Genomic DNA, 57671 nt, shown 5'->3' with positions numbered 1-57671 from the left:
CAAAACCAACTGGAACCGGATTCAGGCTGCCAAGCTGCTTCAGGTCAGTTACCGGTCCCTGTTGAGCAAGATTAAAGAATACCAGATTCGGGAATAGTTATGAAAAAGACAAGAATTCAGGAGTCAGAAGCCAGGAGTCAGAATAAAAAATTTCTCCTGGCTTCTGACTTCTGACTCCTGTACCGAAAGCCAGCAATCCTGGCAAATTATGAAAGTGATTTCATAATTATGAACGAGGATTCATAATTTCCCATCCGATTTTGGTATTCTTTCTCTCCACGGGGAGCAGGGATCGGTCGAGAGATAAGAAGATGTTGTTTTTGGATGAAAAATAAGAGGGAGGAGGGTATTTTGGTTTCTCAAAGACCGATCTTTATGGTGGCATTTATTTTGCAAAGTGAGAATGTGTCTGGAGTATACTCTGATCGTGGCCGAAATATTATCCATCTCTCAAGTAGGGGAAGAACATCTGCTATGGGCTAGTGAATTCCTTTTTAGACAAGGCGTTAAGTGATAGATGAGGGGGGCTGAAAGAGCATGAGCGAGGTTAATCGCCTGAAGGATGAAAATGCAAGGTTAAAGTTGAAGTTAAAAAATATTATAAATGCATATAATAATTTAAAAAAGATGAATAAAGATTTAGTTGAAAATATTTTTGTTGATGAAAACACCCGGCTTTATAATGCACGATATCTCAGCATCAGACTCGATGAGGAGATGAAAAGAGCCAAGCGCTACAATCAGTTCCTTTCTCTTGTTCTGGTCAGTGTAACAGCGGGGGCGGAGGAGCAACCTGCGCAGATGTCTCATGAGAGGTGCTGTCTGTTTATGAGAAAACTTGGTGAGTTCATCAAAGCGAATCTTCGCGATACGGACATTCTCTCTCTCTACAATGACGAAGTCCTGGCCCTGATTCTGCCGGAAACAAGCATCGAGGGGGCTGTCTGTCTGTCCGAGCGATTAAAAGACCAGGTTTTGTTTGCCTTTTCGGGAATTGACCTTGAGGCGGCTGCTGCCAAAAAGAACACTTCCATCAGCATTGGTATCACCTCATATCCTACTGATGCCAGAGTAATTGATGAGCTCATCAAAAACGCTTCTCATATGCTGGAGTGCTCTCGGGACAGTGAGAATAATACTATTTACTGCTCAATTATGAATTGAGGAGAAGTTATCTCCTGCAGTACAAAGCTTTATCCCCCCAAAAAATCCCCCCGGCAATCGCATTTCAGTGTATCATATGCCATTGAACAGAACCAACGCCTACCTGTCGGTCTTCTGGAAAAATGAGCGGCTTTCTTCCACCAGGTCAAGATCCATCTCGGCCATAAGGACGTCTTCCCGCTCTCCTGCCTCGGCCAGGGTCTCCCCCCAGGGGGAGATGATGCAGGAGTGGCCGCAAAATACGGTCTGGCCGAAGATGCCGATAGCGTTGCATCCCGCTACAAACAGGTAATTTTCAATGGCCCTGGCCCGAAGGAGAATCCGCCAGTGGTCCATCCGCGGATGGGGAAACCGGGCGGGAACCAGAATAATATCCGCCCCCTGGCCGGCAAGGTCGGAAAACTGCGCCGGGAAGCGAAGATCGTAGCAGACAGCGATACCTATCCTGGCCAAAGGGGTATGAAAAACCGGGCAGTCCTGGCCGGGAGTAAAAAAGGCATTTTCTCCCATCGGGGGGAAAAGGTGGACTTTCCGATAACTCCCCAGAAGCTCTCCTCTGTCACTGAACAAAAAGGCCGTATTGTAAAACTTCCCCCCCGCTTTTTCCGGCAGGGTTCCGGCCACCAGATAAATCTTCAGTGCGCGGGCCATCCCGGAAAGCCAATCAAGGTTTTCAGAACACCAGGCCCCCTCATCCTCCTGAGCCCGGATGAGGTCAAAGTCATGCCCGGTGGTGAATAGCTCCGGCAGGCAGACAAGCTGCGCCCCCCGCCCGGCGGCCTCATGCATCAGCCGCTCTGCGGTGGTGCGGTTTTGATCGATCTTTCCCTGCATGGCTGCAAACTGGAGATGAGCCAGTCTCACTTTTCCGGCCATAGCTTTGTCCTCATGGTTTCATGGTCTTTTGAGGGGTACCAGGGGTATCCACAAGCAGGCGCTTCGGTTTGAACCAGAGCTCCTCTCTGGCAGCCTGCTGCTCATACTGGCCGGTGGCCGACTGCTGCGTCCCGCCCAAGTCAGTCAGGGCTTCGAAAATGCCGAGAAAACGATTTCCCGGATCATACCCTCTGAACAGATCCCCTTTCCGGAAACTCTCAGGGCACCTGAGCACCTCGCGGGGTGAAAGCGGGACGCCGTGCAGGGTCTTTCGCTCGGCTTCAGGCCCGATCTGGACAACGGGGAGGAATTTCAGCACCTCGTCAAGAGGGTGGATTCCGGCAGCCAGAATTTCTGCGGCATCCTTCTGCCTGATGACGTCAAAGGGAATGGCCTGCTCAATGGTCATATCACCTACCCTGCGCCGCTGCAGCGAGCTCATATGCCCTCCGACCCCGAGTTTCTGGCCTATATCAGCACACAGGGTCCTGATATAGGTTCCCTTGGAACAGGTGACATCAAAGGTCAGAAAAGGGAGGTCATAGCTTCGTATGGTCAGGCGGTAGATCCAGACCTTTCTTGGCTTTCGCTCGACCTCGACCCCTTCTCTGGCCAGCTCATACAGCCGCTTTCCCTGATGCCATAAAGCCGAAAACATGGGCGGCACCTGCTCGATCTCACCGCTCAATGAGCGTATAACCTCTCTGATTTCGCTCTCGGTAACGGCAACTTTCTCCGCCCGCTGCAGGACCGTGCCGGTTGAGTCCAGGGTGTCGGTAGTGACCCCAAGATGCAGGGTTGCCCGGTACTCCTTGGTGGTATCCATCAAAAAAGGCACAATCTTGGTGGCCTTGCCCAGACAGATGAGGAGAACCCCGCTGGCCTCCGGATCCAGGGTACCGGCATGTCCGACCTTTTTGACCCTGGTTATCCTTTTAATTCCGGCCACAACGTCAAACGAGGTTATCCCCTCGGTCTTATTGATATTTAATACTCCATCCTGCATGTTCATGGGAAACTTTTCTGTATCATTCTGCCTGGCGGATCAAAAATTCCCTGCTTCTTAGTGTTTCTTTGGGGACATATTTTTTCATTGAAGGTTCTATCACTAGCCAGTAGTCATTTAACCCGGCCTTTAAGGCAGCCTTTTGAATCCAGCCTGAACAAAATGTTTGTCAAAGGTAAGGGCTGTTCTGATCTTAAGCTGCTCCATTACTAAAAATGAAATGCAGTCAGTCAGTGAGTAAGATTTATCCGTATGCTGCTTGAAATACTGCCATCCCTGGTAGAACAATGCCTCATTAATGAGGTAGTCACCAATTTTGGCAATGCTGCAACAAATTGTTGCCAATGTTTATATGAATCCTCGTGGTGTTGATCATCTCCTGCCTCAAGTGCTATGATATAACTTGTATCAAGGAAAAGAGGCATCATGTACTGGAACCATAAATATATTTATCATGATGTTCGGAAGCGTCCGATGCGCTGCAGATGACAGGGTGCTTGCCAAATTCCATGATTGGATCACCATTGGTGGCCGGTACAACTACGATCAAGTTATTCTCCTTCCGGATTTCCACCTCTTCGACTCCTTCAAGAAGCTCCTTGGGAACAACCACTCCTTGTTCAGTTACTTTAACTTTCATTATATCTTACCTCACACTTTCCCTCATCCCTCATGTCTGCACCTGGAGGAGAGCTCCTCCCCTTCAGGCCCCCACCTTTACGGGGCTTAAAATCCCCTGGAGGGTGGCGATTGCCGACAGGACCGCCAGGCAACTGGTTTTCGGATTTGCGGCTGAGGGGACATTCTCTGTCCGGGTAACGATCCGCCCTGATTCTCCCATGATCTCGATTTCATGGATATTACTGGTAACGCCGGGGTCGGCTATGATCCGGACTCTGGTCTTATCAGGTCCAAGAGCGGCCAGGCTCAAGGTTGCGGCTACATTGATATTTTGAGGAAATGCCCGGACCGCCTCGTGAGCCGTCCCCTCGAAGATCACCATTTCCCGGTCCAGGGCATCCAGATTGATTCCCTTTTCCGTACAGTGAGGGGCCCCTTTCAGTCCCCGGGGAGGTTTTCGCGTGGTCAGGGTCACTGAATCGATTTTTGCCAGATTGGCCGCTCTGAGAGCATCCAGGCCGGCGATTGCTCCCGATGGAATATACAGACGGCACCCGGAATCCGGAATCCGCTCCCATATCCAGGTGAGCGGCAGGAGCCCGCCCACGCTCATGATCAGTACCTCTTTGCCCTGATCCAGGACCATCTCCATGAGTGACGGGACCACGTTCTGGTTGGCTGCCTCCACGACCAGATCCACCCGGCGGACCAGTTCCGGGATAAGGAGAACCTCGCAAGGGTTTGCGAGCTGATCGGCCAGCCGCTGGGCCTTTACTTCATCCATATCGGCCACAGCCACAAGGTCTGCGGCAATCTTCCCCTGGTCAATGGCCAGACAAATCTGAGCCCCGATAGTCCCGCATCCAATTACCCCGATTTTTTTCATCTTTCTCTTCCCCTCGATATGCTTTGGTTGGACATAAAGCTATTCTTTCACTGCCAAATAACAAATAATCCGAAATGCCGCTGCCCGCGATTGGCCCAGGCCGCACGGTCAACGCTGCCAGACCCCGCCCCGGCCTTACTCCGGGCATCAGGCTTTTTCAGACTGTTTTATAATACTCTTATCAATACCTTAAGTCAATGGCTCAAACACCGCTGATGATGAAGGCTCCGGGTGAAAGTGGGGGCGATTAAGGAAACATCATTGGAGGGGCTCCCCCCCTGTGCCTTCCCTTGGGTGGCCACAGGGGGGGAGCCCCTACTCTAGAGAATAGGGGTTACCTTTGCCTTATGCCTTTCGCCCGCTCTCTCTGAGCTTTCTGAGTGAGGCGTCGATAAATGCGGGGATATCATCCGGCCCGCGACTGGAGATCAGATTCCCGTCCTCCACTACCGGCTGGTTAATAAACTCCGCTCCTGCATTTTTGATATCCTGGATAATGGATTTCCAGCCGGTAACTTTCCTTCCTCTCAATGCCTGGGCTGTAATCAGGAGCTGCGGCCCATGGCAAATGGCAAAAACAGGCTTGCGGCTGGTCATAAACTCAGCGACGAAACGAACTGCATCCTCGTTGGCTCTCAACCGGTCAGGTGAATACCCACCCGGAATGAGAAGGGCATCGAAATTGTCCACCGAAGCCTCGTTCACTGTCTGGTCGATTTTAACCGGGGTCCCCCTGGACTTGCCTTTAACCATTATTCCACTTTCCAATCCTATATGTACCACATGGTGTCCCGCTTCCCGGAAAGCCTCTGCCGGTCTGGTATATTCACTGTCCTCGAACATATCAGTTATGATAACTGCAATTTCGCTCATGATTTATTCCTTTCCAGATAAGACATTCAGCCTGTTTCTCGGTCAGCACGAAGGATAACCTTTACGCTAACCATCTGATATCTCTTGAACACAGAGCTTATCCGGCCTGTCGGGAAGAGCCTGGCGGGCGGGTCCATAAATTCTATGGTATCGATACATAAAAATTCCGATTCCCCGCCCTCGTGCACCGGTCTCTTTACTCATAGCCATCGCTTGTCCTTTCAAGTGGTTGAGCCTTGGCCGGTTCATATTCTTACCCTGCATTTGGGTTGGTATATATGTTGCTGTACTGAGAGAGCAAGGAGGCAGGTTGAGTAGCCAGGCTTGTCACGAAGCTGATACTCTCTTTTATCGTCAACGCGCAGGCGTTAGAGCAAATAAAGGTAGGCCAGGGATATAGCAAAAATATCAATACTTCAACCAGGCATAGAAATAATCAATCCAAAAGCATGTTCCCTTTCATGGTGAATTCCTCGCGGTACAGGCTCATGTTCCATCGCTGCTGCCATTCCCATTAGCTGAGTTCTTAAGGTTAATCTCGTATGTTGTCTCCATCAATGTCATGCAAAGGAGGTGAGGCTCTCAGGAAAAATTTTTTGGAGATTCGCTCATATTCCTCTGAAAAAGAAATAGCCCGTTTCCCTCATCCTGCGATGTTCAGGGATGAATAGATCGGGAGAACGAAAAATTCCCCTGTTCTTTTTTCCCCCATAAGTATATTTCTTTTCAATCGGGCAGGAGAGAAACAGCTCCAGCTTCTTTCCCCTTGGGGAAGAAGATCGGGGATAACAAGGGAAGGCTGTTGGATTTACGGTAACAGGAGCGCATGAAAAATCTCTCTTCCAGGTATTGGACTTTGGCGGGATATATCCCTGCCCTGCAAATTGATTCTCCGGCCATTGTCTGATCCTGAAAACATACCTTTCTGGAGTGGAAGAACCGGCAAGGAGCAAAAAATAGACTGGTGGCGCAGGTTGAATTCGGAAATTCAGGGAGGAGCAGGCAGAGGATAGCGGAGGGTGGGGATTTTTATCCAGCATTCTGAAACAAGGGGGAATTGAGGGCTGTTCATCCCCGAACCGCAGGGAGAGGGAAAATGCGGCTATGCAAATTTATGATATGAGCGAACGGAGTTTACTTTATTTCCGGTTAATCAATTCAGTTAATACGCAACAATCGCAACCAAAAAGGAGATATGTACATGCTTTCACAAAAGCGCCGTCTTTGTTTATTGGGCATAGGATTGCTCATACTCGCAGGGCTTGCTCTGCTCTCTGCTCCGGTAGCTCAGGCAGTCCTTCTGCCGACAGCGACAGTCAAGACCTGGATAAACCTTCCTCCCTATAACACCCTGTGGCCTCTGTGGTCTCCACCTCTGTCCCCTGTCAATCCATTGACCGGGCTGGCCACACCGATCGTCAGCAACTTGAATCCATCCACCGTCCTTCCGGTGCAACCCGGTCTGACCTGGGATCCCCGCAAGACCTATCCCTGGCTGCTGTATAATACACCACTGGGTATGGCCTATTATGATCCTCTCTATGGGATCGATACCTGGCCGCCGGATTATTTCAAAGACCCTATTACCGGCCTTCCCCTTCCGATCGATCTTTCTTTGATTCTCGGATGGAGCACACTGGCACCTACGTCCACAAGCTGGCTGAGCAACAATGTGCCGGTAGCCAACAATGCCTTTATCAATGCCTATCCGGCCTATGCCGTTGCCTATGAGATTCTGCAGGGAGGGACCCTGGCCAGTTATCCGATCTTTGCCGCACTCCTCAATCCTCCTCCTCCGCTGCAATCACTGCTGACTCCGGCTTTGTTGCTCGGCCTGGGGGCATTGGCGCCATAAGGGTTTCATGAGCTGCAAGTTTGTTTTTCCGGTTTTTGAAGGATTGCAGAGTTTAGGGAGACTGATGAAGGAATTTTCTGCTTGTGAGGTTTGAATTTTTTAATTCCTTCTCCTGTCTTGTTGAGATTTGCGCCAGGCAGATAAGCATATCTGCCTGGCGCTCGATTTTTCCCCCTCGGCTTTCTCTCTCCCCAGCGCCTTTTCTGATGGCGCGGGTGGCGGGGCCAAAAGGCCCGCCACCCGCAATCAAAAAAATTTATCCATGATATTTGTCATCGCGAACCGAAGAAAACAGGAGTTGGAAAAGAAAAGATAGGGAGGGGTATTGCAGGATTATTATAAGCTGCTGTTATGAAGACAGGGGAGGGATGCCCCCGAAAGACGGTTAGGAAAGCGGAGAAATCGATTAAGATAAATCGATTAGCAGGTATAAATATTCCTCATGGAATCAAGAAGTAAGAAAGGAGTACCTCATGCTTACCAAACCTCAACGCATCAGCTTGTATGGTGTCGTATTAGCTTTCTTCTGCCTTTATCCGGCAAATTCCATCGCCGCACCCGCAAAGAAGCCCGCTCCTGCCAGAATACGAAAGACTTCCCCTGCCGCAAGGAGTAGTACTCCGGTTCACCGAAGCAGCATGAGCGGCAATATCAACATTCTTTTCGGACAGAAGCTGCTCGATGACAATGACTGGGAGCCGGTCGAAAATCAATTTGAGTTCGGGATAGAGGCAGATATCAAAGAACTGTCCTGGCCGGTCAGTATAACCATGAGTTATGCTCATTCGAGTGATGACGATACGGTGTATTATTATGATTACGATCCCTATTGGAGGTCAAGCGGGGACATTGAAGGGAAAACTTCAGAATTGAACATCGGAGTGAAAAAGATATGGGACCAACCTTCCGGTATTCACCCCTTCCTTGCTGGCGGATTGTCAATCATTGATGCTGAGCGTGAAAGAGAATTTTGGGAAACAAGAAATCACGTGGTCGTGAGATGGAAAAGCTCTGATTCCGACTCCGGCCTGGGGATATGGTTTGGGGGAGGGATTTATTGGACATTAAATCAAATTTTCAACCTTGGAGTTGAATTGAAATACTCCCATGCCGAAGTTACCTTATTCAATGAGGACTGTGAGGCTGGCGGCCTCCACTACGGCATACTGCTCGGCTATCACTTTTAGGTTACCGGCAGGAGTCCTTTGAATTCCAGACCATGGGGTATCGGAACTGACAGTTCCGATACCCTGCCAATCTGAACTGCTGGTTCCTGCTTGTATCTGAAGTAACTATTTGCTCCTCCTGGCATAACGCCCTTCAGGGAAAGCGGTGTCGTGCCACCGCAAATCCACAGCGGCTGCCGCCGCTGTGGACGATAGCTGACCGCGGATTTACCGCGCTGTGCACTGAGCTTTGATGCATATGGGGCACAAGCTCCCAATATCTGCCGACGGAAGAAAATTATCGGAACTATGGGTTCCGAATATTTATTGCCTGTAGCTCGACAAGACTTTATATATCAACTGATTACATGGACGGCACAATTATTGCTAAAGCTCCGGCTATCTCAGGAAACATGCAGGTCCAATCACCTTATAATAAAAGTGAGGAAGGGGTAATCAGGGAGACCAGGATATATGAAGCACAATACGGCTGGTCAGCAGGCCACTATTACGGGAATTGTTACCGCTGCAGATTGGGATGAAGAGGATAATATCAGTGCTGTTATTATTGCCACCCCGGATGAGGAGGAATACCTTGTCGATAATAATTCCAAAGGAGAGGAACTGCTGGAATTCATCCACAGGAACGTGAGGGCTACCGGGACTATCAGGGATGAGGGGGATAGATGCAAGATTATTTTGATAAAGAGTTACGAAGTTGTTGACGATTAATCATGCAAGAAAAGGGTAAAAATTATCATTTCACTTTTAGCGCTTTTTTTGCTAAAATTGGGACCTGATTTATGGCTGGAGATGAGAAGGGCCTTCATCTCCAGAGGATTACTTTTAACGTAAGGGGGCTCATAACAATGGACAACCAGGTATCAAATCGTAAAAGGGAGATTGACGACTAAATGAAAAGTAATCTTTGTGTCTGCAAGGAAACTGAATCAATCAAGATCAGTGAAGAAGAAACGGAACCTCCAGGTAGTATGACCGGCTATGCCGGTATTGCCGGAGGTGAGTTGAACGAGCATCCCGCCACCTCATTAATCAAAGAACAACCCGCCTCATCATCGAAAGTTTTCATCGTGCCAAAGACAGCCAATTATGTGTCTGACAGGTTACCTGATGACGAATCAGGCAGACCGCAGACCGCAGCACTGCGCTCTTATGCCTTCCGGAAGCGGTTTTTCCCCGAAGCGACCGAGGCTGATTGGAACGACTGGCACTGGCAACTGCGAAACCGCATCACGGGCATTGATGAACTGGCCCGCATCATCCGGCTGTCTGAAGATGAATGGAGGGCCCTCAACCATCATGGAGGGGCGCTGCCCCTGGGTATCACGCCCTATTACGCCAGCCTTCTCGATGAGGATGATCCTTACCAGCCCTTGCGCCGCACCGTAGTGCCGGCAAGCGCTGAATTCGTATGCACGCCGGGTGAATCCAATGATCCGCTTGGAGAGGATGCTCATAGCCCTGTTCCGGGAGTGGTCCACCGCTATCCTGACCGGGTCCTGTTTCTGGTTACCGGCTTCTGTTCTACCTACTGCCGGTACTGTACCCGCTCGCGTATGGTAGGTCATCATGGCGGATTCCGCTTTAACCTGGCTCAGTGGGAGCAGGCTATTCGCTATATTGAGTCGACTCCGGCCATCCGGGATGTCCTGTTGTCCGGTGGAGACCCGCTCACCCTTCCAGACCAAAAGATAGAGTGGCTGCTTTCACGATTGCAGCGCATTCCTCATGTAGAATTCCTGCGCATCGGAACAAAGGTACCGGTGGTTTTGCCGCAGCGCATCACTCCGGCTCTTACCCGTATGCTCAAGCGATATCATCCCCTGTGGATGAGCATTCATTTTACTCACCCTGACGAGCTTACTCCCGAGACGAGTCAGGCTTGTGAACGGCTGGCCAATGCCGGTATTCCTCTGGGCAGTCAGACGGTTCTCCTGGCAGGAGTCAATGATGATGTGGAAACCATGAAACGCCTGGTGCACGGCTTGCTCAAGGTGCGCGTCAAGCCTTATTATCTTTATCAATGCGATCCTATTTCCGGATCCGGTCACTTTCGTACCTCAGTGAAAAAGGGACTGGAGATTATCAGGGGCTTACGCGGATATACCACCGGCTATGCAGTGCCAAACTACGTGGTTGATGCCCCCGGAAGCGGAGGCAAGATTCCCCTGGTGCCGGAATATGTAATTGGCCGGGAGGGAGATTACCTGATGCTCCGTAACTATGAAGGCAATATTTATTATTACCCGGACCCTGCTGGAAACTGCGAATAGCAGATATTCCAGCACCTCATTGTTCAACAAGGCAGTTATGATGGGGAGAAAAGACGAATGAAGCAAAAATTTTTTATCATAATGCTCACGGTTCTGGCTTTTGGATCGTTACTGTTCCTTTCCAGTAATAGTGCTTTAGCCATTGATGAGGAGGCTGCCGGAGCAGAAGCAGCCAGGGATGCGGAACCATCCGTGCGCGGGGATGCTGACCAGCCTGTGCATGAGGGCGCTGAGCAGCCTGCCGGGCACGAAGAAGCCGATCAATCCGGCCAGCAGGAAGTTTCCTCTGAGAAGGATCAGCCTGCCGAGGACAAAAACACTCCGTCTGAGGTGACTGAGAGTGAATTGAACCAGGATGAACCTGACGATTCCAGCTCTGATTACGAGATCTCTGAAGAAGAGCGAAACCCTGGGAATAACGAGGAAGGCAACGGGCCTGAAGGTGAAGCGGCCATCGAGAAGACGCGTGAACGTGGCCAGCACGCAGAAGAAGCTGGCGCTGAAAGCGATGCTCAGCAAGATCAGCCCGAAAGCGGGTCCGAAAAAGAGGCCGAACCACCTGCCCCGGCACCTGATGAAGGGGAGAAGTAGAAGTTTTTATCAGCATGTATTCGGATTGGTTGCGGGTTATGAGCTCCGACCATAATTGCGAGCTCATAACCCGCTAAAAAATAAATAACTGGAAGGTAAAAACAGAATGATAATCGGAATGACCTATGACCTTCGGGATGATTATCTGGCCGAAGGGTACGGAGCGGAAGAGACCGCCGAGTTTGATCGTCTGAGCACTATTGAAGCGATCGAGCAGGCTTTGCAGGGTCTGGGACATACGACGGATCGCATCGGACAGGCAAAGAGCCTGGTCAAACGCCTGGCCGCAGGGGAGCGATGGGATATGGTTTTCAATATCGCCGAAGGGCTGCACGGATTTGGCCGGGAGGCACTGGTTCCCGCCCTGCTTGATACCTATGGCATTCCCTATACGTTTTCCGACCCGCTGGTCCTTTCCCTGACCCTTCATAAAGGCATGACCAAGCGGGTGATCCGGGATCTTTGCATTCCTACTCCTGATTTTGCCATAGTCGAGACAATAGATGACCTATCCCTGGTGGACCTTCCCTTCCCCCTGTTTGCCAAACCCATTGCCGAAGGAACGGGAAAGGGAATAGCCGCGGATTCGAAGATTCAGACCAAAGCCGAGCTTGACCGTGTCTGCCGGAGGATTTTAACCCAATTTCAGCAGCCGGTTTTGATTGAGACCTTTCTCCCCGGACGGGAATTCACGGTCGGAATCGTAGGCACCGGCAAGGAGGCTGCGGCTGTCGGCTGTATGGAAGTCCTCCTCAGACAGAATGCCGAGCATGAGGTCTACTCCTATCTGAATAAGGCGAAGTATGAAGAAGTGGTGGATTACCGGCTGGTGGACGATGCTGCGGCCAGGGAAGCCATAGAGGTGGCTTTGGCTGCATGGCGCGGCCTTGGCTGCAAAGATGGAGGCCGGATCGACCTGCGTGCTGACTCTCATGGCCATCCCTGCTTCATTGAAGTCAATCCCTTGGCCGGGTTGCATCCGCAGCATTCGGATCTGTGCATCCTCTGCACGCTGGCTGGCATTACGTATCAGGAACTGATAATGAGGATTATGCAATCGGCCATGAAAAGACTCGAAAGTGCTCCATTGCTCACTTGCTGTGCAGAAATGGCCGGAGCCATGCCAAAACCTCTCTCTGCCTGAAGGAGCTAAAGGAGGGTGAAAGTAGCGCTTTTGCATAGTCAGATACCGCAGGGAGCAGCCAGGGACGATCTTGATCTGCTCGTCCAGGTCGATGCGGTTTCCCGTGCCCTTGATAGTCTGGGATTTGAGCCTGTTGCCATCCCCTTCTCACTCGATATCGAAGCGGCTAAAGATGCGCTGCACAAAACCCGGCCCGGTGTGGTCTTCAACCTGGTGGAAACCGTGGATGGCCGTGGTCAGCTTATCCACCTTGCTCCCTCCATCCTGGATCACCTGCGGCTGCCCTATACCGGATCGGGCACCGAAGCCCTTTTTTTAACCTCGAACAAGCTTCTGGCCAAAAAGATACTCAAGGCATCGGGTATTCCCACCCCCCCCTGGATAACGAGGGAAAGCAGCCGGGAAGAGCCCGCCATGATACCGGCTAATGCCTCCTGTATTATCAAATCCGTCTGGGAGCATGCATCCATAGGAATGAGCGAGAGCTCGGTGATAACGCTTACCGAAGGACGTCTTCATCATCTTCGTCAGGAGATGGAGCGTTTCAGGGAGCGCTGCGGAGGGGATTGCTTTGCTGAAGGCTATATCGATGGCCGGGAATTTAACCTGTCCCTCCTGGCAGGCAGGGGGGGCGATAGCGGCCTCCGGGTGCTTCCTCCGGCTGAAATACGCTTTGAACAATTTCCCGATGGAAAATTGAAGATCGTAGATTATCGGGCCAAGTGGGAAGAAGAGTCATTCGAATATCAGCATACACCCCGCTGTTTCGACTTTCCCGATGAAGATGGCCCACTCCTTGAGAGGCTTGTGGAAATAGCCGGAAAGTGCTGGGATATCTTCGATCTGCGCGGCTATGCCAGAGTTGACTTCAGAGTAGACCATGACGGCAATCCCTGGGTCCTTGAGGTCAACGCCAACCCCTGTATCTCTCCGGACAGCGGATTTGCAGCCGCAGCCAGCCAGGCAGGCTTGAGCTACGAGCAGCTTGTCCACAGGATCATCGTGGCAGCCGGAGCTGGGGGGATATGAAGGCAATAAGGATACCGGAGAAAAAAGAAAACCTCAGTTGGGAATATGATGAAGAGGCTGATGTCCTCTATATTTCCATTGGCGAACCATGCAAAGCACTTGGAGTTGATATCGGAGAGGGAGCTATCCTGAGATATAGAGAAGAAACAGGAGAAGTCGTTGGACTGACGCTGCTCGGAGTAAAGGAAAGACTATTACGCAACCTGAAGGAGAAATGAATATTCATGGACTTTAGCACCATCACCTATCGTGATACCGTCGAGCCAGGAGACCGGGAAAATGTCCGCAGGATAATCGAATCTTCCGGGTTCTTTTTCCCCGATGAGATTGATGTTGCCGTTGAGCTTGTGGATGAGCGGCTGGCAAAAGGAATCCGCAGCGGGTATTATTTTCTCTTTGCCGAGCAGGGCCAAAGGGTGCTGGGCTATTCCTGCTTTGGTCCTATTGCCTGCACTGTAGCCAGCTACGATATTTTCTGGATTGCCGTTCACAATGACTTTCGCGGCCTGGGACTGGGGAAAAGACTCTTAGCCAGAAGCGAGCAGATGATAGGCAGCCTGAAAGGGGAGCGTATCTATGTCGAAACATCCTCCCGGCAGATATATGAGCCGACGCGTATCTTTTACCAGCATTGCGGATATCAGGAAGAGGCGATTCTGAAGGATTTTTACGCTTCCGGCGACGATAAGGTCATCTACGTTAAAAAAATCCAATAGGTTCTCACTTATCCCTCTCTTCTTCTCCCCATCACCTTACAACTGGCCCCTCATCATCTCCTCATTATTCCAATAATTCTGCCATTTTATGTTTAAGAATTACACCAAAATTTAGTAATTAGTAATCTCAATCCTCTAAAACTTCCGATAAAATCCAAAATGGTTTGAGCATAAAAAGAAGTACAACTTCATCATAACCGGGAGGCCATACATATGACTTATACCGATAGGGTTTCACCAAAGCAGGCTATGGCATTTGTTGCTTTTTTGGTGGTCTGGTTGACCTCTGCTGGGAGGATTGGGCATTGTCAGAATCTGATTATCAATAACCAGAAAGGGAATCAGAAAGAGAGCGTGATGTTCACCGTTTCAGTGAAAAACGCACCGAATGCCATGCAATCTTTCGGATTTGAGGTGCATTATGACCATCAGATTCTTGAATACACGCGGTATGAGCGGGGAAAGGCAGTAGAGAAGTATAAATTTTTCGACTGCCTTCAAGCGGAGCCTGGCGTAGTAAGGTGTGGAGGCTTCACGGGCAGCGCGGGAAAAATTTCCGCCGGGCAGAGCGGGGAAATTGTCAACTTGTACTTTCGAAAGATCAACTGTCGTAATACCACTTTGAGCCTGCAAAACCCGGTGGACGATCTGAAGGGCTGGAAAGCCGGGGATGGTCGGTTTACCTGCAGGAGGGATTGACCTCTGCGGTCAGGAAATAAACCAGAAATGGGAATTTTATTCGCAACTGGGCAGTGTCGTCAGAACTGATCGTGAGCTCATCAGGAAGCTGTAAGCGGTGGTTTTTTGTTAAAGAGCATTTAACCGTTTCATCGAGATCAGAGGAATTGGGTGAGAAGCTATGAAAAGATCATTTTCCACATCTCTCATGATGGGGATGCTCACTCTCCTGATTCTGGCCATGAGCGGCGTGGCCAGGTCAGAAGAGCTGAATGTGCAGACCCTGAATAAAATCATTGAAAGCAAGAAAAAACGCTGGATAGCCAGGGAGACGTCAAAGTCAAAACTCTCTCTGGAGCAGAAGCGGGATCTGTGTGGATTGATAAAAAAGAGACGAACAACCAGAAACGGGCAGAATGAAAACTCCCCAAAACCGGTCAGACCCGGAGCAGGATATCTGAAGGCCAAGAGCTTTCCGGGAGAAAAGCCTTATCTGGGGGAAATAGGAGGGAGCGAATCTTCAGAGGTATCTTCTTCGGAGATACCTTCTTCGGCTGAGCAGCCGATTTTAGACTTGCCTCCCTTTTTCGACTGGCGAAGCAAGGATCAGATTAACTGGACCACTTCCATCAAAAACCAGGGATCGTGCGGCTCCTGTTGGGCTCACGCCTCCATTGCCGTGATGGAGACGATGATAAAAATCGGTTTGGGGAATCCTGATCTGAACCTGGACTTTTCAGAGCAGTTTATGGTCTCCTGCAGTGAGGGCGGCTGCGGTGGATGGTTTATGGACAGCAGTGCAGCGTTTTTAAAAACCACGGGGGTGCCGCGGGAGGAATGCTTCCCCTACAGGGCTCAGGATGTGACCTGTGAGCTGCGGTGTCCGAATTGGGAGAGTCAGATAGAGAAAATCCCTGACTGGAACTGGGTCAGCGGTTTTCCCCAGGTTGTTGATCCGGGTCTGATCAAGCAGAAACTGATGAAAGGGCCGCTTCTGGTGGCCATGACCGTGTACGATGACTTTATGTATTATTCCCGCGGCGCTTATGAGCACGTACAGGGATATATCATCGGGGACCATGCCGTGGTCGTGACCGGCTGGGATGACAAGGATCACTGCTGGATCTGCAAAAACAGTTGGGGCCGGGAATGGGGAGATTCAGGATGGTTTCGAATCAGGATGGGAAAAAACGAATGCGGAATCGAGGACAGCATGATCTATTACTCCACACCCATAGCCTGGGATTGCGATAGGGAAGAGGGATTCGAAACGAAAGGCGGAAATTTCGCTCAAGGATGGGAAAGGAAGGTCAGAAACGCCAATTACAGTTGGAAAATTTCCAATAATCCTGTCTATGAGGGTTTGCAGGCGGCCACTGTTGAATTCGATCCCGGCCTGCGCTCCCAGGATGAAACACTGATGAGCTGGAAGATTCAGGGAGAAGACCTATCCGTGGCTTTTGCCTTTATGGGCTCCTATTACTGGGGGGTGTCTCAGGATCATTACCGGGTCAGTCTCTGGGCAGTGCGGGGAGAATGGGATGGAGGAGTAGGTGATGATATCCTGATCACCGGGAATATCATGGAAGATAACCTGGATTATGACGATGAAAGCTGGACATGGATACCAACCCGGTACCGCCTGCCGCAGGAAGTTGACAATATTCCTATTCGGTTGGCCTTTCGCTACCAGGGGATGGATGGCGCCCAGTTCTGCCTGGATAAAGTCTGTATCCAGGGGATAAAGGAAACCGGCTGCGACTGTTCCAGGGATGACTCAGGTGCATTGGACATCAGCCGGGGGAGCGGCCCGATCGATATCCGCATCCAGAACGCGCCCCAGGAGGTGAATTCCTTTGGGTATGATATTCTGTATAATTCTTCTCTGACCTCGTATCTGGGGTTTGAGCCGGGACAATTTTTCAAAGGCTCTGACCTTGTTTTCTGTCAGGAGATCAAGCCCGGACAGATCCACTGTTGGGGAAATAATTATAGCTCCAGTCGAGGGAGAATAATTCCCCCAGGTTATACAGGGACACTGGTTACTCTTCAGTTTTCCCCCATTGGGCATACGGCAGGAGAATGCAGTCTGTGTCTGGAGAATCTGGAAGATGATATGGCGGGATGGGGAATAACCAATGGCTGCCTTATCGCTTCCTCATCCTCGTCATGCACTGCCGACGTTAATGGGGATGGGCAGATAACTCCACAGGATGCTCTTGCTCTTTATGAGAAGTCCTCGAATGTCTGTCCGACAACATACTGCGGACCCTGCTCTGAAATATGCTGTGATGTTGATATGGACAAGGAATGTACCTCTTCCGATGCCCGGTTTATCTTTCAAAAGTATCTGGCAGGAAGATAGGATAAGGGTGAAGTGGATAGGGGATTTTCGCGGCCTGCTGGACATTTTCAAAGTTCCTGAGAGTAACTTCTCATTTTCCTTATATTGGGCAATGCGGCGCATGACCGGCTCGAGATCGTCAAGTTTGGCTTTGAGCCTGGCCAGCATCTCCTTGACCTGGCGGTCATCGATCTCGATTTTTACCAAATCGTTTGACATGGAAGCTGAAACCTCATAAAATCATGATGAGGTGATCGTATGTTGAATTTTGATTTCTGGGCACATAATCCAACCAAAGATGAGAGTGTAGATCTATGGGGCGATCTACTGCCTGTTGAGGGCCAGCCCATAGCTACAGGCGAAAGAGCCCGTGATTTTAACGCCCATGCCATTGCCTGTCTGTATTCTCTGCGAAGAGATACGGATATCGCCAGGCAGTACGCTCTTGCTATCAGCGATAAGGATTTAAAATCAAGCGCTTTAAAATTCATTGAAAATCCTTTTGTTTTCGATCCCATCAAAGGCGCTATCCCCCTAAGTGAAAAAGCGTCCTCCTGATCGTTTCTTTATTCCCGCCCGATTTATCAGGCAAAAGCTGAATAACCGGCTCCAGGTAATCATATATTGGATGATTTTTGACGATTCTTGCAAGATCATCCAGGATGCATGTCTCATCAAGTCCCAGGTTTTTTATAAGAGCCCGGAATTTACTGACCCAGTCTGAATACCCATAACCTGACGAGAGGATTTCAGCCTGGTGGAGAGCGTCCGCATTGGCCAAAGTTTTCCACCAGTGCCAGGTAGTCCGATCCCCTTTCTGCCCAAAATACTTTATCGCCTCCTCTGGAGGCAGGCGAAAGGCAAAATTGATGGCAGGGGCAGGCTCAGCCATTGGCATCCTCCATCAGCCCAAGCATCTCGGCGATAAACATACCCCTGGTCAGCACTCCCTGGAGAACGGAAGGGTCCATATCCGAAAAGGCACTGGTGAGCATTTCCTTGAATTCTTCCGCAGAGTGAGCTGCAGCCGCCATCTTCATGATGGGATCGATGAGCGGGGCCATAATTTCCTTCCAGCCGTCCTCCATCAGGGCAGTCAGGCTGTCCAGCTTATCCTGCATAGGGGCGGGGATATAACCCCTGCATTCCCCTGTTTTCCACTGATCACTGGCCACTGATCACTGATCACTTTTGCAAGGGAGGCCGGGAAGGGCAGGGCATGGGCTGCCCCTGCCGGACCTGCGGCAGGGAGCCCCTGTGGCGGCTGGGGTGACGGAAGCAGCCTGGCTCCCTCTTCGGGTACCGGAACCCCGAATCTGTCATAGATATGGGCTTGAGACATCGGCAGCCCTATGTCTTTATGCAATATAGAATAGACTCTGGCCACCTTCTCCAGGTTTTCGGCAGCTTCGACCTGGAAGATAAAATCAGGGACCGGAGCATCTGGACCAAAGTTGAAGTATACCATCGGGGCCGGAATCTGGAACTTAATCGCTCTGGCCAGGGCTTTGGCATCGAATTTCAGAAGATCGTGCCTGACCTCGTTCTGAACCTGGCCCAGGGCCAGGGAGCCGGTTTTCCCTGGCTCGGTAGTCAGTACCTGGCCGAGTACTCCTTTGGAGTACTGCCGGTCGCAGTATTCGGCCAGCTTTTCATAGTCACCGCTGCCAGAGCCTTTTCTTTCGACCAGTGCAATAGTGGTACTGTCAGAGATAACCGCAGCCGCATCGACGCCAAGGGCCAATACGGCTTGTTTTAAGGTCGCAATATCGTTCTCGCTTGTTCCCGATTTATATTTGCCCAGCCTCATCTCCCCGGAAAGGATCATTTTCGGTGAGAAGCCGCGGATAATCGAGCACCATACCCATGTTCTCCGAATCGGCAAAGGTGAATCTGCGCTGCTCGATGCTTTTCAGCTCCTTGATCCAGACCTGCCCCTCGGAATAGTCATACATGATCTCCGACATGGCTAACCCTTTTCCAATGGCATCACACAGATCCAGCAGGGCTTCATCGAAGTTTTCGATGTAGCCGACCGCCTCCTGGAAGATCAACGTCAGATTTTCTGGCTTCATGCCATGAGACGGGCAGGAGTACGGAGCAAACATCCAGCTTGGCTGGACGATGGTCCGCAGCAGGGAGCTGGCTGCTGCAGCAGGCCGATAGTGACCGTGCCATCCGCAATGCGTCTGAGTAAAGCTATGGCATTTTCATAGCGTACTTTGGCTGTCTCTGACATATCCCGGTCAGGCTTGCGTGAGAAAACATTATATACAGCGATATCTACCGATATTTTTTGATTATCTGGGGAACAGGATCAAATGGCACATCAAACCGCATCATCTCCGCCGTGGGCGTCTGGTTCACCCAAAAAGACGCGACGGTGCCCGTGACGGTGCAGATCCGCGGAGTCACAACCGGACTGCCGAACGAGGTCGTGCTGGCCGAAAAGGTCGTGGCCCCGGGCGAGGTCAACCTGAACGCCGAGACCAAGATCGTCTTCGCCGATCCCTTCTATGCCCAGGCGGACACCAGCTACGCGGTCGTGCTGCTCACCAACAGCACCAACTACCGCGTGCGCATCGCTACCCTGGGGCAACCGGGGCAGAACGGCGTCATCACCCGGCAGACCTATGTGGCCGGTGTACTGCTGGAAAGCTCCAACGCCGAGACATGGACGCCGCTCAACGGCTCCGATCTCACCATGAGAATCTACGGCTATGACTTCCAGTCCACCGGCGAGGTTCGCTTCCAGCCCATCACCGGGGTGCAGTTCAGCGATCTGAACCTGGACGAGTATTCGTCCATTCCGGAGGGGAGATCGAAGCCGGGCGGATCAACCGGGAACTGATGGACGCCGGATACCTGCATGAAGACCTGTTCGCCGCGGCGCTTGCGGCGCAGGCCGGGAGGACCCGATTATGAGCATCACCATCGAGAGCGACACCGATACGATTCTGGAATTGCCCGGGCTTACGGGTACGCTCGGCCCCGGAAAGAACTCCGTCGTTCAGGCGATGACCACGGACCTGCTGCGCGCCGTTGACCTCGGCCTGCTGCTGGTCCCCAACGGCGCGGAACCGCCCGAGGGTCTGCCGCCGGTGGTGTTCGACCACCGCTACCTGCACGTTCTGCCTCTGGCGGCCGCTCGTGCTTACTACGTCCGCGTCCTCCGGACTCCGGGCGGTTTCCACGACGGAACCCGGGCCCGGAACTTCATCGCCTATTACGGCGACGGCGCGGGCATGAGCTGCGCCTTCTCCGACGACGGGCTCACCTGGGACACGGAGAAAAAAGTCACCGGTATCGCGGCCAACGGCTATCACCTAGTCTGTGCGCTGGAGGCCGCTGACCGGCTGCGCATCCTCTACTGGAACCCGGACGTTCCCAACCAGCCCTATGCCATGGCCGGTCTGCGCACAGCGGTGGGTCCCGCTGGCCCCGGAAGCCTTGACTCGGTTACACTCGGTCAAATACCGAAAATAACCGGACAAACCGCTTGACAATGGACCTCAGACTGATATATTGTAACCCTGTTTGTCCTGGTTTATTGGGACATAAACGCCGAAGGCTGGAACGTGGTACACCGATCAACCAAGAGAAAGAGGCCGCTGCGAGGCAACCAATGAGGCCAAACGTGACTGGAGTCGAATGATGGAAGACCGATGGCTCTCAGTAGATGAGATTGCTGACCATCTCGGCATTAAGCGGGATACGGTCTACAGGTGGATCAGTGAACGGCAGATGCCGGGCCACAAGATCGGTCGGCTTTGGAAGTTCAACAAGAAAGAAGTGGACGAGTGGGTGAAGTCTGGCGGAGCCGGCGATAACGAGCCTGGATCAAAAGGAGATCGCTAATGGCGGAGCCACTGGCCGATAGAGTCATAAAGAGAATTGGCCAGGCTGCCGAGCTGTACTACCGGCTTGTCATGCTGGTGGCCCCGGACGGTTCGGGCAAGACCGCCGCGCTCCAGGATGTTCATGAACGCACGGCGGCTCCTCTGGTCAACGTCAATCTCGAACTTTCCCGGCGCATGCTCGACCTCACCGAACGCCAGCGGGCCTTGCAGTTGCCCCGCCTCCTCGCGGAGATCGTGGGCGCATCCGCAGCCGATGTGGTTCTTCTGGACAATGTCGAGGTCCTCTTCGATGTCTCGCTCAAGCAGGACCCGTTGCGGCTCCTGCAGGGGCTCTCCCGAAACAAGACGGTGGTCGCGGCCTGGAGCGGCTCCATCGACGGAGAGCACATGGTCTATGCAACGCCGGACCACCCCGAATACAAACGATATCCCTTACGAGATTTCCTGGTAGTGAACCCGGAGGCCGTTGCATGAAGACAAGGAACGAAGACGCAGGAGGGCAGACGCGATGAAATACGGAGAGCTGATCCAATTCGAGCCTATCGAGTCCGTGGTCCAGCTACGGGACGCCGACGAGGCCGCTGCTGCCCGGCAGCTTGTCCAGACCTATGTCATCTCCTCTGAGATGGCCGAGAAGCTGGTCAGCCTGGTCGTTCCTCAGCTTCAGTTCGACCAGCCCATGGACAACAAGGGGCTGCTGGTCGTGGGCAACTATGGCACCGGTAAATCGCACCTCATGTCCGTGATCTCCGCCCTGGCTGAAAACGGCGATCTCGCAACGCATCTGAACGACAAGAGCGTGGCCAGCGCTGCGGGCAAGATCAGCGGACGGTTCAAGGTAGTCCGGACCGAGATCGGCGCGACCACCATGTCCCTGCGCGACATCCTCGTGGCCGAACTGGAGGAGCACCTGGCCGCAATGGGCGTGTCTTATTCCTTCCCGCCCGCGGATAAGGTTTCCAACAACAAGCGCTCCTTCGAAGAGATGATGACCGCCTTTCACCAGGAGCATCCCGACCACGGTCTGCTCCTGGTGGTGGACGAACTGCTCGACTACCTGCGCACCCGCAAGGATCAGGAACTCATTCTCGACCTCAACTTTCTGCGTGAGATCGGCGAGGTCTGCAAGGACCTGCGGTTCCGCTTCATCGCCGGTGTCCAGGAAGCCATTTTCGACAGCCCTCGTTTTTCCTTTGTGGCCGACAGCATCCGCCGGGTGAAGGACCGCTTCGAGCAAATCCTCATCGCCCGCAAGGACGTCAAGTTCGTGGTGGCCGAGCGTCTGCTCAAGAAGACCGCCGACCAGCAGGTGAGAATCCGGGAGTACCTGACACCCTTCGCCAAGTTCTATGGCCGCATGAACGAGCGCATGGACGAGTTCGTGCGCCTCTTCCCCGTGCATCCGGACTACATCGACACTTTCGAGCGGGTCACCGCGGTGGAAAAGCGCGAGGTGCTCAAGACCCTGTCCCTGGCCATGAAGAAGATCCTCGACCAGAACGTGCCCGACGACCGGCCCGGAGTCATCGCCTATGACGGCTACTGGACCACCCTGCGCGAGAACCCGTCCTTCCGCGCCGTTCCGGACATCAAGGCAGTCATCGATTGCAGCATGGTGCTCGAGTCGCGCATCCAGCAGGCCTTCACCCGCCCGGCATACAAACCCATGGCGATCCAGCTCATCCACGCGCTGTCGGTTCACCGGCTCACGACGGGCGACATCTACGCCACCCTGGGCGCGACGGCGGAGGAACTGCGCGACGGGTTGTGTCTCTTTCAGCCGGGCATCGAGGAACTGGGCGGCGATCCGGCCGATGACCTCCTCTCCCAGGTGGAGACCGTCCTGCGGGAAATCCACAAGACGGTCAGCGGGCAGTTCATTTCGTCCAACCCGGACAACCGCCAGTATTACCTGGACCTCAAGAAGACCGACGATTTCGACGCGCTGATCGAGAAGCGGGCCGAGAGCCTCGATTCCTCGCAGCTCGACCGCTACTACTACGAGGCGCTCCGGCGGGTCATGGAGTGCACCGACCAGACCTACGTCACCGGCTACAAGATCTGGCAGCACGAACTCGAATGGCTGGAGCGCAAGGCCGCGCGCCAGGGATACCTTTTCTTCGGCGCGCCCAACGAGCGATCTACTGCCGTGCCGCCGCGAGACTTCTACCTCTATTTCATCCAGCCCTTTGACGCGCCGCATTTCAAGGACGAGAAGAAACCCGAGGAACTGTTCCTGCGCCTGACGAACACTGATGAGGAATTTCGCACCGCGCTTCGAAGCTACGCCGCAGCCCTGGACCTTGCATCCACCGCTTCGGGCCACGCCAAGTCCACCTATGAATCCAAGGCGTCGAACTTTCTCCGCGACCTCGTGCAGTGGCTTCAGAAGAACATGACCACGGCCTTTGAGGTCACCTACCAGGGGCGTGCCAAGTCCCTGACCGAATGGGCCAAGGGTAAGTCCATCCGGGAGCTTTCCGGCATCGGCTCCGTTGATCGCATCAACTTCCGCGACCTGGTGAACACCATCGCGGGCATCTGCCTCGGAGCAAGATTCCAGGATCAGGCTCCCGAATACCCGTTCTTCTCGGTGCTCATTACCGGAGCGAACCGGGCCCAGGCCGCGCAGGACGCCCTGCGCGCCATCGCCGGACAGAACCGCACCAAGCAGGCCACTGCGGTGCTCGATGCGCTGGAGCTTCTCGACGGCGAGCGGCTCGATCCCTGCCGGTCCAAGTACGCCAAACACATTCTCGGCGTCGCCAAGAAGAAGGGCCACGGACAGGTGGTCAACCGCTCCGAGCTGATCCAGGACGTCCTCGGCGTGGAATACCTCGCGCCGCAGACGCTGCGCCTCGAACCCGAGTGGGCCGTGGTGGTGCTGGCCGCGCTGGTCTATGCCGGCGAGGTGGTCCTCTCCATTCCGGGCAAGAAGTTCGATGCCACGGGCCTGGCGCAATTGGCCGGAACCGGCATCGACGAGCTGGCCCAGTTCAAGCACATCGAGCGGCCCAAGGACTGGAATCTTCCGGCGCTCAAGGCGCTCTTCGAACTGCTTGGACTCACGCCGGGCATGGCGCAACTGGTCACCCAGGGCAAGGACGAGTCGGTTCAGGAGCTGCAAACTAAAGTCGCCAAGTATGTCGAAGACATTGTCCGGACCCAGCAGGCACTCCGTGACGGCCTGCACTTCTGGGGTCAGCGCCTGCTGGATGACTCAGTCCTCAGCACTCATCACTCATCACTGGAACGACTGAAAGGCTTTCTTGAAAGCCTTCAGGCGTTCAATTCGACCGGCAAGCTCAAGAACTTTCGCTATGACGCCTCGGAAGTGACCGCTCATCGGAGCGGTCTCAGTTCCCTTGCCGAGATCAAATCGCTTGAGGAACTGGTGGCGGACCTCGGGGCCACGGCCTCGTACCTCTCGACCGCCGAGGCTGTCCTGCCCACCGGCCATGAGTGGATCGACAAGATGAAGGCCGTTCGGACGGAAGTCCTCACGGCGGTTATGAGTCACGGGTCACGGGTCTCGGGTCAAAAAGACTCGGAACGCGCGACCCGCGACCCGCGACCCGAATTGCAGCGCAAGCTCGGCGACCTCAAGAAGGCTTACCTGCTGGCTTACCTCTCCATGCACGCGAAAGCGCGTCTTGGCGTGAACGAGGACAAGCGCAAAGCCCAACTCATGGGCGACGAACGGCTCAGGGACCTGCAGAAGCTCTCCACCATCGACCTGATGCCCCGCCAGCACCTATCGGACTTCCAGAACCGCTTGGCTGGCCTGAAGAGCTGCTTTGCGCTCACCGAGCAGGAACTGGAAGCATCGCCGGTCTGCCCGCACTGCGGCTTTCGGCCTGCGGCGGAAGCCAGGACTGAGCAACGAGGACTGAGGAATGGGTCCGACTCAGTCCTCAGCACTCAGTCCTCAGTCCTGATCAACGCCGCCGCGGTGCTTCAACAGCTCGATGAACAATTGGACAAGATGTTGGCTGAATGGACTGCGGCGTTGATCTCCAATCTCGAAGACCCGACCACCAAGGGGAACCTGAGCCTGCTCAAGCCCGAGGCGCGCAAGCTGGTGGACGGCTTCATCAAGAAGCGGACCCTGCCGGACGACCTCGACCAGGACTTCATCCACGCACTGCAGGAGGTGCTCTCCGGGCTCACCAAGGTTTCGGTCAAGATCGCGGACCTTCGCGACGCCCTGCTCTCGGGCGGCTCCCCGGCCACCCCGGCGGAGATGCGGAAGCGGTTTGAGGAATACCTGGACGGCCTGACCAAGGGCAAGGAGCCCGCCAAGGTCCGGATCGTGTTGGAATAGGAACCGCGAATGAACGCCAGCGAACGCCAATTGATACAACTGATTCGCAAGGGCGAAAGCATCGATCTTGAATTCAAGACCTGCCGCAACCAGCTCAATCGGGATGTCTATGAGACGGTGTGCGCCTTTTTGAACCGACATGGCGGTACGATTTTATTGGGGGTCACGAATTCCGGAGAGATACAAGGCATTGAACCGGATGCCGTTTCACAAATAAAGAAAGACTTTGTCACCACCGTCAACAACCCGCAGAAAATCCACCCTCCTGCCTACATTTCGCTAAATGAGGTGACTATTGAAGGGAAACCGGTACTTCGCGTGTATGTCCCGGAGAGCTCACAGGTCCACAGATGCAACGGGCGCATTTATGACCGCAATGAGGACGGAGATTTTGACATTACGGATCATACGCGTCAGGTGGCTGACCTTTATCAACGAAAACAGGCCACTTACTCAGAGAACAAAATCTATCCTTTTGCCAAGCTGGACGATTTACGTTCTGATCTCATCGACAAATGCCGCCGGCTGGCTGGAGTCTGGCGGGATGATCATCCCTGGCTCGGTGTGGACGACATGGGCCTGTTGAAAAGTGCCCAACTCCACCAGACCGATCCGGAAACCGGCAAAAGCGGCATCACGCTGGCAGGCATACTTTTGCTTGGAAATGACCAGCTTATTCTATCAGCAGTACCCCATCACCGAACCGATCTCATTTTGCGAAAGGTCAACCTGGATCGCTATGATGACCGGGATCTGGTCAGAACCAACCTGATTGAAAGCTACGAACGGATCATCGCCTTTGTGCAGAAGCATCTGCCCGATCCCTTTTTCCTCGAAGGCATGGAGCGGATAAGTCTTCGGGATGCCATTTTCCGAGAAGTTGCCTCCAATATCCTGATTCATCGGGAATATACCAATGCCTTTCCCGCCAAGCTGATCATCGAACGGGGCCAGGTCCGCACTGAAAACAGCAATAAACCCAACGGATTCGCCGCTCTCGACCCGGCCAATTTCACGCCTTTTCCAAAAAATCCGGTAATCGGAGCTTTCTTCCGGGAAATCCACCGCGCCGACGAACTCGGCTCGGGTATGCGCAAGATGATGCGGTATGGCAAGGCGTATGGCGGCGCCGACCCTCAAATGATCGAAGGCGATGTATTTCGAATTGTTGTCAAGGTGCCCGAATTTGGATCGGTTGGTGAAGTTACAGGTGAAGTAACGGGTGATGCCGCTCCGAAGCAGGCGACCAAGTCGGGACTGAGTCGGGCCCATGAGGCCCATGACGGGGCCCATGATGAGGCCCATGAGCCCATGAGCGAAGTCGAACAAAGAATCCTGCTCGCCTGTCTCGATGCGCCACAAAACACGCCGGATCTGCTTGCTCTGCTTGGATACGAAAGCCGAACGGGAAGCTTCAAAAAAGCACTCTCACGATTGATGGATTTGGCTTGTTTGGAGATGACAATTCCGGATAAGCCCAGAAGCAAGAAGCAGAAATATCGGCTGACTGAGAGGGGGCGGAAGGTGCTGAAAGGAATAGAAGGAGGCTGAGAGTGACCAAGTCAGTCGTGGGTCGCGGGTCAGCGAGTCACGAGTCAAAACGACCCGCGACCTGTGACACGGAACCCGAGACCTGAGCGGAGCGAACATGGCGAAGATCGAGAAGTTTGAAGACATCGAAGCGTGGAAGAAGGCGCGGGAACTGGCAAGGGAAATCTATGCCATTTCCAACGAGGGACTGTTCGCGCGCGACTTTGGACTTCGCGACCAGATATGCCGCGCCGCTGTCTCCGTGATGTCCAACATCGCGGAGGGCTTCGAGCGCGGAGGCGATGTCGAGTTCAGACGTTTTCTATCCATCGCCAAAGGGTCGGCTGGCGAAGTGAAAGCACAACTGTATGTGGCGCTCGATGCCGGCCTGATCGACCAAGCCACATTCGATTCTCTTTACAAGAAGGCAGCCGAAACAGGAAACCTCGTCGGAGGCTTCATGCGATATCTCAGTCGAGGGTCGGCGAGTCACGAGTCGCGAGTCAAGAACGACAGAAGCCCGAAACGGAGTTGAAGAATGGCGAAAAGCAATCAACCACATACGCAGCAAACAATGTTCGACACGGACCGACCCGCGACCCGCGACTCGGGACCCGTGACCTGCTTGGGGCTTACGTTCCCGAACGACGAGGAGCGGCGGAAACATTTCCTTGGCCTCCTGCGCGCCGGTTTGCAGGAATTAGGGGAGAAACTCGCTGTCCCGTTTGTGAGTATTGAGGACACCTATACCCGGTTGAAATCACTTGAGCATTGGCCACTGGGCACGGAGGAACAGATACGCGATCTCGCCCAGCGCATCGCCCATGCCGCATCCTCGACCCGTGACTCGGGACCCGCGACCCGCGACCTCCTCGGCCTTTACAAGGACGAAGTCGGCTTCCCCATCGGCTCGGACGAGGATATCCTGGCGCTGTCCGATCCGCCGTATTACACCGCCTGCCCGAACCCGTTCATCGCGGATTTCATCCGGCATTATGGAAAGCCGTATGACCCGATCAAGCCATACAGCCGTGAACCGTTCGCCGCGGATGTGAGCGAGGGGAAGAACGACCCGATCTACAACGCCCACTCCTACCACACCAAGGTCCCGCACAAGGCCATCATGCGGTACATCCTGCACTACACGGAGCCGGGGGATGTGGTCTTCGACGGGTTCTGCGGAACGGGGATGACAGGTGTTGCGGCGCAACTGTGCGGCGACAAGGCCACGGTCGAGTCGTTGGGCTACCGAGTCGACAAAGACGGGACGATCTCTCAGCAGGAGACAGACGAGAACGGTAAGGCAGTTTGGAAGCCGTTTTCAAAGCTCGGTTCACGCCGCGCCGTACTTAACGATCTATCTCCTGCGGCCACCTTCATTGCTTACAACTACAATACGCCGGTGGATGTCCGCAGTTTTGAACGCGAAGCCAAACGCATATTGAAGGAGGTTGAGGCTGAATGCGGCTGGATGTATGAGACGCTCCACACCGATGGCAAGACCAAGGGCAAAATTAACTATACTGTCTGGTCTGATGTTTTTTTGTGTCCAGAGTGCACTGAAAAATTCGTCTTTTGGGATGTAGCAGTAAAACTTGGCGAAGGTGTAGTCTTAGACGACTTTCAATGCCCAAATTGTGGGCACTGGCTTAGCAAAACGCCTGCCAATCAAACTACGACTTCAGAGATATCTTTAAGCCACAGAAGACCTATTGCCTCAAAGGTGGAGCGAGCGTGGGAGACATTTTTTGATTCAGCTCTAAACCAAACTATAAAGCAGGCTCAGCAAGTTCCTGTATTAATCAGCTACTTTGTGGGGGGCAAAAGATACAAGAAAAAGCCATCGCAATACGATCTTGATTTGCTCAACAAAATCAGTTCAACAGAACCTAAACACTGGTATCCTGCCTATTCTATTCCCCAAGGGGATAAGACGAATGATCCTTTTGCAGTTGGCATTACTCATGTCCATCATTTTTACAGCAGGCGTAATTTGCTTTGTCTCTCAGCCTTCTGGTCTCGTTTGCCAAGAAAAATGAAGTGGATCGCGACATCGTTTCTGTCAAGAAATCTAACTAAATGCAACCGATATGTTGTAAATTCCCACAATCTATCTGGTCGTGTAAATGGGCCATTAACCGGGACATTTTATATCCCGAGCGAAATTGTTGAGCAATCAGCAATAGAGCTTTTCAAAGATAAGACAATCAATGTTGGCTGGGACACAAAAACAAACCTCATTGGCACATTCAGTTCAACTGAATTGTTATGTATTCCTGACAACAGCCTTGATTATCTTTTTTTTGATCCGCCGTTCGGGGCTAACATAATGTACTCAGAGCTGAGTTTCCTCTGGGAGGCATGGCTTGCAGTGCTTACTAATAACCAAGAAGAGGCTGTAGAAAATAAGAGCCAGAACAAGACCATCAATGATTATCGCGAGTTAATGGTTAAGTGTTTCAAGGAGGCCTATAGAGCATTAAAGCCTGGAAGATGGATGACAGTCGAGTTCTCAAATACTCGCGCTTCAGTTTGGAATAGCATACAAAGCGCACTTGCTGATGCAGGTTTTATTGTGGGTAATGTGTCTGTTTTGGACAAAAAGCATGGTGGTGTTAAGGCTATGACAAATCCCACAAACGTCAAACAAGACCTCGTCATTTCCGCATACAAGCCAAACGGAGGATTTGAAGATCGTTTCCAGAAGGAAGCGACCACCGAAGAAGGTGTCTGGGATTTTGTCCGCACCCACCTCAAATACCTACCTGTCGTCAAACGCGGGGCAAGTGCTACCCATCTGATCGCTGTCGCGGAACGCGATCCGCGCATCCTGTACGACCAGATGGTGGCTTACTTCATCCGCAAAGGTTACCCGGTGCCGCTGAACAGCGCGGCCTTCCAGGAAGGGTTGTCCCAGCGATTCTCGTATCGTGACGGTATGTATTTTCTCCCTGACCAAGTGGCTGAGTATGACAAGAAGAAGATGACCTCAGGGGGCATGGAGCAAATGGCGCTCTTTGTTTCAGACGAGTCATCAGCCATTTCCTGGCTCCGCCAACTTCTCAAAGACAAGCCGCAGACATTTCAAGACATCCATCCGTTGTTCATTAAAGAGCTTGGCGGCTGGCAGAAATACGAGAAGCCGCTGGAGCTGTCGGAACTGCTGGAGCAGAACTTCCTCCGCTACGACGGCAAGGGCGAGGTGCCGAACCAGATTCACAGCTACCTCTCCACGAATTTCAAAGAGCTGCGGAACCTGCCCAAGGATGACGAACGCCTGCGCGCCAAAGGCAAGGACCGCTGGTACGTGCCCGACCCGAACAAAGCGGGCGACCTGGAGAAGCTGCGCGAGAGGTCGCTGCTCAAGGAGTTCGAGGACTACCGGACATCCACACAGCGGCGCCTGAAGGTGTTCCGCCTCGAGGCGGTGCGGGCCGGATTCAAGAAGGCCTGGCAGGAGCGTGACTACGCCACCATCATCACCGTGGCCCGCAAGGTTCCCGAGAACGTCCTCCAGGAAGACCCCAAGCTCCTCATGTGGTACGACCAGGCCGTTACTCGGCTTGGTCAAGGGGCGAGGGACTAGGGGCGAGGGGCGAGAAAGGCATGAGTATGCAAGTGAAGAGTTATAAGGATTTGGTCGTCTGGCAGAAGGCGATGGATTTGGTGGAGATGGTTTATCAAGCCACCAAGGGCTTTCCGAGGGAAGAGCTTTATGGATTGACCAATCAGGTTCGCCGGGCAGCCGTTTCCGTTCCTTCCAATATTGCCGAGGGCCATGCAAGAAATTCCACGGCTGAGTATAGAAACTTTCTCTCGATGGCCCGAGGTTCCTTGGCCGAGGTAGAAACACAGCTACTGATTGCCGAAAGGTTGAAATACACCGACCCTGGGCAACTTACAGAATTACTGTCTCTTCAAATGGAGATAAACAAAATGACCAACGCACTAATCAGCAAACTCGCCCCTGACCCCTAAAAAAGGAGGCGAATGATGGCAAAGATAGAAGGTTTTCGAATAAAAAATTTCAGGGTGTTGAAGGACGTCACGCTTGGTCGTCTTTGGAATCAACAGAAGAAAGAACCGCTCACCCCGATGACAGCCGTCATTGGCAAAAATGGAGTTGGTAAAAGTACGCTGTTCGATGCATTTGGTTTTCTCGCGGATTGCCTGAAATCGGGCGTCGAAGAGGCTTGCGATTCACGTGGTCGCGGAGGGTTTTCGAAAATATTGGCCCAAGGCCAGCGATGCCCGATCGAATTCGAGGTCTACTATAAGGAGGATGGAAACGCCCGACCCATCACCTACGAACTTTTAATAGACGTTGACTCTTCCGGAAGACCATATGTCCTGAAAGAACGTCTCAGACAGCGCCGGAAAGGTCAAAAATATGGTTGGCCATTTTCTTTTTTGGTTTTGGATAGCGGGAAAGGTGTTGTCTGGAAGGGAGAGCAAGAAGGCCGTCAGATTGACGAGGCCAAGGGCGATTTCGACCTGCTTGGTCTGATGGCATCTCTGAAATCTGGTGAGGCCAAAGAGGAGTCAAGAGAGACTGAAGTTGTAGAGCTGGAGGATCGCCGCAAGCTGGGCATTGCCACTTTAGGCGCTTTGAAACAGCATCCGAGAATTTCCGCTTTCCGGCGATTTATTGAAGGCTGGTACCTCAGCTATTTCACGCCTGATGCGGCACGAAGCCTGCCGCTGGCCGGCCCACAGAAGCATCTCAACATTCACGGAGATAACCTTGGCAACGTCGTGCAGTTCATGGAGCGCGAACACCCCAAACGTTTTCAGAGTATTCTGCAAAGGATTGCCGACAAGATTCCCGGAATTGACAAGATAGATACCGAAAAGACCAATGATGGAAGACTGTTACTCCGGTTCAACGACAAAGGTTTCCATGACCCCTTTTACGCTCAACAGATGTCCGACGGCACCTTAAAGGTTTTCGCTTATTTGCTGTTGCTGGAAGACCCGAACCCACCGCCGTTTTTGTGTATTGAAGAGCCGGAAAACGGCTTGTATCACAAGCTGCTTGAATCCTTGGCCAGGGAGTTCCGGGAGCATGCCACGGGGAGGAAAGGCGGCTCGCAGGTTTTCATTACGACTCACCAGCCGTATTTTGTTGACGCTCTCGACCCCGACGAAGTTTGGATTCTTGAGAAAGGTGAGGATGGTTTTTCCACCATACGCAGGGCAAGTGACGATGCCATCGTCAAGAACATGGTGGCCGAAGGCTTGCCGCTGGGCGGGCTTTGGTACAGCGATTATTTGGACGGGAGGTGATCGGATGCATTTTGAGATTCTCGTTGAAGACCAGTCCGGCAAGAAAGCGCTCAATATCCTTGTCCCCAAAATCATCGGCAATGGCCATACATTCAAGGTTCATGCCTATAAAGGCATAGGCCGCATCCCGAAAAACCTCGGCAACAGGGGAGATGCCAGCAAGCGCATCCTGCTTGACCAGCTCCCAAAGCTTCTCCGTGGTTATGGCAATACCTTCGCCAAGCAAAAAGATTACCCGGCGGCCGTCATCCTTGTCTGCGATCTTGATGACAAGTGCTTTAAAGCGTTTCGGAAAGAGCTTTTCAATATTCTGAACGCCTGCAATCCCCAACCAGAAACCCGTTTTTGCATCGCCATTGAAGAAGGTGAAGCTTGGTTTCTTGGCGACATCCCAGCAGTCAAATCTGCCTATCCGAAAGCCAAAGAGGCTGTCCTGAACGCCTACGTAAATGATTCCATTTGCGGCACCTGGGAGTGGTTGGCAGATGCAGTCTATAGCGGAGGCTCATCCGCACTTTCGGCAAAAGGTTGGCAAGCCATCGGCGCCGAGAAATCGCGGTGGGCTGAAGAAATCACTCCGCACATGAATGTAACCAACAATAAATCTCCAAGTTTTGGATATTTCCAGCAAAAGCTGCTTGAACTCGCGAGAGTAACGGCCTGATGGATTCCCCATGGCAATATAGCACCATTCATAACAGCGCCTGCTTGTGTCTCGAGGAACAGACCTTGTGGGGGCAGACGGTGTGTCGTGTCTGGTTGCCGAACCAGGACGCGGTGGTGCGCGTGCCCCGCTCCGCCTTGCGGCCGCTGAGTGCCGACCAGCAGCCGGAGATCGAGGCCGGACGCATTGCCTATGTGGCCGCCGCAGCCAAGGTGGCCGAGGTGCTCGAAGGATCCACCAGCGCCACCGAGGGCCATGTGCTGCTGGCTCCCATCGAGTCCTCCGTCATCCCGCTGCCGCACCAGATTCGTGCTCTATCCCGCGCCATCGCCAACGACCGCGTGCGCTATCTCCTGGCGGACGAGGTCGGCCTGGGCAAGACCATCGAGGCCGGGCTCATCATGCGGGAGCTCAAACTTCGCGGGCTGGTCAAGCGGACGCTCGTCATCGCCCCGAAAGGGTTGGTGAGCCAGTGGGTGGCCGAAATGCAGGCCCACTTCAACGAGCATTTCCAGCTTGTCTTGCCGGAAGACATCAAAACGCTCAGCCGCATTTCGGCGGTCGCGAGTCCTGGGTCCCGAGTCTCGGGTCAAGAAGACTCGCAACCCGTGACCCGCAACCCGTGGACCCTCTTTCCCCAAGTGGTCGTGCCCATGGATTCGGTCAAGCCCCTGGACAAGCGCCGCGGCTGGAGCGCGGCCCAGGTGAGCGAGCACAACCGCGAACGGTTCGAGGACCTGATCTCCGCCGGCTGGGACCTGGTGATCGTGGACGAAGCGCACAGACTCGGCGGCAGCACCGACCAGGTGGCCCGCTTCAAACTGGGCCAGGGTCTGGCCGAGGCTGCGCCATATTTCCTGATGCTTTCGGCCACCCCGCACCAGGGCAAAACCGATGCCTTTCATCGGCTGGTTTCCCTGATCGACGCCCAGGAGTTTCCGGATGTCAGCAGCGTCACCCGCGAGCGGGTCCAGCCGCATGTCATCCGCACCGAGAAGCGCCGCGCCATCGATGCCGATGGAAAGCCCCTGTTCAAACCGCGGCGCACGCAGCTTGGCCCGGTCTCATGGGGAGAGCGGCACCGCAATCAGCAGCACCTCTACGAGGCGGTTACCGAATATGTGCGGGAAGGCTACAACCAGGCCATGCGGGAGAAGCGGAGCTACATCGGATTTCTGATGATTCTGATGCAGCGTCTGGTGGTCTCCAGCACGAGCGCCATCAAGACGACGCTGGAGCGCCGTCTTGCAGTGCTGAGGCATGAGGACTCAGGACTGAGTCAAATGCAATTGTTCAACGAGGATTCTTTCACTCAGTCCTCAGTCCTCAGTCCTGATGACTTCTATGACCTGGACGGCCAGGAGCAAATCGATGTGCTGCTCCACACCCGCCTCAAGGCGCTCAAGAACGAGCGCGCCGAGGTCAAGCTGCTGTTGGAGGCCGCGGCCCGCTGCGAGCAGATCGGACCGGACGCCAAGGCCGAGGCGCTGCTCGACTGGCTCTACCGCCTCCAGTCCGAGGAGAGCGACCCGGAGCTCAAGGCGCTCGTGTTCACCGAGTTCGTTCCCACCCAGGAGATGTTGCGTCGGTTCCTGACCGAGCGCGGGTTCTCGGTCGTCTGTCTGAACGGCTCCATGGACATGGAAGAGCGTAAGCGAGTCCAGGAGGCATTCGCCAAGGATGTCCGTATTCTCGTCTCCACCGATGCCGGCGGGGAGGGCCTGAACCTCCAGTTCTGCCACGTGGTGATCAATTACGACATCCCCTGGAACCCGATGCGTCTCGAACAGCGGATCGGCCGGGTGGACCGTATCGGCCAGGCCCATGCGGTGCGCGCGGTCAACTTCGTCTTCGAGGGCTCGGTCGAGCATCGAGTCCGTGAGGTCCTGGAGCAGAAGCTCGCCGTCATCTTCGAGGAGTTCGGCATCGACAAGACCGGCGACGTCCTCGACTCGGCCCAGGCGGGCCGCATGTTCGACGAGATGTATGTCGAGGCGATCCTCAATCCCGAAAAGGTGGAGGAATCCGTAGAGAGCGTGGTTGCCCGCCTGCAGGAGCAGGCCCGCGAGGCGCGCACGACCGCATCCATGCTCGGCGCGACCGAGGACCTGGAGCCCGGCGAAGCTCGGCGGCTGCTGACTCACCCCTTGCCCCATTGGGTCGAGCGCATGACCGTGAGCTTTCTTTCGGCGCATGGCGGCCAGGCCGAGAAAAGAAGCCAGAGCTGGAACCTCACCTGGCCCGACGGCGAGACCTATGAGAATGTGGTCTTCACCGGCAAGGAAGCCGAGAGGCTTCCGGCCGCCCGGCATCTTACTCTTGAAGAGCCGAAGGTCCGCGGGCTGGCCATGCGGCTCCCGCGTTTTGCGCCGGGCCAGCCGGTCCCCATCGTGTCGATCCCAGGTCTCTCCGAGGAAGTTCAGGGCGTCTGGTCCTTGTGGCAGATATCGGTCGTGAGTCACGAGTCGCGGGTTGCGAGCCGGTGGGATGGACCCGTGACCTTGGACCCGGGACCCGAGACCCGCCGAAGGCGGATCATGCCTCTCTTCCTGGCCGACAACGGCATGGTCTATATGCCGACGGCCAGACACGTGTGGGACCAGCTCCTCGCGGCAAGCCCAAAGGTCCGGTCGGTCCTTGACGCCGAGGTCTCCCAAGCCGCTTTCGCAAAGCTGCAAAGCGCAGCGGAGGAACACGGAAAAGCTATCTACGAAGCGCTCGTGCAAGAGCATAGGGGCCGCATCGCACGCGAGCGCGAGAAGGCAGACTACGCTTTTGCCGCGCGCCGCAAGACCGTCGAGCGGATTGGCCTGCCCCAGGTCCGCAACTATCGCCTGAACCTCCTCTCGCAGGAGGAGCGGAGTTTCCAGGAGCAGCTCGATCAGAAGGCCCATGCCTATCCCGAAATGGTGCCGCTGCTTGTGATTCGGGTGGAGGGCGGTGGCCATGAGTAGCTGGCGCGATCAAATCCTGAAGGAATTCACCCCGAAGGTTGCCCGACTCACCCTGGTGGCCGATCCGGACGGACTCCTCCTCGAAGAAGGGATTCTCGAAGGCGTCCGCGAACGTGGATTCGAGCTGATCCCGTTTGAAGACCACATCGCGTTCCGTTACGCCTACGAGTCGAAGTTTCGCTCTCGCTGGGACCGCGGCGAGCACACGGACCTTGTCGTCGTATTGCGCTCGCAAGCAAGCGACCTCAGTGGGTTGCCCTATGATCTCCTCCAGGCCGGTCGCAGACTCTCCTTCAACCTCGGCGACATCTTCCCGAACCTCAGTTACCCGGTTGTGACCGCCCTGGATCGCGGGGACCTCGACGCCTTGTATGAGGCGCAAAAAAGACATGCACCCGGCCAGTTGGGCGACAACGCCACCAAGGAGTTCGTCCTCCGGCACGTCTTTGAAATCGCACCCGAACTGGTCAAACAGCCATCGGACCTTTTGCGGGTGCTGCTGCGCCGTCACTACCGCGGACAGCGAATCCCGGCTGACCTTGACAACCGGTTCATCCAGCTTCTGCGCCAGAACAACGCCTTCGATGACTGGCCGCTTGAGACGCTTGTTTCAGACCGGGAGGCGTTCTTCGCGTTTCTCCAGGAGCGCTGGCCTATCTTCCTTGACCGTGAAGCAGCCAAAGGGACATCCGGCGTTCGTGAGGACAAGAAGCCCTACGGTCTGGCCATTGAGGGACCTGTCGAACTGCCCTTCGATCACCATGACATCCGGGTCTACATCGACAACCTGTTCGTGGAGGGGTTGCTGCATTCAGTTCCACACGAGCATGCGGACACCTTGTCCAAAACCTGGGTAGGCATCGGCGTTCGTACCGCTCCCATCGAAGACAGGTCTCGTCGCCTGGGCAAGCTCATCGACAGCCTGGAGGCATCCATTCCGGCCGAGGACGCGAAGCACACGGACTGGTTCCACTTTGCCCGTGGATGGGCGGAGGCGATCCTGCTGGCGAACGATCAGGCCGAAGCGATTTCCGAACCGACTGGGACGCGCATCAAGAACTTGCAGGCACAGGTGGATGCCGGTTTCACAGCCTGGCTTTTCAAGCGGTATGCCGGGCTGGTCAATCTGCCACCGGTGCCTCCGGTCATGTTGCATCACCTCCCGCGATTTCTTGCCCGCCAAATGGGAGAAGACCGCACCGCCAAGATCGCACTGATCGTGGTGGACGGCCTTGCCTTGGACCAATGGCTGGTAGTCCGCGAAGCACTCGCCACAAAACAGCCCGGGCTGCGATTCCGGGAGCAGGCGGTCTTTGCCTGGATTCCTTCGCTTACCTCCGTCTCGCGCCAGGCAACGTTCGCTGGCAAGGCTCCCATCTTTTTTCCGAACAGCATCCAGACCACGGACAAGGAACCCGCTCTCTGGGCGCAGTTCTGGGCGGATCAGGGCCTTATGCCAAACGAGGTCGTCTACCTCAAGGGCCTGGGCGACGGCGGCCTGGAAACCGTTTCCGAAGCGCTTTCTCATCCCAAGGCAAGGGTCGCCGGGCTGGTCGTGGACAAGGTCGACAAGATCATGCACGGGATGGAAATGGGCACCGCCGGCATGCACAACCAGGTGTGCCAGTGGGCCAGGCAGCCGTATCTGAACACACTCCTCGATCTGCTCTTGGATCGGGGCTTCCGTGTCTATCTGACTTCTGATCATGGCAACGTCGAGGCGGAAGGTTGCGGTCGTCCGTCCGAAGGGGCTGTGGCGGACCTGCGCGGTGAACGAGTCCGCATCTATCCCGACGCGGTCCTTCGAGGAAAGGTGAAGGAACGCTTTCCAGCCGCGCTGGAATGGGGCACCGTTGGTCTCCCGGAGGACTACCTCGCTCTCCTGGCCCCTGCTCGGCAGGCGTTTGTCCAAGAGAAGCAGCGCACCGTAGGCCATGGCGGCATTTCGGTCGAGGAACTCATCGTTCCTCTTGTTCAGATCGAGAGGAGGGGCGAATGACCAGACGGACCGATCAGATCGGATTCAGTCAACGGGTGCGTCTGGAATGGCTTGAGCAGACGGCCAACCTGGTTCTGGCAGGGAATGACAAGGCTGCGGTCAACGAGGCATTGCAGGAACTGCTGAAGGACAAGGTGTCCGTAGGCGGCCAGGCCGAGCGCGGCAATCGCGAGAAGGTTATCTCTATTCTGCGCAAGATTTGGGTGACCACGCCGGAGGAAATCATCCCGCTGCGTAATGATGGTCTCGCATTTCTTTCCACTCAGTCCTCATCCCTCAGTCCTCATCACTTGAGCCTTGCCATCCACTGGGGGATGGTCATGGCCGTCTACCCGTTCTGGTCGGGTGTAGCCATCCAGACCGGCCGTCTTCTGAGGCTTCAGGGCTCCGCTGCCGCGGCTCATGTCCAGCGCCGGGTCCGCGAGCAATACGGCGAGCGGGAGACCGTTTCCAGAGCAGCCCGCCGCGTGCTGCGCTCGTACCTGGACTGGGGTGTGCTTCAGGAGACCGGCGCAAAGGGCATCTACTCCGCCGGGGCAACGCTCGCCGTTGATGATTCCCGACTGATAGCATGGCTGGCCGAAGCGTCCCTCCATGCCCGCGCCAATGGCTCGGCTCCGCTGAAAGATCTGATCGACAGCCCGCGCCTCTTCCCGTTCCGGATCAAGCCGGTCCACGCCGAAAGCCTCGTGGCTGCGTCATCCAGACTCGATCTTCTCCGCCACGGGTTGGACGACGACCTCGTCATGCTGCGGAAGCAGACGACAAAGGGGGGCGCACCATGACTATGGCAAATGGCGAACGAACCTATCAACTCAAGGCCCTAACGGACTTGTGGACCGGGTCAGTCACACTTGAAGAAAAGAACGGTCAGATAAAGGAAAAAACTGGGCCGGACCGCCTCATCCCTACCGGCATGCTCGGTTCCATCCGCTGGTGGTTCGAGGTGTTGGTGCGCGGTCTGAACGGCAATGCCTGCGACCCAACCGATACGAAATGTGAAGATCGAAACCATTGTGTTGTCTGCGAGCTATTCGGCTGCACCGGCTGGGCGCGGAAGTTTCGGTTTGAAGTTCTGGATGAGAATGGCAATACCAAGATAGATCAGATCAAACAAAACCAGACTTTCGGTCTGCGTTTCACACCCCTCCGTCCGATCCGTGTTGAAGAGTGGTCCCTCTTGGATGCCACCCTTCGCCTGATCGCCAAATATGGGGCCATCGGCGGCAAGACGGTATTCAAGCCAACGGAAGAACTATCCATAGCGAATGTCGCCTTGTCTGGGATAGATAGGTCCTTGAAAGTCAATAATAGAACCGTTGGATCACCCCTAAAACAGCACGACCAAATCATCGAAGTAGGCGGACATGAAGTTCAGAACATGCAGGAATTGAAAAAACAACTGCAAGACAAGAAGGTTGGTTGTCAACTCACGATTCCTGTTAAGCGCAATACAAGAACTGAACAAATTGATGGATGGGTTGGGAAAAAGCATCATCAAGATTACGGTCTGGTAGAGTTCATCGAACCATTGGGAACAAATACTGCGGTTGCTGTAGTGAATGAGTATGCGACTCAGGATAAATGGCGGAAGCTCAATCACGGTGAGTTCGCCTGGGCTTCCTTAGAGCACTTCTGGTGCGTGAACGGTAAATATCTCAGGCGTGAAGACAACAACAAGAGCACTTTCAACCAGGTGCTCGGACGTCAGGAGGCAAAAAACCAAGCACAACAGTTGGCCACCCGTAACGATGAAATAGCAGGATGGCTTGCCGGTTCGCAGCAGGAAAGCAAAAAAGTCTTCAGCTTCAAAGACCCTGCAAGAACCTTCGGCTTCGTAAAACCCGGACTGATCGATTTCAACGCCGTGAAGGGACGTCTGACGAACGCTTGGGGGCAGAACGGCTGGGATTTTCTTACCGGAGACAAGGTTATTGACCAGCTATTCGCTGGGAAGGAGGACCGCTCATGAGTTTCGATTATTACGCCTCCCTGGCCGAAAACAAGGTGTGCCAGAAACAGGTGAATGAAGGCGGTCTCGTTTCCGGCTTTGGGGATGAATGCGTGGTCTGGTCCTGTCAGGATAAACCGCTTCCCTCCCTGGTTTGGCAGGGCATCGACGCGGTCCGGCTCTCGGGGTTGACCAATATGCTCGACCGGCCGGTCGTCGCCCGGCTGGCCGGGGAGCTCGGATATCCCGATGCCGCGAGCTGGATCGAGGAGCACCCGAAGGAATACGCCGAGGGCGTCTTCCGCGGGTTCATCGTCGATCCGCAGGGAGGGAAATCCTGATGTGCGGGCTCGCGGGAGTCATCTTCGGAAATAAGCGGCGACGCGCCGAGGAGCGGGAGTATCTCGCCTGGCTCTTCACCCGCCTGCTTGTATTGAGCGAGGAGCGCGGACCACACGCCACCGGCGCGGCATGGCTCGACACCGACGGCGGACACCGGCTCTTCAAGCGGCCGGTGACGGCCGAGCGGTTCGTCACGGACAATGCCTTCGCCGAACTCCTTGCCTCCATGGACAACCGCGCCACGCTCCTGCTCGGCCATACCCGGTGGCGCACCCGAGGGGACGAGCGGGTCAACAGCAACAACCACCCGATCCGCGCCGGGGAGGTGATCGGCGCCCACAACGGCACCATCTACAACGCCGACTACCTGTTCCGGCGCTGGAAGATGCGGCGCTTCGCCGAGGTGGACAGCGAGATTCTGTTCCGCCTGGCCGCGAACGCCGCCCGGGACGGGGCCATGGATATCGAGCGGTTCAAAGCCCGGCTCCGACGCTGTCGGGGTCAGATCACCGCCGTCATCGCCTGCCGGACCGACCCGGGCACCGTCTTTGTGCTCAAGGGGAACCGGCCGTTGGAACTGCGCTGGCATCCCCGCCGCAAAGCGGTCCTCTACGCTTCGGACCCCGCATACCTCGACGCCGTGCTGGCGGAGGAAAAAGGCTGGCGTGAGATTGCGGTCCCGCCCATGAGCCTGGTGGTGTTCCGGCGCGAGGACCTGGCCGCGTACTCGGTGGAGCCCTTCGAGTTCGTCGCCCAGGAGAGAAAGGGGGCGGAACAGTGACAGACACCCCAATGAACCCCATGAACCAGGCAATGAACCCAACAGAACCCTTGAAGCCGAACACAAACGGAATGCCGAGACTCTTCGTCTACGGCACACTGAAGCGCGGTTTCTGGAACCACGACCGCTTCTGCCGGGGAGTCCTGGCGGTGGAGGACGCCTTGGTCCGCGGCCGCCTCTTCGAGACATCCTCCGGAATCCCGGTTCTTGAGGTCCCGGAGGAGGATATCCTTGCCGTCGGGACCACCAATCCGCTCGCCGACGTGGCCACACAAGCGCACGTGACGGCCCGCATGTCCAATCCCGAGCCAATCCCCGACCGGCTTCCGAGAAAGGGCACGGGCGCGCCCTGGGGCCCCGTGTACGGGGAGCTTCTGACCTTCGACGACCCCGAGAGCCGCCTCCCGGCCATCGACCGGCTGGAGGGGTTCCACCCTGGCGGTCCCTGCCTCTACCGCCGCGTCTTGGTCCCCGTCCGGACAAGGGGAGCCGAGCTCCCGGTCTGGCTCTACGTCGGCTTCCCTTCGAAAGAGAGGGGACTGCAACCGTTAGGGTCCTCACAATGGCCCCGGAACGGGTAACTTCTCTCGAACGGCAGGTTTGCGACCCGGATAGGGATCGATTCCGGTATGTATTCCGTGAGGCGGAAAATCGAGAGATCGCCGGGGCAATCGATACGGACAAATCCAGGTTTCTGCGGCAAATTGCGGTTGACAATCGGAAAGGATCGGCGTATCATAGTTCGTTGGAGAATAGGAGAGGTGCGTCCCTCTCTCTTTGAACGGCCGAGGCGAGCGGTGAGTCGCGAACCGTAACATTCCGCGGGAGCAGGAGAAATGACCGAGATCGAAGACCGATGGCTGTCGGTGGAAGAGATATCCAAATACCTCGGTGTCAGCAACGACACGGTGTACCGATGGATCGACAAGCACCGGATGCCCGCTCACCGGATGGGTCGACTTTGGAAATTCAAAAAAGACGAAATCGATGAGTGGGTAAAGGCCGGAGGTGCCTCCTCACACGACCAAAGGACAGAGGAGGCAGGTATCGAAGAACATGGAACGGATCGAACGGATACAGATAGGGAAACGAGCGAAGCGCAAAGTCTACGCCGTGGACCTATTCTGCGGTGCCGGCGGGCTTACGTACGGACTCGAGAAAGCGGGCATCGACGTCCGCCTTGGGGTCGATATCGATCCTGCCTGCGAGTATCCCTTCTCTGCGAACAACGCCGCCAAGTTTCTTCTGAAATCCGTCGAAGACCTCAAGGCGGAAGACCTCGAACGGGTATTTCCTAAAAACGGTATCCGTCTGTTGGCCGGATGCGCTCCCTGTCAAACATTTTCCACCTACAATCAGAAGGCGACCCCGGACGACAAACGGTGGTGGCTTCTCTTGCAGTTCGCGAGGCTCGTCGAGGAAATATCTCCCGAACTCGTCACAATGGAAAACGTTCCACGACTTAAGGATCAAGGCGTCTTCGAGGAGTTTCTCGGGACCCTCCAAAACGCCAAATATCACGTCCACATCGATATCGTGAACTGCGAAGAGTACGGGATACCCCAGCACCGCCAGAGGCTCGTTCTCCTGGCTTCGAAGCTCGGTCCCATTCGTTCGCTGTCGCCTGGGGAATTCGGTGCCGAGCGCACTACGGTTAGAGAAAACATCGCCGACTTACCGCCAATACGAGCGGGCGAGATGGAGGAGACAGATCCATTGCATCAAGCCTCTATCCTTTCGGACCTGAACAGGAAGAGGATCGAGGCATCGAAACCCGGAGGAACTTGGCGAGACTGGCAAAAGACGCTGGTCGCCGACTGTCACAAGAAGAAAACCGGCAAGACCTATCCGAGCGTCTACGGTCGCATGTGCTGGGACGAGCCGGCTCCCACGATCACAACTCAGTTCTTCGGATTCGGTAACGGACGCTTCGGACATCCAGATCAAAATCGTGCGATCTCGTTGCGTGAAGGGGCGATTCTGCAGAGCTTCCCGAAAGATTACGTGTTCGTCCCTCCGGGGCAACCCATATACAAAAAAGCGGTCGGAAGGTTGATCGGCAATGCCGTGCCGCCGAGACTCGGAGAAATGATCGGACTGAGCATAATCCGCCATGTCGATAAGTGGATGAAAAATCGAAGGAGAACCAGTGCAGGAGCGAGAGCGAATGCCCGATAAATCACGATCCGATGCGAACAGATATGTTTGGAGCCGTTCCGTCCCCGACCCGGGCCAACTCGTCGAGATCAGACGTCGTCAGTGGGTCGTGGGTGACGTCGAGGCATCCGCTTTCTCTTCGGCGGGAAACGGGAAGCAGCACCTCGTCACTCTGGCCGCCCTCGACGAAGATTCCCTCGGCGAAAGTCTGCAAGTTCTGTGGGAATTGGAGCCGGGGGCTCGCGTGCTGGAAAGAGCGGGACTGCCGAAAGTCACCGGCTGGGACGAAACGGAAAAACTGGAAGCGTTCCTCGACGCCGTTCGCTGGGGGGCCGCGACCAACGCGGACAGGTCCTTCCTGCAGTCGCCGTTCCGAAGCGGGATCACCATCGAAGACTACCAACTCGATCCCCTCGTCCGCGCGATCGATATGGCGCGCGTCAATCTGTTGATCGCCGACGACGTCGGTTTGGGAAAGACTATCGAAGCGGGCTTGGTGATTCAGGAACTTCTGGTCCGCCATAGAGCGAGATCCGTCATGATCGTCTGCCCCGCGACTCTTCAAGTCAAATGGCGGACGGAGATGCAGGAGAAGTTCGGTCTCGATTTCCGTATCGTAGATACCGACTACGTCAAGACGCTTCGTCGGGAACGGGGCATTCACGCCAATCCGTGGACGTCTTTCCCACGACTCATTTCCTCCATGGACTGGATGAAATCCGGGGAAGGGCTGCGTCTGCTCAAGGACATTCTTCCCTCGCACGTGACCTATCCACGCAAGTTCGACATCCTCGTAGTGGACGAGGCTCACAACGTCGCGCCCGCGGCCGCGACCAGATACGCGCTCGAAAGCCAGCGCACGCGATTGATCCGAATGTTGGCTCCTCATTTTTCCCATCGCCTGTTTTTGAGCGCGACACCTCACAACGGATATCAGGAATCGTTCACCTCCCTTCTGGAGCTACTCGACGACCAACGTTTCGCCCGGACGGTGATGCCGGACGAAAGGCAACTCCATCGGGTCATGGTAAGACGAATGAAAAGCGACATCGTCGACGCCGTCGGTCAGCCGGTCTTCCCGGTCCGACGGCTCCAGTGCCTGAAAATCGCCTATTCGGATGAAGAACGGGATATCCATCGCTTGCTGCGCGAATTCACGGTCACGAGAGCCAACAGCGTCAAAGGAACACGGTACGAGTTCGGGACCGACTTCGTGCACATGCTGTTGAAAAAACGACTGTTTTCGTCTCCGATGGCTTTCGCCGTCACCTTGGCGAAACACAGAGAGACGATGCTACGAGGTCGTCCCCGGACCGCCACGGCATTGGACGATCGAATACTCCGCAAGGCGATCGTTAGAAGCGAGGAGGAGTACTCGGACGAAGCGAAGGCGGAAGAGGCCCAGCTCGAAGCGGTCGAAGTGGCGAGCGAGATGACCCCACCACTCGGTAAAACGGAACGTGAAATGCTCGACTACCTCACCGAATGGGCCGAAAAACACAAGAACCGGGTGGACGCGAAGGCCAAGGCCATCCTCCACTGGCTCGACACCTATCTGAAACCTGGCGGACACTGGAACGAAAAGAGAGTCATTCTCTTCACCGAATACCGCGCCACCCATGTCTGGCTCCATCAGATTTTCACGGCCAACGGGTACGGAGGGGATCGTCTCGCCATCCTGCACGGAAGCATGCGCCCCGACGAACGCGAAGCCGTCAAAGCGGCCTTTCAGGCGAATCCGGACGTCGCCCCTGTTCGGATTCTGTTGGCGACCGACGCCGCTTCGGAAGGAATCGATCTTCAAAATCATTGCAACTACCTGATCCATGTCGAAATTCCTTGGAATCCCAACGTCATGGAGCAGCGTAACGGCAGGATCGACCGTCACGGCCAGAGGCAGAAGGAAGTCTTCATCTGGCACCCGGTGAGCCAAGGATTCGATCCTCGTGAAATATCCAGACACCGGAAGGTCGGCGAGATCGAAGGGGATCACGAGTATCTCATGAGGGCGGTCCTCAAGGTGGACACGATCCGGGAGGATCTGGGCAGCGTAGGCCCCGTCATCGCCAAACAGATAGAAGAGGCCATGCTCGGAAGACGGACCGGTTTGGACACCGGTGCAGCCGAGGCCAAGGCGGCGAAAGCGCGTCGGTTCGTCGCTGCCGAGCGCAAGCTGCAGGAGAGAATCGCACGTCTACACGAGAAACTCGTGGAGGCGAAGAGAGATTTTCATCTCGATCCTGAAAACGTGCACCGTGCGGTCGAAATCGCCCTCGAACTCGCCGAGAAGCCGCCGCTGAAATCGGTTCCGTTGTCTGGCGTTCCGAATGGCAAGGCGTTCGAAGTGCCGGTGTTGCCCGGTTCGTGGGGACGGGCGACCGTCGGACTCGAACATCCGCACACGAGAGTACGACGCCCCATCACCTTCGATCACGAAGTGGCGAAGGGACGTGACGACGTGGTTCTGGTCCACCTCGAACACAAGCTGGTCCAGATGAGCCTCCGTCTGCTGCGTGAAGAAATCTGGAAACTGGACGACGTCAAGTCGCTCCATCGGGTCACCGTTCGAGCGGTTCCCGACGAGGAACTCGATCGCCCCGCCGTCGCCGTATGGTCGCGCCTGGTCGTCACCGGCGGCGGGCACCATCGGCTCCATGAAGAATTGACCCTTTCGGGCGGCGAATTGGAACACAAGTCTTTCAGAAGGATCGCCCAAGTGGGCAAACTCGAAGCGCTCGTCGAAAAGGCGGAACCGGTTTCTCCCGGTGACGATCTCTTCGCGATCCTCAAGGATCGATTCGAAAGAAACGAGGAAGCGATCCGGGCGGCAGTGGAAGCGCGCTCTCGGGAGCGCATGAAGTACCTGGAAAACACGTTGAACCGCCGAAAGGAAAGCGAGATCGCCGATCTCATGACCGTCCTCGGCGACCTGGAGCGAAGCATCCGGAAAGAACTGGCCGACTCGGGACCGCAATTCGTGCAATTGACGCTCTGGCCCGAGGAAGAACGCAACCAGTTGAAGAGGGATATCGAGGCGTTGAAAGCCAGGCTCGCCCGTATCCCCGAAGAGAAGAAAAGCGAGGCCGCCGCAATCGAAAGCCGCTATGCCGACCCCACTGCCAGAACGTTCCCCGTGGCGGTCGTTTTCCTCGTTCCTCGCTTCTCGACCGGAAAGGTACGACCGACATGACGAACCCTTCGAGACATACGGAGTGGCTTTCCCTCGTCGAGGTGTCCGGGCCGTTTCTCGCCGTGCCCGTCCTGGAGGAGGCGTTCCCCCAGGGGTTGGACGTCGTCGAGACTCCGAAACGGCAGCGCCTCCGTGCGGCATACGAAGAATGGACCGATGCGGTCGAGGAGAACGACCCTCTGCTCCCGGATCTCCATCGCGAGTGGGTTCGACTCGTTTTCACGGAAATTCTGGAATACGACGCCTCTACGCTGGCGACGGATGCCGAGAAGGCCAGAACGTATCTGGTGGCCTCCCCGGATCGAACCGAGACGTTCGCACCGGATTGGGTGGTCGTTTCGCCATCGAATGGCGAGCCTCGCCTTTTCCTTTCCGTCCAACGACCGGGGACCGACCTCGAAAAGGTACAAAAAGACGACAGATGGCCCACGTCGCTCCTCGAGCGGATGGTGGCGCTGTGTCGATCCCACGCCGTTCGACTGGGAGTCGTCACCGACGGCGAACGGTGGACGCTGGTGAACGCACCCGTCGGGGGAATGTCGAGCTACGTCTCGTGGTACGCCCGTCTTTGGTTCCAGGAGCCGATCACCCTCAAGGTTTTCCAGTCCCTCTGGAGCGTCAGGCGCTGTTTCGGCCCGTCGGACGAGACCTTGGAAGCGTTGCTCGACAGATCGCTCGAGCATCACGAGGAGATCACGGACACTCTCGGGGAGCAGGTTCGCCGTGCGGTGGAAGTTCTCGTCCAGTGCCTGGACAAGGCCGACGCGGACCGCAACGGAGAGTTGTTACGGGACGTCTCGCCCGCCGAGCTCTACGAAGCCGGTTTGACCGTCATGATGAGGCTGGTGTTCGTTCTCTGTGCCGAAGAACGTGGACTCCTGCTTTTAGGCGATCCCGTTTACGACGAGTGTTATGCCGTATCCACGCTGAGGGGGCGGCTCGTCGAGGAAGCGGATCGTCACGGTCCCGAGGTGCTCGATCGGAGGCACGACGCGTGGGCACGCCTTCTTTCGGTCTTCAGGGCCGTCCACGGCGGAATCGACCACGAGTCCCTTCGCATGCCCGCCCTGGGCGGTTCGCTGTTCGATCCGGATCGTTTTCCGTTCCTGGAAGGGCGATCCAAGGGTACGAGTTGGCGCGATTCCGACGCCGCACCGTTGCCCATAGACAATCGGACGGTTCTATTGCTCCTGAATTCGTTGCAATCGCTGGAGCGGTCCGGAGGGGCTCTCTTGTTGTCTTACAGGGCGCTCGACGTAGAGCAGATCGGTCATGTCTACGAAGGTCTTCTCGAACACACCGTCGCCCGTATGCCGTCCGTGACTATAGGGCTTACGGGTTCCAAAAAGGCGAAGAACCCGAATCTCCCGCTCTCCGAATTGGAATCGGCGCGCATGGAGGGTGACGACACCCTCGTCGCCCTGGTGAAGGAAACCACCGAACGCAGCGAATCCGCCATACGAAACGCGTTGGCTCGTCCCGTGGACGAGACCGTCTTCGGACGGTTGCTCGCCGTATGCGGTGGCGACATGACGCTCGCGGAACGCATCCGCCCGTTCGCCAACCTCGTTCGAACCGACGCATGGGGCGAACCCATCGTCTATCGCGAGGGAGGCTTCATGGTCACCCTGGGTGCCGACCGACGCGAGACGGGCACGCACTATACCCCGAAGTCGCTCACCGAAAGCATCGTCGAGACGACGTTGGAACCGGTCGTCTACATCGGGCCGGCCGAGGGCAAACCGCGAGAGGAGTGGAAACTGAAACCTCCCACGGAATTGCTGGATCTCAAGATCTGCGATCCCGCCATGGGGTCCGGGGCGTTCCTCGTGCAGGCGTGCCGATGGCTCGCCGAGCGTCTGGTAGAGAGCTGGGCGAACGAAGAGGCGGCAGGCGGATTCGTCACCGCAGACGGCGAGGTGCTGGACCGGGCCGGCGGTGCCGATCCGATGCCCAAGGAGCCTGACGAACGCCTTCTCGCCGCGAGACGTCTGATCGCCGAACGGTGTCTCTATGGCGTGGACATCAATCCCCTCGCCGTCGAACTGGCCAAGCTCTCCATCTGGCTGGTCACTCTCGCGAAAGGGCGCCCCTTCGGATTCCTCGACCACAACTTGCGCTGCGGCGACAGCCTGCTCGGCATACACCGTTTGGATCAACTCACGAAACTCGAACCGAACCCGGACGGCGGCTCCAACCAGCAGCGCATCTTCGGACAGAACGTGGCCGGTGCGGTCGCCGAGGCGGTGGAGATCAGGAAGCGGTTGCGGGCCATCCCGATCCGGGACGTTCGCGATGTCGAAACCATGGCTCGCTTGGACGCCGAAGCGAGGAAGAAACTCGAAGCCGTCGAACTCGTGGCCGACGCCATGATCGGCGAGGTCCTGCAAGCGGACGGAAACGCACGGGCCGTCGATTCCGCTATGGGTTTCCTGGCGCTGCAGACGGACGCTTTCCTCCGCGGCGAGATGGAAGCTGGAAAAGAGATTTCGAGGATCGCACGGGCCGCGTTGTCCGTGGATCTGCCACCGGGCAAGCCCCCGAGAAAACCGTTCCACTGGCCGCTGGAGTTTCCGGAGGTGTTTTCGCGACAGAACGGAGGGTTCGACGCCTTGGTAGGCAATCCGCCCTTCCTCGGTGGTCAGCGTATCACGGGAGTCCTCGGATCGTCTTATCGGGATTGGCTCGTGCATCATGTCGCCGGAGGACGTCGCGGTTCGGCCGATCTGGTCGCTTACTTCTTCTTGCGGGCTTGGAGCCTGATACGAGAAGGGGGCGGATTCGGTTTGCTTGCGGTCAATACCATCGCCGAGGGCGACACGCGCCAGGCTGGGTTGGAGGCCATGGTCCGTGCGGGTGCCGTCATCCACGCGGCCTATCCCAACGAGCCCTGGCCCGGCAAGGCGGCGGTCGTCACCAGCCGCGTCCATGTCCACAAAGGCGAATGGCGCGGCGAACGCTCGCTGCTCGGGCGGCCGGCTCCGTTCATCTCGGCCTTCCTTTCCGATCGCGAAGAATGGAGCCCGAAGCGGCTGAAGGCCAACGAAGGCAAATCTTTCCAAGGATCAAACGTTCTGGGACTTGGTTTCACTCTTACTGAAAACGAAGCCATGGAATTATTAGCAAACAACCCGGACAATCACGAGGTGATTTATCCATACTTGAATGGCGAAGATCTCAATGCACATCCTAACCAACAGCACAGTAGGTGGATTATCTGTTTTTGGGACTGGCCGAAAGATAAGGCTGAGCAGTGGAAAGAACCATACCAAATTGTCGCTTCACGAGTAAGGCATGAAAGAGAAAACAACAAGTACAGTAAATGGGCGCGAGAAAATTGGTGGCTCTATGAAAGGCCACGACCAGAGCTCTATCATGCCATTGGTCGCGGGTCCTCTTTTGTCTATCATCCGAGCACGTGGGAACCGACCGCCACTCCCATGACCACGGTAATTGTCTCCGCACGAGTCACCAAGCACTTCTCACCATTATTAGTGAAAAATCACTTTGTCTTTTCTGAGCAGCTGGTCGTCTTTGCTTACGATAGCTATGCATACTTGGCTCTCTTGTGCTCTTCGCTGTTTTGTGTGTGGGTCAAAAAGCAGTCATCGACATTAGGGCAAGGAATGAGATTTACTCCCAGCGACTGCTTCGAGACCTTTCCTTTCCCATCGGACGTGGACAGTCCTTACCTGCTACAATTGGGACAGGGAGTTCAATTGCTCCGTACCGAGATCATGAATTGCGACTGGATCGGGTTGACCAGACTTTATAATCGCTTCCACGATCCTGAGGAGAGCAATGTGAGCATTGAGAAACTGCGCGACCTGCAGTGCGAGATAGACGTGGCCGTCGCCCGCGCCTACGGCTGGGGCGACCTCGATCTCGAACACGGCTTTCACGAAGTGCCGTATCTACCGGAGATCGACCGTGTCCGATTCACTATCTCGGAACGGGCGCGTCTCGAAGTGTTGCGCCGGTTGTCGGAGCTGAACCGCCAGCGCTACGAAGAAGAAGTCGTTCGCGGTTTGCATGGCGAAACCATGAACGGGCGTCGGACGACGAGAGGTCGAAGAGGAGGAACGAGGAAATGAACGATCCGAACAGACGAAGATCACGTTTTCACCATGGGAGAGAACGCGCATGACGAAGACCGAGACGACGAAGCGAGTTCCGGCCATGAGAGAGATCGGGGCATGGCTCGTGCGTAGAGGTCCGGATGTCCGCTTCGACAATTTGAAAATCACCGTCGATCATGTTTCTGCCGACCTCCGAGGCATCCGCGAAGGCGACGGCCTTCTGCTCGTCGAGGAAATATCCGGATCGCCCCATGTCGTATCCTTCGCACGCGTCTACCGCGTACGGTGCGACCTCGATGAAACCACGCTGCTTCTCGACGGGCTGCTTCCGGTCGAACCTCCCCGACCTTTGAGCGATTTCGGTATCCAGCCGCCGACCGTGGCGGTTTCCCGCCTGGAATGGCCATCCTTCGAGTCGGCCCTGAAAACGGCCTGTGGCGTCGACTTCACGGCGCTTCCAGTTTTCGAAGGGAAGACGGCACAGGAACAAGCCTATATCAGGGATCTCCTGCAATGGGCGGTCGAAGACGACCTGCTCGGACCCGCCGACGGACCCGTCGAGGAAATCGTAGGGATGAGCGTGCGGGACCGCTACTTGGTCGGCAAGCTCGCTCCGCCGGACACCCGAGTGGCGGACGACCAGGTGGAAGACCTTCCGGACGCGGCGACAGCGGACCCGGAAGGCGACGACCGAGAGGCCGAGGCGTCGACCAGCAACTCGTTGGTGCCCTCGTCTTTGGGTTTCACCTTCTGCGTCGACGGATCGGCGAAGGCCGTCGAGGTTCGCGCGAGTTGGGGAAGGTACGAACGTACGGAGAGCGAGCGGACGACCGAAGACGGAAAACCGATCCGTTGCTGGAAACGGATACCGTCCGGTGGTACAGCCATCTTTTCGTTGGAACGCAGGATCGTCGATCCCATTGTCGTGGACAGCGCCTGCCCCGACGTGGTCGTTCGGGGAACCGTCGGCGATCCGCTGCCGAACGGCGACAGGCTGGTGACCCTCTTCCTGGTGAACGGTCAGACCAAGCCCGACGAAAACCAGGATCAGGCGTGGGTTTTCCAGCCCGAACTGATCGTCAGGGACCCGGCAGGACGACCCATCTTCAGAAAGAGACCTTTGCTGTCCGGCATCGGATCGGACGAGGAACGCGAATCGCTGGAGATGATCTACCGGCGGCGGGTCGAGTTCGCCGTCGGACACGGAGTTTCCGTCCACGCCACACCGTCGGCCGACGATCCGGAACGGGCGGTGGAGGTCAGGACCCGCGTCTTGCCCCGGTACGAGGTTTCGGTTACGGAGACACCCGGAACCGCTCCGGAGGACAGACTCGTCATGAAACGTCTCGTTTCCGACGGTTCTCTCGACATGCTGCGTCTCGCGGAAATGGAACGTGCCGATCTCGTCGCCGTCCTCGATGCGTTGGCGGACGACTACGCCGCATGGATCGGAGAGCGGCGGGCGAGAATAGGAATAGACGTGCAGGGGTACGATTCTTCGGCGACGGCAGCCCTCGACAGATGCGAGACGACGCTCGCCAGAATCCGAGAGGGGATCGAGGTTCTGAAATCGGACGACGCTGCGCTCGAAGCGTTCCGCTTCGCCAACCGCTCGATGGCGTCGCAACGTGTCCACAGCGTCCATTCGCTCATGGTGCGGCGGGGAGAAACCGTCGATCTCGGGAGCGTCGACGTTCCCGAAAATCGCTCGTGGAGGCCGTTTCAGTTGGCCTTCATCCTGTTGTCCGTTCCCGCCCTGGCGAATCCCGTGCACCGCGACCGGACGGAACCGGTGGAGGCCTTCGCCGATCTTCTGTGGTTCCCGACCGGCGGCGGGAAGACCGAGGCCTACCTCGGCGTGGCCGCTTTCACCATGGCGATACGCAGATTGCAGGGAAACCTCGGCGGACTCGACGGAAGCCGGGGATTGGCGGTGATCATGCGCTACACGCTGCGATTGCTCACCATTCAGCAGTTCCAAAGGGCCGCCGCATTGATGTGCGCCATGGAGGTGCTGCGACGTGCGGACACCGCCAAGTGGGGAGCCACGCCTTTCATGATCGGGCTATGGGTAGGACAGCGCGTGACACCCAACACCACCCAGGAAAGCCACGAAGCCATCGAGCGGGAAAGGGACGGAAAGTACGGAACCGGTTCCACACCGGCGCAACTCACCTTCTGTCCTTGGTGCGGCTCCGAAATCGTGCCCGGTCGAGACATAAAGGTGAACAAAGACATCGGACGAACGTTCATCTACTGCGGCGACAAATACGGAACCTGCGAATTCGGGAAAGTCAAGTCGCCGGACCTCGGTCTGCCGGTGCTCGTCGTGGACGACGAGATATACCGCCACCCACCTTCCATGCTGATCGCCACGGTCGACAAATTCGCCATGATGGCTTGGAGAGGTCAGGTGCGAACGCTGTTCGGTAGAGCCGACACGGAATGTCCGCGTCACGGGCTTCTGTGGCCCGGAGCCGATTGCAGCGACACTCATCGGAAGAAGGGGTCTCTCCCGGCGACCACACCTCGACCGACGACGCCGATCCGTCCGCCGGATTTGATCGTCCAGGACGAGTTCCACCTCATCGGCGGTCCGTTGGGCACCATGGTCGGTCTTTACGAAACGGCCGTGGACGAACTCTGTTCGTGGACGTTCGAAGGCAAGAAGGTCCGACCGAAAATCGTCGCTTCGACCGCGACCGTTCGCAAGGCCGACGAACAGGTCAACAACGTCTTCCTCCGTCGCGTGGCGGTCTTTCCCCCGCACGGCATCGACGTGGAGGACAATTTCTTTTCCGTCCAGCGTTCGATCGAAAGGAACCCCGGACGCCGGTACATGGGCATCTGTTCGCCCGGCAGCTCGCGTCCCGCCGTCCTCATCCGGGTATACGTGGCCTTGCTCACGGCCGCTCGATCCCTGTTCGAGCGATTCGGGCAGGCGGCCGATCCGTACATGACCCTGGTGGGCTATTTCAATTCGCTACGCGAACTGGGCGGAATGCGTCGGCTCGCGGAAGACGACGTCCAGACCCGTTCCTATCGTGTCCAGATGAGCGACGTGTCTCGACCGGGGCTGAGCCAGCGCTCCATTCGAAACGTCGACGAACTCACCTCTCGAGTTTCGAACAAGGAGATACCGAGAAAGCTCGACCAACTGGAAGTCAAGTTCAAGGCGGCCTGGGCCAAAGGCGAAACTCGCGCCATCGACATCGTCCTCGCCACGAACATGCTATCCGTCGGGGTGGACGTAAGTCGGCTCGGGCTGATGGTCGTCAACGGGCAGCCCAAAAACACGGCGGAATACATCCAGGCCACCAGCCGTGTCGGCCGTGTCTTTCCGGGTCTGGTCTGCACGGTACTGACTTGGTCCCGTCCGCGTGACCTGTCGCACTACGAGACCTTCGAACACTACCACGCGACTTTCTACAAACACGTGGAAGCGCAATCCGTCACGCCTTTCGCACCTCGGGCGCTGGACAGGGGTTTGACGGGCACGATGGTGAGCGTCATGCGCCTCGTGAACGATCCCTTGAATCCGAATCTTGGCGCCCAGACCCTGGACAACTCGGGGAGACCGGAGGCCTCCACCGTGAGAACCGTGGTTTCCGATCGTGCCTGGAAAGTGAAGGACAAGGCGGCACGGTTGCGTGCCGACACGATGGTGGCGGATCGCATCGATAGATGGGTGAAGGAAGCGATCAAGGCAGGACGAAGACTGGGTTACGAGACCGAGCGCGGTCAGGGGGACGTCGCCGCACTCCTGAAAAAGCCCGGTGCGACGGCCTGGGACGAATTCACCGTGCCGTTTTCGATGAGGGAGGTCGAACCCGGTGTCCGGCTCGTCATGGACGTGGCCAGACTCTCCGACCCTCCACAATGGCGCGCCAGGGCGATAGACACGGAAAGCGACGGAGGTGAGGCATGAGTACCTATCTCGTGGGGCAAGTCCGCCCGAGTCAGTTGCTCTGGACATACGGTCCCGGAGCGCTGGTCGATCTTCCGAACCTGTCCGTCGTGACGATGGGCCTCGATCGCTGGGACGTCAATCGATGTCTGCCGGTAGAGGAGGCCAGGTTGCTCGCGGCCGTGCGCCGGGTGCTCGGCCCACAGGTCGAGCGTCTGCGTGTTCCCCCTTTCGTCCGTGAGGAAGGGGCAAGCCCCATGTCGGCGGAGGGCAAGATCGGCGTGCCGGTCAGGCCGTTCCCGCGATGGCTGCGCTGCGTGAAATGCGGATTGCTGGCGGAATACGATTCCGGCCTTTTCGACATCAAGCCGTATCCTTACAGGCCGGAACAGACTCATTTCGTGCATTCGAACTGCGAAAAAGGAAAAAACGCGGATGCGGTGCAGGCCCGCTTTCTGCTGGCATGCAGGAACGGACATCTCGACGATTTTCCATGGCACTGGTTCGTTCACGGTGGACCCTCCGAATGTAGAGGCACGCTGCGTTTCTTCGAGCGAGGGGCGTCGCTCCAGACGGAGAACCTCTGGGTGAAATGCGACGCGTGCGACGCCGCCCGATCCCTCGTTCACGCGTTCGGCCGGGAAGCCCAACAGAATCTTCCGGCCTGCAGGGGAAGGCACCCGCATCTCGACACTTTCGATGCATCGTGCCAGGAATCTCCACGAGCGGTATTGCTCGGGGCCACGAACAGTTGGTTCCCCGTCTCTCTTTCGGTATTGGCTATCCCCTTGGAACGGAATCAATTGAGCCAGCTCGTCCTTGACGGTTGGGAATATTTTGTGGACGTGGAGTCCGCAGACGAATTGAAAGTGGTGATCAAGACTCTGGTGAAGAGCGGGAGCCTGCCGGGAATCGAACGTTTCGACATCGGAGACGTATGGCGCTGCGTTCAGGAGCGGCAGGAAGGCAAGGGCGACGATACGTTCGTCACGGAGGGGGATCTCAAGATTCCCGAATGGGAGGTGCTGACGGCACCCACTCCTCCGACCGATTGGCCGCAATTCATGAGTCGACCGGAGCCCCCGCCCGCCGCGTACACGGGGAGGATCGCAGGCGTTCTGCTCTTGGAAAGATTGAGGGAAGTGAACGCATTGATTGGTTACACCCGAGTCGAGGCACCGGAAGAGACCACCGATCCGGACGAGCGGCCTCCGATGGCGGCATTGTCGCGTGCACGTCCCGATTGGATTCCCGCTTGCGAGGTGCACGGTGAGGGAATCTTCATTCGATTCGACGAGGAAGCCGTTCGAAGCTGGGAAGATATTCCTTCGGTCAAGCGTCGCAGCGAAAGACTGGAGGCGGGACACAGAGGGTGGAGAAACGCTCGTGGACAGGACCCCGAAGAGGGCTACCCCGGTATCCGCTACGCCATGATCCACACGTTCGCCCATCTCCTGATTCGGGAGTTGGCACTGGAGTGTGGATACAACGCGGCCAGCATCCGAGAGCGCATCTATGCGAGTTCGGACCCCGATTCACCCATGGCCGGAGTCATCATCTACACGGCTGCCGCCGATTCCGACGGAACCCTCGGTGGGTTGGTGGAACTGGGAAAGTCGGAGAACCTGGGACGCCTCATCGTCCAGGCTCTCGAACGTGCGACCATTTGTTCCTCCGATCCGCTTTGTTCCGAGCACAATCCCAGCGTCGATCGTTCCTTGCACGTGGCTTCCTGTCACGCCTGCACGTTCGTTGCAGAGACCTCATGTGAACGGGGCAATCGTTATCTGGACAGGGCATTGCTCGTGAACACGTTCGAGTGCCGCGATGCCTCTTTCTTCCAAGGGGGAGGCGGCGGCAATGAATGAACTATGGCAGATCGTCGCGGAGCTCGGCTTGGAACTGCACCCTGATCGTGTGGCGGCAATCGCTTCGAAAATCGAGTCGTTGGGATCGGTCGAACAGTTCGCACTGGTCAAGACGGTCTTCGGTCCCAATGCGGACAAGTCCATGATCGGCCGGTTGGACGCCGCCTGGCGTGAAGCCAACCAGGTGCGTCCAGGCGAGTTGGCCGCGGCCTTGCGCGGGGCTTCGGCCACCGCGGCGCTCCATGAGCGGCATGGTTCCGTGGAAATGGTGTGGACAGGTCCTTCGACGGGAATGGTACCCGTCCGACACACGGAACAGGTGCTCTGCGAGGTTATCGAGTCCGCACGCAACCGGCTGTTTGTCGTGAGCTTCGTCGCATACGAGGTGTCATCGATAATCAAGGCACTGCAGGATGCGGCAGGCCGTCAGGTCCAGGTGGACATCCTTATGGAATCCTCGACCGACCGTGGCGGAAAGGTAAGGGTCGATTCCTTCAAGACGATGAAGACCGCCGTTCCCTCCGCGAATCTTTACGTTTGGCATGTCGGAAACGGGAAAAAAGGCGTCTCCGATCCCACGGGGTCTGTGCATGCGAAGTGCGCGGTTTCGGACGGAAAGTTGGCCTTCATCACCAGCGCGAACCTGAGTGCGGCGGCCATGGAAAGAAACATGGAACTGGGAGTGCTCGTACGGGGTGGAAACCTGCCGGACGAGCTCCATAGGCACCTCGAAGCGCTCGTGGCGACTGAAACTGTGGAACGGATTTGAATGGATACGGTGGACAGGCGGACGAGATCACGAATCATGGCCAGTGTCGGGCAGCGCGACACGGGTCCCGAGATACGTCTTCGCCGTGCTCTCCATCGACTGGGGTTACGATATCGACTACATGACCGAAAGCTGCCTGGATCGCCAGACCTCGTCTTTCCCCGGTTCAGATCAGTGGTGTTCGTGCACGGGTGTTTCTGGCATGTCCACAAGGGGTGCAAATTCGCTACCGAGCCAGCATCCAGAAAGGACTTCTGGCGCGAGAAATTCGAGGCGAACCAGAAGCGTGACAGAAAGAACTACGATTCCCTCCTGGCCATTGGATGGAGGGTCTTGGTCGTTTGGGAATGTGCGCTCAAAGGCAAGAAGGATGAGGAACTCGAGAAATTGGGTGCACACGTGCGGTCATGGCTATTGTCCAAAGAGAGATTCGGAGAGCTCGGTTATTCGGATGATCAGCGACAATTATTTTTCCCCATTGACGACAATTAAAATTCCCCATCGCAGGGCGAAAAACTACGTCACAAATTCATCCCAATTTTAGTGTATAGCAACCTACAGAGTAATTGTCAAGGTTACGAAACAGTCATAACCCTGTCTTATATTTAAAACTCGAACTCATTCAATTACTTATGTCATCAACCGAGATGGAGCTTCGGGTAAGAGGAGAGAATCGCCTCAAGCGAAAAATCAAAGAGGCGCATTTCCCCCTGCTAAAAACATTCGAGGCTTTTAATTTTGATGCAGCCACCGGCCTGGACAGACGC

The 57671-nt window shown here is 55.9% G+C and carries 50 protein-coding genes and 1 pseudogene (1 of these 51 running past the window's edge); 40 read left to right on the top strand and 11 right to left on the bottom strand.

Translation table 11 applies throughout. The annotated features are described in order from the left end of the window. A protein-coding gene (locus tag AB1611_18040) for a sigma-54 dependent transcriptional regulator (GenBank protein ID MEW6381484.1) crosses the window boundary here: on the top strand, window positions 1-97 show its end. 1277 nt of this gene lie to the left of the window's left edge; the window shows 97 of its 1374 coding nt (coding positions 1278-1374); the start codon falls outside the window, past its left edge; it ends in the stop codon at window positions 95-97. Window positions 98-627: 530 nt separating this feature from the next. After that, window positions 628-1164 (top strand): diguanylate cyclase, encoded by a 537-nt coding sequence (locus AB1611_18035; protein ID MEW6381483.1) that lies wholly within the window; start codon window positions 628-630, stop codon window positions 1162-1164. A 99-nt stretch (window positions 1165-1263) separates the two neighbouring features. Here the strand turns inward: AB1611_18035 and AB1611_18030 are convergent, their stop codons facing one another. From AB1611_18030 to AB1611_18005, 6 genes are all read right to left on the bottom strand, one after another. Continuing rightward, window positions 1264-2040, bottom strand: coding sequence for a carbon-nitrogen family hydrolase (locus tag AB1611_18030; protein ID MEW6381482.1), 777 nt, complete (start codon window positions 2038-2040; stop codon window positions 1264-1266). A gap of 10 nt (window positions 2041-2050) precedes the next feature. Further along, window positions 2051-3052 carry a tRNA pseudouridine(55) synthase TruB gene (gene truB / locus AB1611_18025; protein MEW6381481.1) on the bottom strand — a complete coding sequence of 334 codons (1002 nt, stop codon included), beginning with the start codon at window positions 3050-3052 and terminating at the stop codon, window positions 2051-2053. Window positions 3053-3470: 418 nt separating this feature from the next. Continuing rightward, window positions 3471-3686 (bottom strand): hypothetical protein, encoded by a 216-nt coding sequence (locus AB1611_18020; protein ID MEW6381480.1) that lies wholly within the window; start codon window positions 3684-3686, stop codon window positions 3471-3473. A 63-nt stretch (window positions 3687-3749) separates the two neighbouring features. Continuing rightward, on the bottom strand, window positions 3750-4553 hold the full coding sequence (locus AB1611_18015; protein MEW6381479.1) for an aspartate dehydrogenase: 804 nt from the start codon (window positions 4551-4553) through the stop codon (window positions 3750-3752). A gap of 345 nt (window positions 4554-4898) precedes the next feature. Beyond that, a complete protein-coding gene (locus AB1611_18010) occupies window positions 4899-5426 on the bottom strand; it encodes a type 1 glutamine amidotransferase domain-containing protein (protein MEW6381478.1) in 528 nt (175 codons plus the stop codon). 726 nt (window positions 5427-6152) lie between these two features. Then, window positions 6153-6326: a hypothetical protein gene (locus tag AB1611_18005; protein MEW6381477.1), complete on the bottom strand. Its 174-nt coding sequence runs from the start codon at window positions 6324-6326 to the stop codon at window positions 6153-6155. Between the two features lie 301 nt (window positions 6327-6627). Here AB1611_18005 and AB1611_18000 point away from each other — a divergent pair, with 301 nt between their 5' ends. From AB1611_18000 to AB1611_17945, 12 genes are all read left to right on the top strand, one after another. Beyond that, complete coding sequence (locus tag AB1611_18000; protein ID MEW6381476.1) at window positions 6628-7281, top strand: hypothetical protein; 654 nt, start codon at window positions 6628-6630, stop codon at window positions 7279-7281. A 473-nt stretch (window positions 7282-7754) separates the two neighbouring features. After that, a complete protein-coding gene (locus AB1611_17995; protein MEW6381475.1) occupies window positions 7755-8468 on the top strand; it encodes a hypothetical protein in 714 nt (237 codons plus the stop codon). Window positions 8469-8921: 453 nt separating this feature from the next. Continuing rightward, complete coding sequence (locus AB1611_17990) at window positions 8922-9179, top strand: hypothetical protein (protein ID MEW6381474.1); 258 nt, start codon at window positions 8922-8924, stop codon at window positions 9177-9179. Between the two features lie 182 nt (window positions 9180-9361). Next, window positions 9362-10741, top strand: a complete 1380-nt coding sequence (locus tag AB1611_17985; protein ID MEW6381473.1) for a KamA family radical SAM protein — start codon at window positions 9362-9364, stop codon at window positions 10739-10741. Window positions 10742-10798: 57 nt separating this feature from the next. Further along, window positions 10799-11332 carry a hypothetical protein gene (locus tag AB1611_17980; GenBank protein ID MEW6381472.1) on the top strand — a complete coding sequence of 178 codons (534 nt, stop codon included), beginning with the start codon at window positions 10799-10801 and terminating at the stop codon, window positions 11330-11332. Between the two features lie 106 nt (window positions 11333-11438). Next, a complete protein-coding gene (locus AB1611_17975; protein MEW6381471.1) occupies window positions 11439-12476 on the top strand; it encodes an ATP-grasp domain-containing protein in 1038 nt (345 codons plus the stop codon). 15 nt (window positions 12477-12491) lie between these two features. Continuing rightward, window positions 12492-13505 (top strand): D-alanine--D-alanine ligase, encoded by a 1014-nt coding sequence (locus AB1611_17970; GenBank protein MEW6381470.1) that lies wholly within the window; start codon window positions 12492-12494, stop codon window positions 13503-13505. After that, window positions 13502-13723 carry a DUF2283 domain-containing protein gene (locus tag AB1611_17965; GenBank protein MEW6381469.1) on the top strand — a complete coding sequence of 74 codons (222 nt, stop codon included), beginning with the start codon at window positions 13502-13504 and terminating at the stop codon, window positions 13721-13723. Before AB1611_17970 ends, AB1611_17965 begins: the two co-directional genes overlap by 4 nt. A gap of 6 nt (window positions 13724-13729) precedes the next feature. Beyond that, complete coding sequence (locus AB1611_17960) at window positions 13730-14221, top strand: GNAT family N-acetyltransferase (protein ID MEW6381468.1); 492 nt, start codon at window positions 13730-13732, stop codon at window positions 14219-14221. 213 nt (window positions 14222-14434) lie between these two features. Continuing rightward, entirely contained in the window at window positions 14435-14920 is a 486-nt protein-coding gene (locus AB1611_17955; protein ID MEW6381467.1) for a cohesin domain-containing protein, read from the top strand. 160 nt (window positions 14921-15080) lie between these two features. Beyond that, the gene (locus tag AB1611_17950; protein ID MEW6381466.1) at window positions 15081-17264 is read left to right on the top strand and encodes a C1 family peptidase; all 2184 of its coding nucleotides are present in this window, start codon (window positions 15081-15083) and stop codon (window positions 17262-17264) included. Between the two features lie 237 nt (window positions 17265-17501). Further along, a complete protein-coding gene (locus AB1611_17945; GenBank protein ID MEW6381465.1) occupies window positions 17502-17801 on the top strand; it encodes a hypothetical protein in 300 nt (99 codons plus the stop codon). On the opposite strand, the gene AB1611_17940 is transcribed toward AB1611_17945, so the two are convergent. From AB1611_17940 to AB1611_17920, 5 genes are read right to left on the bottom strand one after another with little or no spacing between them, the layout of a single operon-like run. Beyond that, the gene (locus AB1611_17940; protein MEW6381464.1) at window positions 17770-18135 is read right to left on the bottom strand and encodes a hypothetical protein; all 366 of its coding nucleotides are present in this window, start codon (window positions 18133-18135) and stop codon (window positions 17770-17772) included. The genes AB1611_17945 and AB1611_17940 overlap by 32 nt on opposite strands. Continuing rightward, on the bottom strand, window positions 18128-18364 hold the full coding sequence (locus tag AB1611_17935) for a DUF935 family protein (protein ID MEW6381463.1): 237 nt from the start codon (window positions 18362-18364) through the stop codon (window positions 18128-18130). The genes AB1611_17940 and AB1611_17935 overlap by 8 nt, the downstream gene beginning before the upstream one ends. Next, a complete protein-coding gene (locus AB1611_17930; protein MEW6381462.1) occupies window positions 18340-19053 on the bottom strand; it encodes a DUF935 family protein in 714 nt (237 codons plus the stop codon). The genes AB1611_17935 and AB1611_17930 overlap by 25 nt, the downstream gene beginning before the upstream one ends. Then, window positions 19034-19318, bottom strand: a complete 285-nt coding sequence (locus tag AB1611_17925) for a DUF935 family protein (GenBank protein MEW6381461.1) — start codon at window positions 19316-19318, stop codon at window positions 19034-19036. Before AB1611_17925 ends, AB1611_17930 begins: the two co-directional genes overlap by 20 nt. After that, the gene (locus AB1611_17920) at window positions 19315-19482 is read right to left on the bottom strand and encodes a hypothetical protein (protein MEW6381460.1); all 168 of its coding nucleotides are present in this window, start codon (window positions 19480-19482) and stop codon (window positions 19315-19317) included. Before AB1611_17920 ends, AB1611_17925 begins: the two co-directional genes overlap by 4 nt. Before the next feature lie 57 nt (window positions 19483-19539). Here AB1611_17920 and AB1611_17915 point away from each other — a divergent pair, with 57 nt between their 5' ends. The 26 genes and pseudogenes from AB1611_17915 (at window position 19540) to AB1611_17790 (ending at window position 57396) form a co-directional block, all read left to right on the top strand. Next, entirely contained in the window at window positions 19540-20094 is a 555-nt protein-coding gene (locus AB1611_17915) for a hypothetical protein (protein MEW6381459.1), read from the top strand. A gap of 70 nt (window positions 20095-20164) precedes the next feature. Continuing rightward, window positions 20165-20746, top strand: a complete 582-nt coding sequence (locus AB1611_17910) for a hypothetical protein (GenBank protein MEW6381458.1) — start codon at window positions 20165-20167, stop codon at window positions 20744-20746. 148 nt (window positions 20747-20894) lie between these two features. Further along, a complete protein-coding gene (locus AB1611_17905; protein MEW6381457.1) occupies window positions 20895-21101 on the top strand; it encodes a helix-turn-helix domain-containing protein in 207 nt (68 codons plus the stop codon). Further along, window positions 21101-21577, top strand: a complete 477-nt coding sequence (gene brxF, locus AB1611_17900; protein ID MEW6381456.1) for a BREX-3 system P-loop-containing protein BrxF — start codon at window positions 21101-21103, stop codon at window positions 21575-21577. The genes AB1611_17905 and brxF overlap by 1 nt, the downstream gene beginning before the upstream one ends. A gap of 34 nt (window positions 21578-21611) precedes the next feature. Further along, entirely contained in the window at window positions 21612-25427 is a 3816-nt protein-coding gene (locus AB1611_17895) for a DUF6079 family protein (protein ID MEW6381455.1), read from the top strand. 9 nt (window positions 25428-25436) lie between these two features. Further along, window positions 25437-26978: an RNA-binding domain-containing protein gene (locus AB1611_17890; protein MEW6381454.1), complete on the top strand. Its 1542-nt coding sequence runs from the start codon at window positions 25437-25439 to the stop codon at window positions 26976-26978. A gap of 97 nt (window positions 26979-27075) precedes the next feature. Beyond that, window positions 27076-27492 carry a four helix bundle protein gene (locus AB1611_17885; GenBank protein MEW6381453.1) on the top strand — a complete coding sequence of 139 codons (417 nt, stop codon included), beginning with the start codon at window positions 27076-27078 and terminating at the stop codon, window positions 27490-27492. Between the two features lie 3 nt (window positions 27493-27495). Continuing rightward, the gene (locus AB1611_17880) at window positions 27496-30543 is read left to right on the top strand and encodes a DNA methyltransferase (protein ID MEW6381452.1); all 3048 of its coding nucleotides are present in this window, start codon (window positions 27496-27498) and stop codon (window positions 30541-30543) included. Window positions 30544-30563: 20 nt separating this feature from the next. Next, window positions 30564-30935 (top strand): four helix bundle protein, encoded by a 372-nt coding sequence (locus AB1611_17875; GenBank protein ID MEW6381451.1) that lies wholly within the window; start codon window positions 30564-30566, stop codon window positions 30933-30935. Between the two features lie 15 nt (window positions 30936-30950). Next, window positions 30951-32243: an AAA family ATPase gene (locus tag AB1611_17870; protein MEW6381450.1), complete on the top strand. Its 1293-nt coding sequence runs from the start codon at window positions 30951-30953 to the stop codon at window positions 32241-32243. Window positions 32244-32247: 4 nt separating this feature from the next. Next, window positions 32248-32907 carry a DUF4276 family protein gene (locus AB1611_17865; GenBank protein ID MEW6381449.1) on the top strand — a complete coding sequence of 220 codons (660 nt, stop codon included), beginning with the start codon at window positions 32248-32250 and terminating at the stop codon, window positions 32905-32907. Next, complete coding sequence (locus tag AB1611_17860) at window positions 32907-35861, top strand: helicase-related protein (protein MEW6381448.1); 2955 nt, start codon at window positions 32907-32909, stop codon at window positions 35859-35861. Before AB1611_17865 ends, AB1611_17860 begins: the two co-directional genes overlap by 1 nt. Further along, window positions 35854-37860 (top strand): BREX-3 system phosphatase PglZ, encoded by a 2007-nt coding sequence (gene pglZ, locus AB1611_17855; GenBank protein ID MEW6381447.1) that lies wholly within the window; start codon window positions 35854-35856, stop codon window positions 37858-37860. The genes AB1611_17860 and pglZ overlap by 8 nt, the downstream gene beginning before the upstream one ends. Next, window positions 37857-38645, top strand: coding sequence for a hypothetical protein (locus tag AB1611_17850; GenBank protein ID MEW6381446.1), 789 nt, complete (start codon window positions 37857-37859; stop codon window positions 38643-38645). The genes pglZ and AB1611_17850 overlap by 4 nt, the downstream gene beginning before the upstream one ends. Next, the gene (cmr1, locus tag AB1611_17845) at window positions 38642-39832 is read left to right on the top strand and encodes a type III-B CRISPR module RAMP protein Cmr1 (GenBank protein MEW6381445.1); all 1191 of its coding nucleotides are present in this window, start codon (window positions 38642-38644) and stop codon (window positions 39830-39832) included. The genes AB1611_17850 and cmr1 overlap by 4 nt, the downstream gene beginning before the upstream one ends. Continuing rightward, a complete protein-coding gene (locus tag AB1611_17840; GenBank protein ID MEW6381444.1) occupies window positions 39829-40152 on the top strand; it encodes a DUF5049 domain-containing protein in 324 nt (107 codons plus the stop codon). Before cmr1 ends, AB1611_17840 begins: the two co-directional genes overlap by 4 nt. Continuing rightward, the gene (locus tag AB1611_17835; GenBank protein MEW6381443.1) at window positions 40152-40934 is read left to right on the top strand and encodes a glucosamine 6-phosphate synthetase; all 783 of its coding nucleotides are present in this window, start codon (window positions 40152-40154) and stop codon (window positions 40932-40934) included. The genes AB1611_17840 and AB1611_17835 overlap by 1 nt, the downstream gene beginning before the upstream one ends. A gap of 20 nt (window positions 40935-40954) precedes the next feature. Beyond that, window positions 40955-41515 (top strand): gamma-glutamylcyclotransferase family protein, encoded by a 561-nt coding sequence (locus AB1611_17830; GenBank protein ID MEW6381442.1) that lies wholly within the window; start codon window positions 40955-40957, stop codon window positions 41513-41515. A gap of 255 nt (window positions 41516-41770) precedes the next feature. Continuing rightward, window positions 41771-41965, top strand: a pseudogene (locus AB1611_17825) (helix-turn-helix domain-containing protein). Between the two features lie 25 nt (window positions 41966-41990). After that, on the top strand, window positions 41991-43112 hold the full coding sequence (locus AB1611_17820) for a DNA cytosine methyltransferase (protein ID MEW6381441.1): 1122 nt from the start codon (window positions 41991-41993) through the stop codon (window positions 43110-43112). Beyond that, window positions 43102-46281 carry a DISARM system SNF2-like helicase DrmD gene (gene drmD, locus AB1611_17815; protein ID MEW6381440.1) on the top strand — a complete coding sequence of 1060 codons (3180 nt, stop codon included), beginning with the start codon at window positions 43102-43104 and terminating at the stop codon, window positions 46279-46281. Before AB1611_17820 ends, drmD begins: the two co-directional genes overlap by 11 nt. A gap of 95 nt (window positions 46282-46376) precedes the next feature. Then, the gene (locus tag AB1611_17810) at window positions 46377-50375 is read left to right on the top strand and encodes a type IIL restriction-modification enzyme MmeI (GenBank protein MEW6381439.1); all 3999 of its coding nucleotides are present in this window, start codon (window positions 46377-46379) and stop codon (window positions 50373-50375) included. A 49-nt stretch (window positions 50376-50424) separates the two neighbouring features. Further along, window positions 50425-54288, top strand: a complete 3864-nt coding sequence (gene drmA, locus AB1611_17805; GenBank protein ID MEW6381438.1) for a DISARM system helicase DrmA — start codon at window positions 50425-50427, stop codon at window positions 54286-54288. After that, complete coding sequence (locus AB1611_17800) at window positions 54285-56135, top strand: DUF1998 domain-containing protein (protein ID MEW6381437.1); 1851 nt, start codon at window positions 54285-54287, stop codon at window positions 56133-56135. The genes drmA and AB1611_17800 overlap by 4 nt, the downstream gene beginning before the upstream one ends. Next, a complete protein-coding gene (drmC, locus tag AB1611_17795; protein ID MEW6381436.1) occupies window positions 56128-56904 on the top strand; it encodes a DISARM system phospholipase D-like protein DrmC in 777 nt (258 codons plus the stop codon). Before AB1611_17800 ends, drmC begins: the two co-directional genes overlap by 8 nt. After that, window positions 56905-57396: a very short patch repair endonuclease gene (locus AB1611_17790; protein ID MEW6381435.1), complete on the top strand. Its 492-nt coding sequence runs from the start codon at window positions 56905-56907 to the stop codon at window positions 57394-57396. Window positions 57397-57671: the final 275 nt, after the last annotated feature.

The sequence above is a fragment of the bacterium genome (assembly GCA_040755755.1).
Taxonomy (GTDB): Bacteria; SZUA-182; SZUA-182; order DTGQ01; family DTGQ01; genus DTGQ01.
The sequence above is the reverse complement of the archived record's forward strand: the minus strand, read 5'-3'. Positions and strand labels throughout refer to the sequence as shown.

What these genes read in the sequence shown, in the direction of transcription:
- AB1611_18035 (MEW6381483.1), top strand. Translation starts at nt 628, where the DNA reads ATGAATAAAGATTTAGTTGAAAATATTTTTGTTGATGAAAACACCCGG.
- AB1611_18030 (MEW6381482.1), bottom strand. Translation starts at nt 2,040, where the DNA reads ATGGCCGGAAAAGTGAGACTGGCTCATCTCCAGTTTGCAGCCATGCAG.
- truB (MEW6381481.1), bottom strand. Translation starts at nt 3,052, where the DNA reads ATGAACATGCAGGATGGAGTATTAAATATCAATAAGACCGAGGGGATA.
- AB1611_18020 (MEW6381480.1), bottom strand. Translation starts at nt 3,686, where the DNA reads ATGAAAGTTAAAGTAACTGAACAAGGAGTGGTTGTTCCCAAGGAGCTT.
- AB1611_18015 (MEW6381479.1), bottom strand. Translation starts at nt 4,553, where the DNA reads ATGAAAAAAATCGGGGTAATTGGATGCGGGACTATCGGGGCTCAGATT.
- AB1611_18010 (MEW6381478.1), bottom strand. Translation starts at nt 5,426, where the DNA reads ATGAGCGAAATTGCAGTTATCATAACTGATATGTTCGAGGACAGTGAA.
- AB1611_18005 (MEW6381477.1), bottom strand. Translation starts at nt 6,326, where the DNA reads ATGGCCGGAGAATCAATTTGCAGGGCAGGGATATATCCCGCCAAAGTC.
- AB1611_18000 (MEW6381476.1), top strand. Translation starts at nt 6,628, where the DNA reads ATGCTTTCACAAAAGCGCCGTCTTTGTTTATTGGGCATAGGATTGCTC.
- AB1611_17995 (MEW6381475.1), top strand. Translation starts at nt 7,755, where the DNA reads ATGCTTACCAAACCTCAACGCATCAGCTTGTATGGTGTCGTATTAGCT.
- AB1611_17990 (MEW6381474.1), top strand. Translation starts at nt 8,922, where the DNA reads ATGAAGCACAATACGGCTGGTCAGCAGGCCACTATTACGGGAATTGTT.
- AB1611_17985 (MEW6381473.1), top strand. Translation starts at nt 9,362, where the DNA reads ATGAAAAGTAATCTTTGTGTCTGCAAGGAAACTGAATCAATCAAGATC.
- AB1611_17980 (MEW6381472.1), top strand. Translation starts at nt 10,799, where the DNA reads ATGAAGCAAAAATTTTTTATCATAATGCTCACGGTTCTGGCTTTTGGA.
- AB1611_17975 (MEW6381471.1), top strand. Translation starts at nt 11,439, where the DNA reads ATGATAATCGGAATGACCTATGACCTTCGGGATGATTATCTGGCCGAA.
- AB1611_17965 (MEW6381469.1), top strand. Translation starts at nt 13,502, where the DNA reads ATGAAGGCAATAAGGATACCGGAGAAAAAAGAAAACCTCAGTTGGGAA.
- AB1611_17960 (MEW6381468.1), top strand. Translation starts at nt 13,730, where the DNA reads ATGGACTTTAGCACCATCACCTATCGTGATACCGTCGAGCCAGGAGAC.
- AB1611_17955 (MEW6381467.1), top strand. Translation starts at nt 14,435, where the DNA reads ATGACTTATACCGATAGGGTTTCACCAAAGCAGGCTATGGCATTTGTT.
- AB1611_17950 (MEW6381466.1), top strand. Translation starts at nt 15,081, where the DNA reads ATGAAAAGATCATTTTCCACATCTCTCATGATGGGGATGCTCACTCTC.
- AB1611_17945 (MEW6381465.1), top strand. Translation starts at nt 17,502, where the DNA reads ATGTTGAATTTTGATTTCTGGGCACATAATCCAACCAAAGATGAGAGT.
- AB1611_17940 (MEW6381464.1), bottom strand. Translation starts at nt 18,135, where the DNA reads ATGGCTGAGCCTGCCCCTGCCATCAATTTTGCCTTTCGCCTGCCTCCA.
- AB1611_17935 (MEW6381463.1), bottom strand. Translation starts at nt 18,364, where the DNA reads ATGCAGGATAAGCTGGACAGCCTGACTGCCCTGATGGAGGACGGCTGG.
- AB1611_17930 (MEW6381462.1), bottom strand. Translation starts at nt 19,053, where the DNA reads ATGAGGCTGGGCAAATATAAATCGGGAACAAGCGAGAACGATATTGCG.
- AB1611_17925 (MEW6381461.1), bottom strand. Translation starts at nt 19,318, where the DNA reads ATGAAGCCAGAAAATCTGACGTTGATCTTCCAGGAGGCGGTCGGCTAC.
- AB1611_17920 (MEW6381460.1), bottom strand. Translation starts at nt 19,482, where the DNA reads ATGTCAGAGACAGCCAAAGTACGCTATGAAAATGCCATAGCTTTACTC.
- AB1611_17910 (MEW6381458.1), top strand. Translation starts at nt 20,165, where the DNA reads ATGAGCATCACCATCGAGAGCGACACCGATACGATTCTGGAATTGCCC.
- AB1611_17905 (MEW6381457.1), top strand. Translation starts at nt 20,895, where the DNA reads ATGATGGAAGACCGATGGCTCTCAGTAGATGAGATTGCTGACCATCTC.
- brxF (MEW6381456.1), top strand. Translation starts at nt 21,101, where the DNA reads ATGGCGGAGCCACTGGCCGATAGAGTCATAAAGAGAATTGGCCAGGCT.
- AB1611_17895 (MEW6381455.1), top strand. Translation starts at nt 21,612, where the DNA reads ATGAAATACGGAGAGCTGATCCAATTCGAGCCTATCGAGTCCGTGGTC.
- AB1611_17890 (MEW6381454.1), top strand. Translation starts at nt 25,437, where the DNA reads ATGAACGCCAGCGAACGCCAATTGATACAACTGATTCGCAAGGGCGAA.
- AB1611_17885 (MEW6381453.1), top strand. Translation starts at nt 27,076, where the DNA reads ATGGCGAAGATCGAGAAGTTTGAAGACATCGAAGCGTGGAAGAAGGCG.
- AB1611_17880 (MEW6381452.1), top strand. Translation starts at nt 27,496, where the DNA reads ATGGCGAAAAGCAATCAACCACATACGCAGCAAACAATGTTCGACACG.
- AB1611_17875 (MEW6381451.1), top strand. Translation starts at nt 30,564, where the DNA reads ATGAGTATGCAAGTGAAGAGTTATAAGGATTTGGTCGTCTGGCAGAAG.
- AB1611_17870 (MEW6381450.1), top strand. Translation starts at nt 30,951, where the DNA reads ATGGCAAAGATAGAAGGTTTTCGAATAAAAAATTTCAGGGTGTTGAAG.
- AB1611_17865 (MEW6381449.1), top strand. Translation starts at nt 32,248, where the DNA reads ATGCATTTTGAGATTCTCGTTGAAGACCAGTCCGGCAAGAAAGCGCTC.
- AB1611_17860 (MEW6381448.1), top strand. Translation starts at nt 32,907, where the DNA reads ATGGATTCCCCATGGCAATATAGCACCATTCATAACAGCGCCTGCTTG.
- pglZ (MEW6381447.1), top strand. Translation starts at nt 35,854, where the DNA reads ATGAGTAGCTGGCGCGATCAAATCCTGAAGGAATTCACCCCGAAGGTT.
- AB1611_17850 (MEW6381446.1), top strand. Translation starts at nt 37,857, where the DNA reads ATGACCAGACGGACCGATCAGATCGGATTCAGTCAACGGGTGCGTCTG.
- cmr1 (MEW6381445.1), top strand. Translation starts at nt 38,642, where the DNA reads ATGACTATGGCAAATGGCGAACGAACCTATCAACTCAAGGCCCTAACG.
- AB1611_17840 (MEW6381444.1), top strand. Translation starts at nt 39,829, where the DNA reads ATGAGTTTCGATTATTACGCCTCCCTGGCCGAAAACAAGGTGTGCCAG.
- AB1611_17835 (MEW6381443.1), top strand. Translation starts at nt 40,152, where the DNA reads ATGTGCGGGCTCGCGGGAGTCATCTTCGGAAATAAGCGGCGACGCGCC.
- AB1611_17830 (MEW6381442.1), top strand. Translation starts at nt 40,955, where the DNA reads ATGAACCAGGCAATGAACCCAACAGAACCCTTGAAGCCGAACACAAAC.
- AB1611_17820 (MEW6381441.1), top strand. Translation starts at nt 41,991, where the DNA reads ATGGAACGGATCGAACGGATACAGATAGGGAAACGAGCGAAGCGCAAA.
- drmD (MEW6381440.1), top strand. Translation starts at nt 43,102, where the DNA reads ATGCCCGATAAATCACGATCCGATGCGAACAGATATGTTTGGAGCCGT.
- drmA (MEW6381438.1), top strand. Translation starts at nt 50,425, where the DNA reads ATGACGAAGACCGAGACGACGAAGCGAGTTCCGGCCATGAGAGAGATC.
- AB1611_17800 (MEW6381437.1), top strand. Translation starts at nt 54,285, where the DNA reads ATGAGTACCTATCTCGTGGGGCAAGTCCGCCCGAGTCAGTTGCTCTGG.
- drmC (MEW6381436.1), top strand. Translation starts at nt 56,128, where the DNA reads ATGAATGAACTATGGCAGATCGTCGCGGAGCTCGGCTTGGAACTGCAC.
- AB1611_17790 (MEW6381435.1), top strand. Translation starts at nt 56,905, where the DNA reads ATGGATACGGTGGACAGGCGGACGAGATCACGAATCATGGCCAGTGTC.